This is a genomic window from Shewanella eurypsychrophilus, from assembly GCF_007004545.3.
Taxonomy (GTDB): Bacteria; Pseudomonadota; Gammaproteobacteria; order Enterobacterales; family Shewanellaceae; genus Shewanella; species Shewanella eurypsychrophilus.
On record NZ_CP045503.2, the window covers coordinates 5,366,199 to 5,423,869 of the forward strand.

General features: G+C 44.2%; 52 protein-coding genes (1 of these 52 only partly in view). 29 read left to right on the forward strand and 23 right to left on the reverse strand.

The genetic code is table 11. From position 1 onward, the window contains the following. Positions 1 to 95: 95 nt before the first annotated feature. A complete protein-coding gene (locus FM038_RS23000) occupies positions 96 to 1,232 on the forward strand; it encodes a hypothetical protein (RefSeq protein WP_142873981.1) in 1,137 nt (378 codons plus the stop codon). A 155-nt stretch (positions 1,233 to 1,387) separates the two neighbouring features. Here the strand turns inward: FM038_RS23000 and FM038_RS23005 are convergent, their stop codons facing one another. Then, positions 1,388 to 2,179 (reverse strand): TetR/AcrR family transcriptional regulator, encoded by a 792-nt coding sequence (locus FM038_RS23005; RefSeq protein WP_142873665.1) that lies wholly within the window; start codon positions 2,177 to 2,179, stop codon positions 1,388 to 1,390. Positions 2,180 to 2,518: 339 nt separating this feature from the next. On the opposite strand from FM038_RS23005, the gene FM038_RS23010 reads away from it, so the two are divergent. The 5 genes from FM038_RS23010 (at position 2,519) to FM038_RS23030 (ending at position 7,762) form a co-directional block, all read left to right on the forward strand. After that, positions 2,519 to 4,036 carry a flavocytochrome c gene (locus tag FM038_RS23010; RefSeq protein WP_142873664.1) on the forward strand — a complete coding sequence of 506 codons (1,518 nt, stop codon included), beginning with the start codon at positions 2,519 to 2,521 and terminating at the stop codon, positions 4,034 to 4,036. A 5-nt stretch (positions 4,037 to 4,041) separates the two neighbouring features. Beyond that, complete coding sequence (locus FM038_RS23015; RefSeq protein ID WP_142873663.1) at positions 4,042 to 4,410, forward strand: cytochrome c3 family protein; 369 nt, start codon at positions 4,042 to 4,044, stop codon at positions 4,408 to 4,410. A 57-nt stretch (positions 4,411 to 4,467) separates the two neighbouring features. After that, positions 4,468 to 5,601, forward strand: coding sequence for a porin family protein (locus FM038_RS23020; protein ID WP_142873662.1), 1,134 nt, complete (start codon positions 4,468 to 4,470; stop codon positions 5,599 to 5,601). A gap of 162 nt (positions 5,602 to 5,763) precedes the next feature. Next, a complete protein-coding gene (locus tag FM038_RS23025) occupies positions 5,764 to 6,846 on the forward strand; it encodes a hypothetical protein (RefSeq protein ID WP_142873661.1) in 1,083 nt (360 codons plus the stop codon). 175 nt (positions 6,847 to 7,021) lie between these two features. Continuing rightward, a complete protein-coding gene (locus FM038_RS23030) occupies positions 7,022 to 7,762 on the forward strand; it encodes a cupin domain-containing protein (protein WP_142873660.1) in 741 nt (246 codons plus the stop codon). Positions 7,763 to 7,798: 36 nt separating this feature from the next. Here the strand turns inward: FM038_RS23030 and FM038_RS23035 are convergent, their stop codons facing one another. From FM038_RS23035 to FM038_RS23050, 4 genes are all read right to left on the reverse strand, one after another. Further along, entirely contained in the window at positions 7,799 to 8,995 is a 1,197-nt protein-coding gene (locus FM038_RS23035) for a BamA/TamA family outer membrane protein (protein ID WP_142873659.1), read from the reverse strand. After that, complete coding sequence (locus tag FM038_RS23040; RefSeq protein ID WP_142873658.1) at positions 8,995 to 10,257, reverse strand: DUF4056 domain-containing protein; 1,263 nt, start codon at positions 10,255 to 10,257, stop codon at positions 8,995 to 8,997. Before FM038_RS23040 ends, FM038_RS23035 begins: the two co-directional genes overlap by 1 nt. After that, the gene (locus FM038_RS23045; protein WP_142873657.1) at positions 10,257 to 11,171 is read right to left on the reverse strand and encodes a virulence protein; all 915 of its coding nucleotides are present in this window, start codon (positions 11,169 to 11,171) and stop codon (positions 10,257 to 10,259) included. The genes FM038_RS23040 and FM038_RS23045 overlap by 1 nt, the downstream gene beginning before the upstream one ends. A 299-nt stretch (positions 11,172 to 11,470) precedes the next feature. After that, positions 11,471 to 12,826, reverse strand: a complete 1,356-nt coding sequence (locus FM038_RS23050; protein WP_142873656.1) for an esterase/lipase family protein — start codon at positions 12,824 to 12,826, stop codon at positions 11,471 to 11,473. A gap of 226 nt (positions 12,827 to 13,052) precedes the next feature. Here FM038_RS23050 and FM038_RS23055 point away from each other — a divergent pair, with 226 nt between their 5' ends. The 3 genes from FM038_RS23055 to zapB all read left to right on the forward strand — a co-directional run bounded on the left by FM038_RS23055 (position 13,053) and on the right by zapB (position 15,308). Then, entirely contained in the window at positions 13,053 to 13,688 is a 636-nt protein-coding gene (locus tag FM038_RS23055) for an outer membrane beta-barrel protein (protein WP_223292956.1), read from the forward strand. Positions 13,689 to 14,105: 417 nt separating this feature from the next. Next, positions 14,106 to 14,717, forward strand: a complete 612-nt coding sequence (locus FM038_RS23060) for an outer membrane beta-barrel protein (protein ID WP_142873655.1) — start codon at positions 14,106 to 14,108, stop codon at positions 14,715 to 14,717. Positions 14,718 to 15,104: 387 nt separating this feature from the next. Then, the gene (gene zapB / locus FM038_RS23065) at positions 15,105 to 15,308 is read left to right on the forward strand and encodes a cell division protein ZapB (RefSeq protein WP_142873654.1); all 204 of its coding nucleotides are present in this window, start codon (positions 15,105 to 15,107) and stop codon (positions 15,306 to 15,308) included. A 38-nt stretch (positions 15,309 to 15,346) separates the two neighbouring features. Here zapB and FM038_RS23070 read toward each other — a convergent pair whose 3' ends face one another. The 6 genes from FM038_RS23070 to FM038_RS23095 all read right to left on the reverse strand — a co-directional run bounded on the left by FM038_RS23070 (position 15,347) and on the right by FM038_RS23095 (position 19,910). After that, complete coding sequence (locus FM038_RS23070; RefSeq protein ID WP_142873653.1) at positions 15,347 to 15,559, reverse strand: DUF1107 domain-containing protein; 213 nt, start codon at positions 15,557 to 15,559, stop codon at positions 15,347 to 15,349. 956 nt (positions 15,560 to 16,515) lie between these two features. Next, complete coding sequence (locus tag FM038_RS23075) at positions 16,516 to 17,127, reverse strand: thiol:disulfide interchange protein DsbA/DsbL (protein WP_142873652.1); 612 nt, start codon at positions 17,125 to 17,127, stop codon at positions 16,516 to 16,518. A 170-nt stretch (positions 17,128 to 17,297) separates the two neighbouring features. Continuing rightward, the gene (locus FM038_RS23080; RefSeq protein ID WP_142873651.1) at positions 17,298 to 18,302 is read right to left on the reverse strand and encodes a serine/threonine protein kinase; all 1,005 of its coding nucleotides are present in this window, start codon (positions 18,300 to 18,302) and stop codon (positions 17,298 to 17,300) included. Beyond that, on the reverse strand, positions 18,299 to 18,592 hold the full coding sequence (locus tag FM038_RS23085) for a DUF3630 family protein (RefSeq protein WP_142873650.1): 294 nt from the start codon (positions 18,590 to 18,592) through the stop codon (positions 18,299 to 18,301). Before FM038_RS23085 ends, FM038_RS23080 begins: the two co-directional genes overlap by 4 nt. Before the next feature lie 76 nt (positions 18,593 to 18,668). Beyond that, entirely contained in the window at positions 18,669 to 18,968 is a 300-nt protein-coding gene (locus FM038_RS23090; RefSeq protein ID WP_142873649.1) for a hypothetical protein, read from the reverse strand. A 96-nt stretch (positions 18,969 to 19,064) separates the two neighbouring features. Next, positions 19,065 to 19,910 carry a hypothetical protein gene (locus tag FM038_RS23095; protein WP_185965819.1) on the reverse strand — a complete coding sequence of 282 codons (846 nt, stop codon included), beginning with the start codon at positions 19,908 to 19,910 and terminating at the stop codon, positions 19,065 to 19,067. A 410-nt stretch (positions 19,911 to 20,320) separates the two neighbouring features. On the opposite strand from FM038_RS23095, the gene FM038_RS23100 reads away from it, so the two are divergent. The 4 genes from FM038_RS23100 (at position 20,321) to FM038_RS23115 (ending at position 24,979) form a co-directional block, all read left to right on the forward strand. Next, positions 20,321 to 20,716 carry a nitrous oxide-stimulated promoter family protein gene (locus FM038_RS23100; protein WP_142873647.1) on the forward strand — a complete coding sequence of 132 codons (396 nt, stop codon included), beginning with the start codon at positions 20,321 to 20,323 and terminating at the stop codon, positions 20,714 to 20,716. Positions 20,717 to 21,123: 407 nt separating this feature from the next. After that, positions 21,124 to 22,038: a hypothetical protein gene (locus tag FM038_RS23105; protein ID WP_142873646.1), complete on the forward strand. Its 915-nt coding sequence runs from the start codon at positions 21,124 to 21,126 to the stop codon at positions 22,036 to 22,038. Between the two features lie 117 nt (positions 22,039 to 22,155). After that, positions 22,156 to 24,234: a S9 family peptidase gene (locus tag FM038_RS23110; protein WP_142873645.1), complete on the forward strand. Its 2,079-nt coding sequence runs from the start codon at positions 22,156 to 22,158 to the stop codon at positions 24,232 to 24,234. 187 nt (positions 24,235 to 24,421) lie between these two features. Continuing rightward, complete coding sequence (locus tag FM038_RS23115) at positions 24,422 to 24,979, forward strand: lipid-binding SYLF domain-containing protein (protein WP_142873644.1); 558 nt, start codon at positions 24,422 to 24,424, stop codon at positions 24,977 to 24,979. 485 nt (positions 24,980 to 25,464) lie between these two features. Here FM038_RS23115 and FM038_RS23120 read toward each other — a convergent pair whose 3' ends face one another. From FM038_RS23120 to FM038_RS23140, 5 genes are all read right to left on the reverse strand, one after another. Next, complete coding sequence (locus FM038_RS23120) at positions 25,465 to 26,367, reverse strand: hypothetical protein (protein WP_142873643.1); 903 nt, start codon at positions 26,365 to 26,367, stop codon at positions 25,465 to 25,467. Between the two features lie 142 nt (positions 26,368 to 26,509). After that, the gene (locus FM038_RS23125; RefSeq protein WP_199242716.1) at positions 26,510 to 27,361 is read right to left on the reverse strand and encodes a potassium channel family protein; all 852 of its coding nucleotides are present in this window, start codon (positions 27,359 to 27,361) and stop codon (positions 26,510 to 26,512) included. A gap of 972 nt (positions 27,362 to 28,333) precedes the next feature. Next, entirely contained in the window at positions 28,334 to 28,918 is a 585-nt protein-coding gene (locus FM038_RS23130; RefSeq protein ID WP_142873642.1) for a hypothetical protein, read from the reverse strand. A 169-nt stretch (positions 28,919 to 29,087) separates the two neighbouring features. Next, a complete protein-coding gene (locus FM038_RS23135) occupies positions 29,088 to 32,126 on the reverse strand; it encodes a molybdopterin-dependent oxidoreductase (RefSeq protein ID WP_142873641.1) in 3,039 nt (1,012 codons plus the stop codon). A gap of 9 nt (positions 32,127 to 32,135) precedes the next feature. Then, positions 32,136 to 32,831, reverse strand: coding sequence for a 4Fe-4S dicluster domain-containing protein (locus FM038_RS23140; RefSeq protein ID WP_142873640.1), 696 nt, complete (start codon positions 32,829 to 32,831; stop codon positions 32,136 to 32,138). Positions 32,832 to 33,356: 525 nt separating this feature from the next. Here FM038_RS23140 and FM038_RS23145 point away from each other — a divergent pair. From FM038_RS23145 to FM038_RS23170, 6 genes are all read left to right on the forward strand, one after another. Beyond that, a complete protein-coding gene (locus FM038_RS23145; protein WP_142873639.1) occupies positions 33,357 to 34,322 on the forward strand; it encodes a LysR family transcriptional regulator in 966 nt (321 codons plus the stop codon). Between the two features lie 284 nt (positions 34,323 to 34,606). Next, positions 34,607 to 36,823, forward strand: a complete 2,217-nt coding sequence (locus FM038_RS23150; protein ID WP_142873638.1) for a molybdopterin-containing oxidoreductase family protein — start codon at positions 34,607 to 34,609, stop codon at positions 36,821 to 36,823. A 10-nt stretch (positions 36,824 to 36,833) separates the two neighbouring features. Continuing rightward, positions 36,834 to 37,379 (forward strand): 4Fe-4S dicluster domain-containing protein, encoded by a 546-nt coding sequence (locus FM038_RS23155; protein ID WP_142873637.1) that lies wholly within the window; start codon positions 36,834 to 36,836, stop codon positions 37,377 to 37,379. Continuing rightward, positions 37,379 to 37,993 (forward strand): TorD/DmsD family molecular chaperone, encoded by a 615-nt coding sequence (locus tag FM038_RS23160; RefSeq protein ID WP_142873636.1) that lies wholly within the window; start codon positions 37,379 to 37,381, stop codon positions 37,991 to 37,993. Before FM038_RS23155 ends, FM038_RS23160 begins: the two co-directional genes overlap by 1 nt. 110 nt (positions 37,994 to 38,103) lie before the next feature. Continuing rightward, complete coding sequence (locus tag FM038_RS23165; RefSeq protein WP_142873635.1) at positions 38,104 to 39,069, forward strand: formate dehydrogenase subunit gamma; 966 nt, start codon at positions 38,104 to 38,106, stop codon at positions 39,067 to 39,069. Between the two features lie 165 nt (positions 39,070 to 39,234). Then, positions 39,235 to 40,293, forward strand: a complete 1,059-nt coding sequence (locus FM038_RS23170) for a porin (protein WP_142873978.1) — start codon at positions 39,235 to 39,237, stop codon at positions 40,291 to 40,293. 266 nt (positions 40,294 to 40,559) lie between these two features. Here the strand turns inward: FM038_RS23170 and FM038_RS23175 are convergent, their stop codons facing one another. Further along, positions 40,560 to 41,459, reverse strand: coding sequence for a LysR family transcriptional regulator (locus tag FM038_RS23175; protein WP_223292957.1), 900 nt, complete (start codon positions 41,457 to 41,459; stop codon positions 40,560 to 40,562). 90 nt (positions 41,460 to 41,549) lie between these two features. Here FM038_RS23175 and FM038_RS23180 point away from each other — a divergent pair, with 90 nt between their 5' ends. Next, positions 41,550 to 42,491, forward strand: coding sequence for a cysteine hydrolase family protein (locus tag FM038_RS23180; protein WP_195873155.1), 942 nt, complete (start codon positions 41,550 to 41,552; stop codon positions 42,489 to 42,491). Between the two features lie 106 nt (positions 42,492 to 42,597). Here FM038_RS23180 and FM038_RS23185 read toward each other — a convergent pair whose 3' ends face one another. Then, the gene (locus FM038_RS23185) at positions 42,598 to 44,904 is read right to left on the reverse strand and encodes a YgiQ family radical SAM protein (RefSeq protein ID WP_142873634.1); all 2,307 of its coding nucleotides are present in this window, start codon (positions 44,902 to 44,904) and stop codon (positions 42,598 to 42,600) included. A 196-nt stretch (positions 44,905 to 45,100) separates the two neighbouring features. Continuing rightward, on the reverse strand, positions 45,101 to 45,514 hold the full coding sequence (locus FM038_RS23190) for an MAPEG family protein (RefSeq protein ID WP_142873633.1): 414 nt from the start codon (positions 45,512 to 45,514) through the stop codon (positions 45,101 to 45,103). Between the two features lie 161 nt (positions 45,515 to 45,675). Here FM038_RS23190 and FM038_RS23195 point away from each other — a divergent pair, with 161 nt between their 5' ends. The 3 genes from FM038_RS23195 (at position 45,676) to FM038_RS23205 (ending at position 49,885) form a co-directional block, all read left to right on the forward strand. Further along, positions 45,676 to 46,896 carry a threonine/serine exporter family protein gene (locus tag FM038_RS23195; RefSeq protein ID WP_142873632.1) on the forward strand — a complete coding sequence of 407 codons (1,221 nt, stop codon included), beginning with the start codon at positions 45,676 to 45,678 and terminating at the stop codon, positions 46,894 to 46,896. 437 nt (positions 46,897 to 47,333) lie between these two features. After that, the gene (locus tag FM038_RS23200; RefSeq protein ID WP_142873976.1) at positions 47,334 to 48,920 is read left to right on the forward strand and encodes a BamA/TamA family outer membrane protein; all 1,587 of its coding nucleotides are present in this window, start codon (positions 47,334 to 47,336) and stop codon (positions 48,918 to 48,920) included. 125 nt (positions 48,921 to 49,045) lie between these two features. Continuing rightward, the gene (locus tag FM038_RS23205) at positions 49,046 to 49,885 is read left to right on the forward strand and encodes a substrate-binding periplasmic protein (RefSeq protein WP_142873631.1); all 840 of its coding nucleotides are present in this window, start codon (positions 49,046 to 49,048) and stop codon (positions 49,883 to 49,885) included. A gap of 10 nt (positions 49,886 to 49,895) precedes the next feature. Here the strand turns inward: FM038_RS23205 and FM038_RS23210 are convergent, their stop codons facing one another. Continuing rightward, positions 49,896 to 50,663, reverse strand: coding sequence for a ceramidase domain-containing protein (locus FM038_RS23210; protein WP_142873975.1), 768 nt, complete (start codon positions 50,661 to 50,663; stop codon positions 49,896 to 49,898). A 147-nt stretch (positions 50,664 to 50,810) separates the two neighbouring features. Here FM038_RS23210 and FM038_RS23215 point away from each other — a divergent pair, with 147 nt between their 5' ends. The 3 genes from FM038_RS23215 to FM038_RS23225 all read left to right on the forward strand — a co-directional run bounded on the left by FM038_RS23215 (position 50,811) and on the right by FM038_RS23225 (position 52,415). Beyond that, entirely contained in the window at positions 50,811 to 51,563 is a 753-nt protein-coding gene (locus tag FM038_RS23215) for a helix-turn-helix domain-containing protein (protein ID WP_142873630.1), read from the forward strand. A 141-nt stretch (positions 51,564 to 51,704) separates the two neighbouring features. After that, positions 51,705 to 51,977 carry a YiaA/YiaB family inner membrane protein gene (locus tag FM038_RS23220; protein WP_142873629.1) on the forward strand — a complete coding sequence of 91 codons (273 nt, stop codon included), beginning with the start codon at positions 51,705 to 51,707 and terminating at the stop codon, positions 51,975 to 51,977. A gap of 36 nt (positions 51,978 to 52,013) precedes the next feature. Next, positions 52,014 to 52,415, forward strand: a complete 402-nt coding sequence (locus FM038_RS23225) for a hypothetical protein (protein WP_142873628.1) — start codon at positions 52,014 to 52,016, stop codon at positions 52,413 to 52,415. 88 nt (positions 52,416 to 52,503) lie between these two features. Here FM038_RS23225 and FM038_RS23230 read toward each other — a convergent pair whose 3' ends face one another. The 3 genes from FM038_RS23230 to FM038_RS23240 form a co-directional block, all read right to left on the reverse strand. Next, the gene (locus tag FM038_RS23230; protein ID WP_142873627.1) at positions 52,504 to 52,830 is read right to left on the reverse strand and encodes a DMT family transporter; all 327 of its coding nucleotides are present in this window, start codon (positions 52,828 to 52,830) and stop codon (positions 52,504 to 52,506) included. Between the two features lie 224 nt (positions 52,831 to 53,054). Further along, the gene (gene gfa / locus FM038_RS23235) at positions 53,055 to 53,612 is read right to left on the reverse strand and encodes an S-(hydroxymethyl)glutathione synthase (protein WP_142873626.1); all 558 of its coding nucleotides are present in this window, start codon (positions 53,610 to 53,612) and stop codon (positions 53,055 to 53,057) included. 57 nt (positions 53,613 to 53,669) lie between these two features. After that, a complete protein-coding gene (locus FM038_RS23240; protein WP_142873625.1) occupies positions 53,670 to 54,821 on the reverse strand; it encodes an iron-containing alcohol dehydrogenase in 1,152 nt (383 codons plus the stop codon). A gap of 310 nt (positions 54,822 to 55,131) precedes the next feature. On the opposite strand from FM038_RS23240, the gene FM038_RS23245 reads away from it, so the two are divergent. From FM038_RS23245 to FM038_RS23255, 3 genes are all read left to right on the forward strand, one after another. Beyond that, complete coding sequence (locus FM038_RS23245; protein ID WP_142873624.1) at positions 55,132 to 56,001, forward strand: LysR family transcriptional regulator; 870 nt, start codon at positions 55,132 to 55,134, stop codon at positions 55,999 to 56,001. Between the two features lie 332 nt (positions 56,002 to 56,333). Next, positions 56,334 to 57,338, forward strand: a complete 1,005-nt coding sequence (locus FM038_RS23250; RefSeq protein WP_142873623.1) for an ABC transporter substrate-binding protein — start codon at positions 56,334 to 56,336, stop codon at positions 57,336 to 57,338. An 84-nt stretch (positions 57,339 to 57,422) separates the two neighbouring features. Further along, positions 57,423 to 57,671 carry the beginning of an ABC transporter permease gene (locus FM038_RS23255; protein ID WP_142873622.1) on the forward strand. 651 nt of this gene lie beyond the right edge of the window, so the window shows 249 of its 900 coding nt (coding positions 1–249); it begins with the start codon at positions 57,423 to 57,425; the stop codon falls past the right edge of the window.

Below are 57,671 nucleotides of genomic sequence, written 5' to 3' on the forward strand. Positions count from 1 at the left end.
AAGGCGTGACATATACCAAATCTCGCTCCATGTGATGTAACAGGCCTTAAAAATAGAAAATTAAAATAAACAGTAATAAGAGTAAATAGGTAATGATGATGAAAAAAACCACCAAGTTCATGTTGTCGATGGTGGCAACAGCGATAGCACTCTCAAGCTCTGCAGCTTATGCAGAAACTCAGGAAGATGGCATTAACATTGGCGGCGCTGTGCGCGTCAACTACGCCTACAAAGATTACAGTGAAGAGTCTAAAAATAAAGGTGGCGATTTCACTTTTGATATGGCCGCGATTAAGTTTGATGGTAAGAAAGGGGACTGGGGCTTAGCCGCTGAGTACCGCTTTACCTCGAGTACTGATTACATAAAATATGGGTACGGATTTTATGACATAGATCCAGAGTGGCAGCTACAACTAGGTATCACTAAGGTGCCATTTGGTAACCCTGGATTTATCTCCAATAGCTTCTGGTTCGGTATTCCTTACTACTTAGGTTTCGAAGATGACCATGATGTGGGCGTTAAAGCCATCTATGAGAGCAATGGCTGGCAGACAGATTTAGCTTTCTTCAAAAATGCCGAATATGGTCCAACAGAAAACAAGCGTTACTCTACCGATCTATATAGCGGTACGATTGCAGCTAGTGGCATCGAGTATCACAACGAAGAGACTAACCAGTTCAACGTGCGCCAAACCTATACCACCGAGTATGCGGGTGGCTCAACCACACTCGGTGGATCAGTGCAATATGGTCAGATCTATAACAGCAAAACCGGTAACAATGGCGACCGCTATGCTGTGGCACTGCACCTAGACAGCAGCTATCAAGGCTGGAACTTGCAGCTACAGGCTATGCAATATGAATATGACGCTGCGGATGCTGTTGATGCAAATAAGATCGCGGTATCGGTCGTCAGCTGGCAATATGAGATAGCGTCGAAAGGTCAAGCCTATAGCGCCAACATAGCTAAAACCTTCAATACCGATTGGGGTAGCGTAAAGTGCTACAACGATTTTGGGTTAATGACGCCAGACGTTGCTGATGATTATGCCGACAGCATGCAAAACGTGACAGGTTGTGCCATCTCTGCTGGCCCAACTTACACTATGGTTGATTTTATCATGGGCAAAAACATGACCTTCGCAACCGCTAACAATGATCATGTTGGCCTGCCTGAAATTGGCGATGATTGGGACAAACGTGTAAACGTTAGCTTTGGCTATTACTTCTAAAGAAGATAGATATTAGAGCGATGCCGACCCTACTTTAGCCGAGTACCCCCTAGTTAGCCTTAGGTTTAACTTGGGTTTCAGAGCATCAGATCTAGCATATCGACAGCTTAGAACCAGCCTTCGACTTCAATCGAAGGCTTTTTTCTTTAAACTGTTTAGCCCGCTAACCGTACTAGCCGGCTGCATTGAGTCCCACCATTTTTGCTCGCGTTAGCGAGTGTACTACACGCGGCGCAACTCATATGGTCACGATAATGTTTATTAAAAAATGAAATAGTCTGAGCCTCAAGAGAATCGAATAACTCTGGGGTTAAAGGTTTAACCCAGCGGTATTGGCCCATTAGTTTCGCAAGATGGCGATAACAGGTCTCTCTTCGATTAGAGAGAAATTCAGGCGCTATAAGCTGACTCTCAAATTGGGTCAAACAGCCTGTTAGATAGAAGGTGATCCCTTGAACTAACTCCTTAACCTGCAATGGGGTCGCCTCCAGCTCACCACGCTCAACGGCAGAGTTTAACGAATCAGTAAACCAACGCCAAAATGTGTTAATACGCTTCTTAAATCGCTCAACTTTTTCATCACTTGCCAGCTGCCAAACCATGGTATTGACTGACACTGAGCGTAATGTAAAGAAGCTCTTACTGCGCTTGATTGTCTCAAAGGTAAATAGTATCGGCAGAAGCACCTTCTCCTGTGCGGTTAACTCAGGATGCATGTCAATAAATTGTGGTAAGTGATTAGACGTAGCACTGCGTAAAAAAAGACAAACAAGGACATCCTCTTTACGCTCAAAAAGTTTATAAAGCGTTCCGGTAGAGCAGCCAACCTCTTTTGCCAGTTGTGAAAACTTGAACGATACAACGCCTTGAGTCTCAATAAGGGACTCGGCAGCATCGAGGATCTGGTTACATCTAATGATAGATAGAGGCTCAGTTGGGCATTTCATCGTCACGGTCTCAAAATGGGCTTGGCGTGAGTATGCTGATATGTCCTATAGCTGAATAGCACAGAAAGATGCAATAGAGATGCACTTCACAACATAAAGCAATTATTAAAAGGCTTTGTGAGTCACTTCATAGAAACATTACAGCAATAATTTTTAACCCAATAAAAAATCCATTCAACATTTTTGATGCTGATCACCCAGCTCTGGCTGGGTCGAGAAAACTTATTCGAGACTTGCTTCACGAATAAGTTTGCCACTCAAAAAAAGCCGTGACTTAGTTCACCTTTAGCTAGGTCTATAGCCTCTATCTTTATCCCATTGAGTATAGAGGACAGAAAAATGCACAACAGACGAAATTTTTTAAAGCTGAGTGCCGGCGCCACCTTAGGTGGAATTGCAGCAGCAATACCCGTAGCAGCATCAGCCAGCGAATGTAAAGCCATCAATTGGGACGAAACCACCGATGTACTAGTTATCGGCTCAGGCTTCGCAGGCTTATCGGCAGCACTAAATGCTAAGCGCCAAGGCGTGGGTTCGGTGCTTGTACTTGAAAAAATGCAGGTGATTGGTGGTAACTCGGCGATCAATGGTGGCTGGCTTGCGATCCCAAAAAATCCAACTCAACTAGCCCAAGGCGTGAATGATGACTCACCAGAAGAGTTAGTGAAAGATCAACTCATCTCCGGCCGTGGTATGCAAAACGAAGCGGCATTGCGTCAAATCGCTAACCGCGCTTTAGATGCTTACGAACTATGCATCGGCACAGGGGTTAAATTCCGCGACGGCTTCAACATTCAGGTCGGTGGACACAATAAGGCTCGCGCTATTCGTACCCAACACGGTACCGGTGGGGATATCACCACCAAGTTATATGAGGCAGGTGTAAAAGAAGGCGTTGAGTATCGTCTGCAGCACTACATCGAAGATTTCATTATGGATGGTCAGGAAATTATTGGCGTTAAAGTTCGTCAGAATTACCGTTTTCCCGATTTAAAAACAGGTAAAAGCATCTATATCAAGGCCAATAAAGCGGTAGTGCTCGCCAATGGAGGATTTGCTCGTAATTTAGCGCTACGTGCCGTCGTCGACCCATCATTGGATCCAAGCTTAGATTGCACCAATGCACTTGGGGCTACCGGTGAAGTCACCTTAACGGCAATGGCCCATGGCGCGCTGCCAGTACATATGAACCTGATTCAAACTGGTCACTGGGGTTCGCCAGACGAAGGCGGTTTTGGTTGGTCAAATGCCCTTTTATCTATTGGCTGGCATCAAGGTATCTCAGTAAGCGTCCTAAACGGCAAACGTTATATGGATGAGCGAGCCGATAGAAAAACCTGCTCTGAAGCCATAATGAAAAACCGCAATGCCGATGGCAGCCCAGCCTATCCTGTCGTTTTCTTCAATCACGATGACTATATCGGCGATGACCGAGTAGTACGCGCCGTTCGTGATGAGATGGCATGGGAAGTCGATAGTTTAGAGCAGATGTCAAAGCAGTTTGATATCCCGCTTGCAACGCTTAAGCAAACGGTAGCCCAGTTTAACCAGCAAGTAGAAACACGTAACGACCCACTATTTGGCCGCAAGATGGACACGGCAGTAGAGCTCAAAGCACCCTTCATTGTTTCCCGTATCTGGCCAAAAGTGCACTACTGCATGGGCGGCTTAAAGACAGATTTAGCGGCTCGCGTTATTGATGGTCGTTCAATGAAACCCATTAAAAACCTCTACGCCATAGGTGAAGTCACCGGCGGCATCCACGGTGAAGCACGCTTGAGCTCAACCTCCTGCCTAGAGTGTCTAGCTATGGGTATTGTCGTTTCTGAAACCATCAAATCTGACCTGCAGGCTTAATCACTATGAACAAATTATTGTTAACACTTCTTATCAGTCTTTCTCTGTCTGGCGGTGCTATTGCGGGTGAGCTAGTGAAAATAAAAGGCAAAACTCAGGGCCGAACTAACCATGAATTCATCTATGAAGATGGCTGTCAGAGCTGCCATCAAGGTTCAGGAAAAAAGAATGCGACTGATAGCGCCTGCGTCGAATGCCATGGCGATATCAACAGTATAGAAATTGATGAGTCAAAGCTTGCTATCGAAGAAGCTAATCCGCACAAATCATTCCACTACAACCAGGGCGCCAGCTGTTTAGCTTGTCATGGTGAACACGAGAAAAAAGCACCGGTATGCGCTGAGTGCCACCGTACCTGGTTCGATGTGATGTAACGAGTTCGAAAACTTAAACATAAAACACAAAAATACTAAAATACTAAATGGGTAATGATGATGAAAAAATCCACCAAGTTCATGTTGTCGATGGTGGCAACAGCGATAGCACTTTCAAGCTCTGCAGCCTATGCAGAAGAACAGGAAGACGGCATTAACATAGGCGGCGCCGTACGCGTTAACTATGGCTACAAAGATTACAGTGAAGCCTCTAAAGACAAAGGTGGTGATCTCACTTTTGATATGGCGGCGATTAAATTTGATGGCAAGAAAGGTGACTGGGGCTTAGCGGCGGAATACCGCTTTACCTCAAGTACTGACTACATTAAATATGGTTACGGTATCTACAACATAGATCCTGAGTGGCAGCTACAGTTTGGTATTACTAAGGTGCCATTTGGTAACCGTGAGTTTATCTCAAACAGCTGGTGGTTCGGTCTTCCCTATTACCTAGGCTTTGAAGATGATCATGATGTAGGTGTTAAAGCCATTTATGAGAGCAATGGCTGGCATACCGATTTCGCTTTCTTCAAGAATGCCGAATATGGTCCAACCGAGAACAAGCGTTACTCTACGGATCTGTACACAGGTACCATCAATGGCACTGAGTATAACAACGAAGAAACCAACCAGTTCAACGTGCGTCAAACCTACACGGCCGAGTATGAGGGCGGTTCCACCACTATGGGCGGGTCAGTTCAGTATGGTCAGATCTATAACAGCAAAACCGGCAACAATGGTGACCGTTATGCTGTGGCGCTTCACTTAGACAGCAGCTACCAAGGCTGGAACTTACAGCTGCAGGCGATGCAATATGAATACAATGCTGCAGATGCTGAAGATTCAAACAAGATCGGTGTTTCCGTTGTTAGCTGGCAGTACGAGATCGCCTCTAAGGGTCAAGCTTATAGCGCCAATATCGCTAAGACCTTTACCACTGATTGGGGTAGCGTAAAATGCTACAACGACTTTGGCTTAATGACACCAGACGTTGATGATGACGATTACGACAACAGCATGCAAAATGTCACTGGTTGTGCCATCTCAGCAGGTCCAACATATACTATGGTCGACTTCGTCATGGGTAAAAACATGACCTTCTCAACCGCCAACAATGATCATGTGGGCCTGCCTGAAATGGGTGATGATTGGGACAAACGCGTCAATATTAACTTTGGCTACTATTTCTAATAGCCATTGACGCTTAGGCAGAAACCAGATGCTCCCCCGGTTTCTGCCACTATTTATATTAGGATTTAAGCGCTTCAAACCAACCCAACTAATTCCTGCCTGCGTTTTTAATCCAGCCCTCTGTTGAGGGCTTTTTTTCAACCAATTTTCAATTAGAGATCTATGAAATCAATCACCACTTTGTCACTGCTAACGGCTCTTTTCATCACTTTTACCAGCAGCGCTTCCACGTTAACCGAAACTAACTATCAAATGGGAGGGTTCATTAAAGCCAATGCTCGTTATGTCAGTGGCAATATTGCTTTTCAAGATAGCTGGGCTGGCGGTGGAATAGTTGCAGAGGAGGCAAAGCGCACTCAGTTTAGCGCTCAGGAAAGCCGCTTAAACGTCAAGGTGACTCATGGAGAAGTGATGGGATTTGCCGAGATAGATTTTGTTGGATCTTCCCAGGGTAACCCTATTATATCTAACTCCTACAGCCCTAGACTCAGACATGCCTTCATTCAATATGAACATATTACTGCCGGACAAACCTGGTCAAGACTGGTTAATACCAGCACTTTTGCCGAAACGGCCGATTTAGGCGGACCTCTTGTCGGCCAAGCTATGGTGCGTCAGGCATTGCTAGGCTACGACATCGACAATTGGCAATTTTCTCTGGAAAACCCTTATACCTATGGCACTAAAAAACCATCGGATAACGATGAAAAAAAGTGGATAGATACCAGTAACGACTATATCCCCGACGCTATCGTTCGTTATAACCAAAGTGGGGACTGGGGTAATGCATCACTATCTAGTCTATTTCGCTATTTAGACCCAGCCGACAGTGCTCAATTTGGTGTGGGCTTTTCGGTTGCGGCCAAAATTTATACATTTGGCAAGGATGATTTAAGAGTGCAGCTACACTACGGGAATTTAGGTCGTTATGTGGGTACCGACGCCGCTAAAGATATTATCAATGGCCAATTAGAAACGTCGACATCAATGATGTTTGCTTACCGGCACTTCTGGAGTGAACAGCTACGTTCCAGCTTATTCTACGGCCGCACAAGTACCCAGGTAGAACAAACTGACCGCAACCATTTCGGCATCAATCTTTTTACCAACTTAACCAGAGAACTCGAAGTCGGTTTCGAACTTGGTCGCTATCAAATTGATGATGCTACACCAGAGTTTAATCCAATAGAGTCGCCTCAAGGAAGTTCCAACTACGCACAGCTCAGTGTGCAGTTTCACCTTTAAATCGTGGCTTATGGTAAGAATATTCGCGAGCCAGCTCACGAATAAGTTTGCTGCTAAAAACAGTGCGTGATCCAATTCACCTTTACGCAACCTTTATCGTTTTATTGTTAGTTCAGCCCAAAAATAACAAGCACAATAGCGCAGCTTAGAGCTGCATCAGCTAAAACAGGAAATGATGATGAAACTTAAAATGATATTCGGCATTGCAGCAATAGCCTCAACGGCTGCAGTAGCTCAGGGTCCACAATGCGATCACGCACAACTGCCATACCAGCAGATGACGCCAGTGCCATACGACAGCACGCCTTATTCGCCTCAAGACACTATGCCTGTTCAGTGTAGTAACCCTGAAGTAGAAGCCTATATCGCCGATTGGGAAGCAGGAAAAATTGATTTCAATAGCATCAAATCTAATAGCAGTATCGCTGCAGATCAGCAATTTTGTAAGTCATTAGATGACGACGGTAATGTATTGGAAATTAAAGACTGTGATAAGTCAAAATCACCAGTCGGTTATATTTGGAAAGAACTTTCTGACAGCCCTGTTGTTATCGGCATCACAGATGGTGGCAAGTCAGATCACGCACCGCATTTCCACGGTCAACCAGAGTGTTATTACGTGGTTACCGGTGGCAGCAAAACACTGGCAGACAATAAGTTTCAGTCTCTTAACCTAGGTCAGTATTTTTACATTCCTGGCGCCACTATTCACAACACACCGATCATGAGCGATAAAGGCTTAGGTGTAATGTACTGGTATCCAAACAACGCACACTTTAATGGCTTTAAGTACTACTGGCGTAAAGATGTGAAGAATCTGCGCGTTGCAGAAGAAGCATTCGATCGTGTCGATGAGATCCGTAAGCGCGATCTAAACTTAGGTCCATATGGCACTAACGAGAAAGTATTCAAGTAATAACTAAAAGCGGCCGAGATACTCGGCCGCTTTTAATTAAAACGCCTCATTGACGTTAAAATAGAACCCTGAATCTCCATCGCCAAATCCCATGTCTAGCCTGAGATTCACATTTGGCTTCACTTCGAAACGATATCCTATACCGACATTGGGTAAGAGCTCATCGGCACTAAACTCGCTAATCTCACTCGCAATGGTGCCCGCCCCAGCCCAAAACACCATGCCGTGCCGACCCGGTAAATTTAATCGATATTCGGCCTGAGTTAACAACATCTGCTTATCTCGATAGCGACCCGACGTATATCCTCTAAGATGACTGCCTCCCCCAAGCTTAGACAGCTTATCCCAAGGAACATCCCCCTGGGTAAAGCGCCCATGAAGCTGCCAGGCAATCACATCGCCACTGTTACCTACAGGTAGATATTCACTATAGAGAAAACTCTGCGATTCGAAATCCGTTTTCCCTCCTAGCGCCTGCCGATACCAGGCGGCATCGAGCTGTAAAATACGACCTTTTGATGGGTTCAGTACAGTGTCACGCGTGTCGTAATTGATCATGATGTTGATGCCGACACTTCTAGAGTCCTTTTCTAAAATCTCAGTCTCAATGTCAGACTCTAACAGGTCGATATTGCTGGCTTGTGCATAGCTAAAATCAAAGCCTGCACCGATAAAGCTAGTTTCAGAAAGCCGTTCTAGCCACATAGGACGTAACGAGAACTGCCTATTATTGAAATCACTGCGATTGCCATCATCATAGTTATCTTGATAACCCACCCCATAGAAGACATCAGGTGCATCGGCGATTTCAGCGTCCAGATAGAATCTACGTTGATCTTGATGTAGGAAAGTCTTGTTCGCGACAGTCACCCCCAAGGCGCCATTGGTTGAGGCGAAGCCATTGATCACCAATGATGATAACTGAGTCAGCTCATCATTGGGATCGACGCGATAGAGACCTATAGCGGAAAGGCCGATACCTAAATCCATCTCTGGATTATAAAAAGGACCAGGTAGAAAACTAAAGTCGATCAGTTTATCTGGGTCGAACTCACCATCTGCACCTAAGTTATCCAGAAAGTTATCTATCCAGCTCGGTTCGTCGACAGGCTCTTGCTTGAACGTTCCATCAAGCTTAACTCCCGCGTCACTATGAGCTTCTTCAGCAAAGACCGAAAATGTAAGCAGGATGAGCAAAACTAAAGAAGGGCTAAACCATTTAGAATTAACCATTATTTAGATCCTCGCTGATGTGCGTCTAGTTCAGCCCTATCAATTTGAGCATCATATTTAGCTATCTCTTTGAAAGATTCACTAGTAAAGCCATTAATCCATAACGCTTCAGGAACATGCTTGAAGCTCGCCTTATGTTTATCTCCTACAAATAACCATTGCTGAGCAACCTTATCGATTTCTATATCGTGAATAATAGAAGGGAGAGAGAGTGACTTGGGCGAATCAGACATATTTGGTAATGCAGATAGAAGCTCACCGTGAGAAGACTGCTCAATCAACTCCTTGCCAATAAGATAAGGAGCTTGTTCATCACCAAGTTCATAGTGACGCAGTAGCAGCATATACTTACTCGGTAATGCCTCGCTAGAGTCCCACCAGTGTCCGTCAATCGCATCAAACAGAGCATTCGTCTGCGCTTTAGAAACCGGACGCAACCAGGCCAATGTCGCATGTAACCAGCTGGTCATATGCTGGTTATATAGCTCTCTGTTCATGGTGAGGTTATTACTTAAAAGCGCAGTGGCAATCTTAGCGCCTAACATATTTGAGTAGAGGTCTTCGGGTGAATAGGCCGATACCTCCTCGGACCAAGGAAGCCAAGTACGATAACCGTGCCACTGAGCCACTTCATGGGCTTCGGCCACAAAATAAGCCAGGCGGGCAGCGATATTAGCCGCCACTTCCTGTCGTTGTTTGATGCTTAGGTGATTGGTCTCAAACGCCGATAACTGGATATACCTAGGTCCAATCTCAACTGGCAGCTCTATGCGAGCCTCTTGCCCAAGCTGGCTATAAATTTGATAGAAGAGTGCCACCGCATTATCGGCAGTATCACGCACATGAGCTAGATCAATAAAGCCACCTAGCTGGGTATAAATAATGCCATTATTCTCACCGCCTCGACGACCAGTAGGTGTGCCCTTTTGGTGACTGAATGTACCCGCTTCATAGGCATGGGGACCTATGTCCTCTAGGCTTACCGTGTTAGCTAGTCGATAAAAGGGAACTGGGATGGAAGCCACTGTCACCTTCTGCGCCGTACCAAAGGCACAACAAGGCCTTACAGCCTTAGGCATACCAGCATTGGTGAATTCGTGTAACTCCACTTCACTCACAATGGCAGGATCTGGCTGTTCATCTAGTGCCGCTGCCACAGCAAGCTCAGTAGGATTGGCCCTTATCTGCCAGTCTCTACTGCTACAAGCGGCAAGAGCACAGATGCAGATGACAATACTCAACGACTTTAGGATGACTTTCATTAGAAACGATAACCAATACTGAGCATGCCGCTAGTACGAGTACCAAACCCAACCTCTAATAGGAGATCGACATGCTTGTTAATCGATATTTGCCCTCCGACAAGTCCATTCCATTTATCTTCAAGGTGCTGATTGACTTCAAACTTACCGGTCGACAGGAAGTCAAAATCATTACCTATGCCAATATCATGCAAATAGCCGCTAAAGGTCTGCTCCACATTTTGGTACATGGCACCAAACCAGATTTGCATATCATTATTGCCACGTTGGAAGCGATATCCAGCCCGAGGTGACACCACTATGGTGCTTATCTCACCATCGAGAATGTTTAAATTGGTGTTGGTATAATTCACATCTAATAATGCAAACCAATTACCTATACCTCCAACTAAAGTACCGCCAACACCATAGGTGAAGCCTTTAAAATGAAGCTCAAAATCGAAGGGGTCTGATTGAATGTTACAAGGGTTAAACTGGCAATAAAGAGGCGGGAGGATCGAGGTCAAGTCTGCATCAACTTGAACATTAGCCACGCTACTGCCTTCGGTATGGCCTAACACTGCGTAAAAATTTAAAAATGGCAACAGCCAAACATCAGCGCGGAGTGTCAGGGTCTGAGAGTCCTGTAGCGCTTCGGAGCCAGTGATCGACAAGGCGTCATCAATAATGGGGCCTAATCCAGAAAATGAAACCGAATCAACCACCAAAGGCTGATCCATTGTCATATAGGTCATGCTCAGTCCGTAGGGTTTTGGTAGCTCATGGCCTAAATCTATTGCTTCCTGCGCCCATATTGGAAAGGCTCGGGCATATTTTTCATTAGCTGGTTCAACTTCGATTGCCCAAACAGACACACTAGAAATCGAGACGAAAAGTAGCACTAACCAGAGTGAAGTAATGGGTGTTTTTGACATGCTGAGCCTTAGAAAATTCATGAGCAATACGCACAAGCTTGCCTGATGAATATCAAAGCTTATGCCTAGCTGTTATGCAGAAGTGCATTTTTTAGCTGTAACTGACTTCTAGCTGAAACAGGAAGTGTAAAACAGAAGCAGATATAAAATGAATGAACGTTCATTTTATATTAGGAATATGAAACAAATCTGAATAGAGACGGTTTATAAACTGAAGGAGGGAGTAATACCAATCGGTATCAACACCTAGAAAGTGAGTTACGGTCTATCTTTATCACTAATAAATCAACAAGAAGGAGTTAACGCTGCTGACCTTTAAAGTCATCGAATCGACCAGCTTCATCAGAATTAACTAACGTGAAAGTATCATGGTGAATATGCCTCTTTATCACAATATCGATGATGGTCGTCTGATCGGGCTTGATTAACTGATCCACCTGCTCAGGCTCACAATGATACTCCGCAGCCTGATAGTAACTAAATCCAGCATCGGGTCTGGCAACAAGCTTTAGGCCAATTTGGCCCTCAGCAACACTCAATAACTTATTGGTATCTAAATAGAAACTGACACAATTTTGATTCACTGTGTTTTTTTGTTTATCCAGCATAAAGCCTTTAGGCAACGCCCCTGGATGGAAGCTTTTACCACTGAGCAGATAAACATCAAAGTCAGTCACCTTATGGCCTAAGTCATCACTCACGCGTATTACCAACATACTATATCTACGCTTCTTCTTGACCTTATCACTGCGCGTTCTCATTGCTTCCAATACATGGGTATACTGAGCTCTATTCGTCACTGACAGGCACTCTAAAATCCCAGAGACAACTGGTTTTCTATTGGCATGTTTGCCCTTTACCGAGCCCATAATCCCCATCGTAGTGCCGCTATGACTCCCATTGGGGATGATCTCAAAGGCAACCTGCTGAAGTGGCTGCTTTTTATCAACTAAAGTGAGCCGCTTTACACAGCGGTTCTCGAAATCCTGACAAACCAATTCATCTTCCTGCTCTAGACGCATACTGATGAAATTTAAATTGGCAGCCGAGGTTCTTACTACTCCGTCAGAGCCAGCCTCACCGGTATAACTATTCATATAGTCATACAGACTCTTATCTATGGCCTCCCCCGTGAACACGAAGGGGTAAATATCTGTTTGGCTAAAATCATAATCTAACCACTTAAGGTTTAATCTGTACTGTTCATCGGCGCCAAGCTCAAGCCAGTCCAATATTTTTTGCCCTGGTTCAACGCCATCGAACCATGCTCTGAGGCGACTTAGCCTAGATTTACCCAGCTGAGCTAACGCTGATCCATGATTAGCTGGGGCCAACATGATCAAGTGTTTGAGGGGGGATTGAGTCAGGTTATTTCCATAGTATTGCTCAAGCCAGGCGCGGATCACTGGCCCACCTGTGGAGTGAGTGATCACTGAAAACGCTTGCCCTGCCAATTCTCGCTTTCTTGCAGACTCAAAAGCGATGGCAATATCTTCTAATGTCACCTCATCATCAAAACTAATATAGCGACCAAGATGAATATGCTTGATATCTAGCTTAAGTTCAGCATTCGCTAGTTTAATTAAAGCTTGAGGCAACGCACCATAAGTATTGGTGCTTGTCACACTCCAACCATGGACAAAAACCAGCTGCATGTTCAACCTCAACTAAGTCTAAATTTCAATAGGTTAATATATCAAAATAATGCGTAAAAACAAGCTGATATATTTGTATTTCATCTATACCTAAGCGCACATTATCCGTATGCATTCCAGTAATCACCATCGGATTAATTGTGAGTTAATATTCAGTTAAGGTTCAGTGACGCTCACCTATGATGCTCCCAAGAACAAGACCCGTACCTACAATGAGAGCAATTTTATGAACAACAAGATGAATAAGACCCCCTTAGTTTTAGCTGCTGTGATCACATCTGTATTCTCTATCCCGACCATGGCTGCTGATTGGTTTGTTGGCGCTGGCGTTGGTGCACAACAAAATGGATATGACAAGGTTGTCACCGATACAGGTAAAGATCCGAAAGAAGTCACATCCTCTTCATCTCTCACACACGATAATGAGTTCTATATGGTTCGTGGGGGTGTTTACCTTGATGATAGTAGCCGCTTATACGGCACATATTCCTATAATGCTGATGACAGTACTACTCAACAGAGCTTTATAGCCTCATATGACTACTTAGTGCCACTCGGCAGTGGCAGATTAAACTGGTTTATCGGCGCTTCAGCAGGATCTAACCATGTTAGCCCAGAATCCGAGAATATGAGTTCAGGCAATAACTTCGTCTGGGGTGGCCAGACAGGTTTCATCTTTAACATCACCGACAACTTAAGCACCGAAATTGGTTATCGATATCTAGATCAAGATTACTCTATCAGTAATGCGCCAGATGAGATTGATGAGCCAGTTGCAACACCAAAAGCGGGGAGTGAAGTAACCACACTTTCAGCAACTGACTCTCAGCAGGTATACCTGAGTCTAGATTACCGCTTCTAACCTAAATGTCAGTCTAGCTAGATACTCGTCTAGTCTGACATCATTAGAGTGAAGTCATAATCTATTATCACTTCACTCGCATTAACACCCCTCAACACTAAGCGAGCTAGAAATAAACTCAAAAAAAACGCATAAGAAAAACACATAATACAAGAATTATTAGTGATCCCTAAAATTCCCGCAAATCCAAGCACACCAAGACTGACAGCCCAATTCACTCAATATATCTAATACTTAGATCATTACTCATGTTTATTCCATTCAGTTATTGTTCAGACTGATCCGACTAGTATGCCCTCAACGAAAAGCAAATGACTTAAATTTAAGTCGCTTAAATCTAAGTCACTAAACAGTAAATCACTGAACATAAGTTACTTAAATTTGAGTCACCATATTTTTAGAGAGTGAGAACATACTATGAAAATCAAATCTTTAGCAGTAGCAGCAGTAATCGCCACAGCAATGTCAGCCCCAACAATGGCTGCAGACTGGTTCATCGGTGGTGGTGTTGGCGCACAACAAAACACTTATAAAGGCTCATCACAAGCAAATGTTGATCCTGGATACAACGCTCAGAACTTCAAAGAAACCGAAAATAATGAGTTCTATGAAGTACGTGTTGGTGCATATCTGAATGATAACAACCGTGTTTACTCTACTTACAACTATAACTCAGACGACTTCACTAGACAGCAGAGCCTAATGCTCTCTTATGACTACCTTGTCGGTCTAGGTGCTAGCAATAAGTTAAACTGGTTTATCGGTGCGTCAGCTGGTGTTAACCACATTAGCCCTGACACTGACGAGCTAAGCTCGAAGAATCGCTTCGTATGGGGTGGTCAAACAGGTCTAATGTACAAGATCAATGACAAACTAAGTACTGAGATTGGTTATCGCTACCTTAAACAAGACTACGATGTATCTGAGACTTACCCAGTTCCAGCACCAACAAACAACATAGGTTGGACTGATCAGGCATCACTACAAGATAGCCAGCAACTTTACCTATCGGTTGATTACCGTTTCTAAGCGACTCATTTAAAAAAAGCCCCTTACGGGGCTTTTTTTATACCTGATAATTCAGCTAACGACCCACTTAACTGTGATGAAATTAGCAATAAGCAGAAGTCGATGACGGAAACATCTATAAATAAAGACACTGCTGAAGATAAGGCTGAATAAGTCGCAGCATAAAAGCTAGAGAATGCCTCGAAATAGAGTCAATTACCCGCTAATAAGTTAGCATTTCAAGTAAAAAAATGGCTATTTCGCTAACGCTTAAGTAACAAGTACAAAAAATAATCATTTCTTTCTACTTTTCAGAGACTTTTTTCATCATTAGGCATAATTAACTATTCACTACAGTCCTTGCACTGATAGAATAATCACACCATCCAGAAACTATTAGGACTTCCCATGAGCCTTGAACTACTGTCCAAGCTGGAGACTAAAATCCAAGCTGCACTTGAAACTATCGAGCTATTGAAATTAGAGCTTGAAGACGAGAAACTGAAGAGTGTTACTCTAATTGAGCAAAACCAACAATTGAACCAAGATCTTACTTCTTGGAACGAAAAAGTCACTGGACTTGTTGGCTTGCTCAATGAAGAAGTGAGCTAGTTATAGCTTTTTATAACTTGTTATAGCATAAGCGAAGGTTACGCAATCTTCGCTTCGCTACTTTGACTCTCTATTAATGCATTTAATTCTATAATCGCCTGTTTCACTTTCGGCATACTCTTCCTTGGTAATAAAAATCTCCCTTTTTCGAATTCTAATCGACCTAAGTCTTTAACCCAGATCACCCCAGACAAAAAAATCCGCGCGTGTTTAACGATAATCTTTGGTGCGTAGACAGGAAAAACTCTCACGTTGCCTCCTTGTGTTTCATTACTTTAACTGCTTGCTAAAACTACTTGACTAAAAAACGACCTTACCCGTTGCACTTTATATTTAGTTTTATCGGATAAGACTCTGTCTTTGACCTGTGTTTTACCATGAGAGTTGCATTAAATAATGTTTTTTTTTGTAAACAATTGAATCCGTATGCTTACCCATAAAATTTCCTCTTGTCTATCAGACTAATAGCTAGGAAATAAGTTTAAATGTCACTTGCCAAGAATTTGACACCCTGCTAGATTAGACTTGTTACTCAGGGTAAAATTGAGCCTTATGGCTCAGCGACCGTATTTCTTGCGACCAGGAAATACGGTTTTTTTATGCCTTTCTCAAGTGAAAAATTCAAATTCACGACCGTTATACCAATCAGTATAAGACAATGACGGCCTTAAACATTCGCGGCTAAAGCCGCTCCTACATTTCGATGATATCCCCCTTATCCATATGGGTCAGAAGTGGGGAATGCCAAAATGATGCGAGGAGCATCAACGGCCCGTGGGCAATCGACATAGCTCTTGATTACGGCTCTTGATTACAAGCAGCCCGACACAAGGTCGATTATTAGCCTTGACCCACACGGACGTGGGGAATGCCAAAATGATGTCAGGAACATCTTTGGCCCGTGGATAATAGACATAAGTGTTCCAGACACTAAGCCGGTTGCTTACCTTGACCCACACGGTCTTAAATGTTCCAGACATTTCGAAGGCATTCCCCATATCCATATGGGTCAGAAGTGGGGAATGCCAAAATGATGCGAGGAGCATCAACGGCCCGTGAGCAATCGACATAACTCTTTATTACTACTCTTTATGACGAGAAGCCAGACACAAAGCAGATTAGTAGCCATCCATGGCTAATCTGCATAAGTGTTCCTGACACAAAAAAGGAGCCGTGAGGCTCCTTCTGTAGATATGCAGCTATAAACTTACTTCATCGAAGTCAGGTAGTAAGCGATATCTAAAAGTTCGTCATAAGACTTGATTGAACCTGTCTCAACACGATACTTGCCATTCACTACAAGTGCTGGAACACCGGATATTTGTGCATTAGCAGTAGCTCGCTTCATCTGAGACATCTGAGCACTCACCATAAATGAGTTTGCTGCGGCATCGAAATCTTTGCCCTCTACACCATTAGCAATAAACAGCATACGGAGGTCATTACGGTTAGTGAAATTCTGTTTCTTATCATGGATCGCAGCAAAAATTGCCTTCTCGATTTTTTCATCAACTTTGAGCTGATGAGCAACGGCGAAAGCACGTGACATCTCTACACCCATTTCACGACCAATAAACTCAACATGGTTCTGCTTAAAGGTAACCCCTTCAGGCTTGTTAGCTTTTATTTTTGGAACTTCTGTCTTAGAAAAATTGTAGCAATGACCACAATAAAACGAGAAAAACTCAGTAATTTCAGGTTTAGCCGTGGCTGGACCTTGGTTGATCACTGTGTAGTGAACACCTTCTTTATAATCGGCGGCAATAGCGGCCATCGGTGCCATCAAAAATGCAACGGCAATCAATAATGCTTTTTTCATCTTCTTGTATCCCTTATTTCGCAAACTGCAATGTTCAAAATGGAGTTGTGTCTAGCATAATAAAACATTTGAGATTATCCCAAGCAAAAAGTTCAATCTTCTGTTACAAAATGATTTTATTATCAATATATAGATTAGTCATAATATCAAACTTTACCCATTAACATTGATTAATAACCAGGCATCAAGCTTAACGCTGGCTCATCTAATACTGCTAATTGCTCTTTAAATGCCAAGATCTGTTGCTCCCAATATCTCTCCTCTGCATACCAAGGAAAATTCATCGGAAATGCCGGGTCATCCCAACGTCGGCTCAGCCAAGCATTATAATGCAACATGCGCATAGCTCTTAATGGCTCAATCAGCTTTAGCTCTTTAGCATCAAACTCACAAAACTCTTCGTAAGCTTCCAGCAAGATCTCTAACTGAAGTTGCCTCTGTGAGCTATCACCGGTGATCATCATCCATAGATCTTGAATTGCCGGCCCAGTGCGCGCATCATCCAGATCGACAAATCCTGGGCCGTCGGGAGTCCACAAGATATTGCCCGGATGAAGATCCCCATGCAAACGTATATGCTTGGGATTCTGCTGATTCCAGATCTCCTTCGATTTATCCAATACTTGTTCGACAATAGTGAAATAGGGTAACACCAAGGATGATGGTACATGTCCCGATTCTTTCAACCAAAGCAGAGACTCATCCCCCAAGACCTGTGGGTTCACGAGATCCCTATGGGCAAACTTCCCCTGCTTCGAATATTGATGGATACGACCAATGAAGCGCCCTGTTGCCTCTAACTGCTCTAAGTTATCCACCTCAAACGCACGACCGCCTATGGAGGGAAACAGGGCGAACCTGAAACCTTTATACTCATGCAATGAGCGGCCATTGATGATCAGCGGCGTCGCAATCGGTATCTCTTCATCGAATAACGCCTGGGAAAAGTCATGCTCTTCTTGTATCTGCTCATCACTCCAACGCTGTGGACGATAAAACTTGACCACGTAACGCTTGCCGTTATCACAGCGGAATTGATAAACACGATTCTCATAACTGTTGAGTGCTAGCAAACCCGTTTCTGGATAGATCCCCAGACTTTCAATTGCATCCAAGATGAGATCAGGCGTCAACGCCTGATAATGAAAAGCCGAACCTTGTTTGTCTGCAGTCATAATAACTTCCTCAGCAGGCTAGCCAGATATTCCAACACTTCAAAATCATCTGCTCGCTCGACACTAAACCAGCAAATATCACCATAAAATTCATAATTAAGCTGAATATGAGTGCCTTCAAACATCAACAACCATTGATGTCTATCTGCGCCATCATGGCGTTCAATCACTCTGCAATCTGTCGCTGTAACCAATGGCTCTGCAAACACATGAAACTGTTCAAAATCAATATCTGCTTGAATAGATAAGCTGTTTGACCCAGCATCTAAGGTTAATGAATCTAACTTCATTATTACTATCTCTGTATAAATATAAAAAAGCCACAAGGACAAGTGGCTCAATCAAAGCAATGATGATTTACATCGACTATAACTCAAGTTTATCAATAAACTTCTCACAACTTAGCGCCTTACCTTCAATGGCGACACACAGGTGACCACACTGATAGCTCCCAATACCTGATTCACTCAGCTTAGCCATGCCAGCACCTTTTAGTAGGCAATGCTTTGAAGTAGCGTAGTAACCTGAGATATGTTCGCTTAGTTTAGCTTCATGCGGAATATCTTTAGTGTCAGCATAATAGAATAGCGTCCACTCTGGGTTTTGTGTGCAAGCGGTCAAAGATGAAACAAATAGACCCAATAAAAATATTCTGATAAATCCCATAAAAACTCCAAACGTGCCATTAAATAGCAGCCAATAAAAAAGGCGAAACTTAGTTCGCCTTATTTTACACTTGTTATACCCCTTTGGGTAAACGAGTTACTTCAACGATTTTGCCTTAGCCTTGCCGATTCGAATAATACGCCCTTCAAATCCTGTAACTGTGCCATCGCTAAGTCCGTAATCCTTCGCCTTTTGGCAGACTGCAATGGCATTATCAAACTCACCACAGTCATTGAGCAAAGTCGACAAATGCATAAAGCCAATGCCTTTTTGTGTTGAAGGAGACTCAAGCACAGCAAACAGTGATAGGTAATAGGGCGATAGTGCAGCACCATATTCACAATACTGAGTTTGCTTACGTTGCTTATAACACTCAAAAATAACTGCAAGCAGACCCGTATGCTTAATCTCATTGTCGGCAGCACCACGGTATTCAAATAACGCTTGGGTCAATTTTTCATTCGCCCAAGATTCATCGGTAACCGCCACTGTAGCCACAGTGGACTCAGGTTCAATTTTAGCTGGCTCTGGCTCTGGCTCTGGCTCTGGCTCTGGCTCTGGCTCTGGCTCTGCAACAGTTTTAACCGCTTGTTCACTACTCGCAAGTTCAGGCTGAATATCTGCCTCTTTAACCTCTGCCGTTTCTTGTGCCTCGAACGTTAGTCCCTCGTCCACTGGCATTTTAGCTTCATCAGCTTCTACTTCTTCCACGACCTTATCTGCAGGTTTCTCCGCGATAACCTCAGGTTCAAGCTGTTCGACAGGTGCGACTTCATCTGTAGAATTAGCGGTCTCTTTAGCATCCTCGGATTGAAGCTCTTCAAAAACGTCTTTTTCAACAGGCATACTCGTCTGTTGTTTTTCATCTTCTGCCAGTTTCTTAGCGCGGTTATACAGATAAATGCCTAGAGCAACTAGCAAAATAATGGCTATATATTTCATTGTCGTCCACCAGTGATTGACTTCAGCCTTGTGTCAGGCTGTATAGTTTCTATCCATGTTCAGATAGTAACCGATATTAATAATTCATTCCCCTGCTACAAATCAAGTATTTATATACATTTTTAATCATAATTCTCAATTCATAGCGCTAACGCCCTATTTTGTCAGTTATTTGCATCAAATTACAACTCTATGACATGAAAAATTGTTAAACATAGCATCGAGCTAAAACAGGTATTTTGTGCGCCCCTTCATAGTTTAAGCGACCATGATTGAAGCAGACTCAAATGAAGCGATATAATAACTGAGTAAATTAGTAAGGTACTATGGTTGCTAAACATCTGAGGGTGACTAGACATCTAAGATTTTAAACCACAGCACCATTTTGTGAACATGTGAAAGGAACGGTTATGGCAACGCAGGAGTTACTTCAAGGTAAATTACTACGCGAATTTCAGACCATACAAGCTATGGTTGAGATCTATTGTCGCGCTCATAAACATGGCGACATGTCTGATTGCCAAGCGTGCCAAGAGTTTCTTCAATACGCCCATACTCGCTTAGATCGCTGCCCCTATGGACAAGAAAAGCCAACCTGCAATAAATGTCCGGTACACTGTTATAAACCCCATATGAAGGAGAAGGCTAGAGAGATCATGATTTTTGCGGGTCCAAAAATGCTTCTGCCTCATCCCATTATGGCGATACGACACTTATTATCAGGCAGAGGTGACATTCCCGGTAAACCACCGCTTCACCAGTCAAACCGCCATCTAAGAAAGCAGCAGGAAGCTAAAACGGAATAACACCCACTTTCGTCACTTACTTCTAACTTCATTCATTACCAACAATAGTGATTCAACATCTATTGTGAGTGCTATTTGGCATACTTTCACTATTTCACTTTTAAATGAACTTTCCACCAACAAGCACCGCCTAACTGACCAGAACATTAATCAAATTTTATTCTAGCCAATGATCCTGTCGCCTTAATCACACACCTATAGATAAAAACAACTAGTAGAATACTGATTGGTATAAGGCATAGGTTAATTTCCCTAATGGTCATTATGCATCTGTGTTACGCATCATTTGTTAAAGGTTCTATATACTTATCAATCTTGTACACGCCATGTTTCATACTCAATAAATAGGTGATTATTTACCCGATTTAACTTGCTCTTGCCTACTCTACAGTTGACAATGAATTGCTATGAATGAATTTAATGACTTTTTATCACAGAGTTATTGGTGGTTATCACTTCTCGGCGGTCTGCACTGCATCGGGCTAGGCCTGTACATTCGCTATATTTACCGAGAGGGCAATGGAAACCATAAGCTACTCGGTAGTATATTTAGCTTAATGGCACTGTATTTTTTCACCGGTATGCTCAACCGGGATAACTCTCCAGCACCAATACACCTGTTATTCACTCTCATCATTCCTGTCTATTTCCTATTGATGCCACTCCTGTATCTCTACTGCTACAGAAGTTTGCACAATATTCGTCGGCCAATCCGCTTTTCAAAGCATTTTTACCTTGCACTGATTGTCGCAGTTATCGTACTCACTGCATCACTAATCAGTAAAAACATCACACCAGAAACCAGTTTAATCTCGTTAAGCAAAGAGACCAGGCTAGGCTATTTGGGCCAATTAGGGGCCTTGCTCCCAGGCTTGCTCAGCTTACAAACCGCTACCTACTTTTTTCTGATTATACGCATGCTCACTAAGCACCGAGGACGCACGCCTAATGTGCATCAGGAGAGCTTAAGAGATATTAAGTTTCGTTGGCTGCTCGTACTGACATTTTCAATGATGGCTAACTGGTTAATCCGCACCGTGCTGGTCATTCTTCCCTTCTATTTTGGTGATCAAATTTCAGATCTCACTCAGGTATTTACCCGCTTAGCCCTGCTATTGACCATCTATATTTTAGCTATATATGGGCTACAGCAAATAACAAGAGCCGCTTATTTGAGAGGCAGACTCACCATTAACAGCAATAGTAGTAATAACAACATTAATAAGGCCAGTTCCCAACTACTCAGCTCAGAGGAATTAAGCTACCTTCATCAGCTATTGAAAGAGGACCCCAAAAAAGATCAAGTTGATCATAAAGTGTGATCGACTTGAACAAATATATCATTGCTTTTCACCTCTCTATATTTCCGAGCTGAAGCTTTTACGTTATTGTGTCTGCAACAAAAATAACTAAAGCATTCAAATATAAAAGGGATAAAGATGGGAAAGGCATATCAAGTATCAAAGCTTGCGGTGATCACTGCGGGGCTCCTGTTAACGTCATCATCTTCACTCGCATCAGAGCGAAATCATCAAATAACCATTGATGATTTTTTCGATATCGGCGGCATGAGTAGCGTAAAGCTCAGCCCTAATGGCAAACAAGCTATTTGGTTAGAATCTCGCTGGGACAAAGAACTGGATAAAACCCAAAAAGACCTGTGGCAAGTCAATACTAAAACGCGCCAAACTACACGTCTGACCTTTACTAATGAAAGTGAATCTAGCCCAGTTTGGAGTCCAGACGGTGACTATATTTACTACTTAGGTAAGGTGACTCATGAAAATAAAAAAGCGCCATTCAACGGTAAAAGCCAAGTTTTCAGAATAAGCAAAGATGGTGGTGAAGCTGTGCCTATGACCAAAGAGGTCGAAGGTGTTAACGCTTTCTCAATCAGTAATGACGGCAATAACCTGTATTTTCTCGCCACTAAAACAGTCAAAGATAAAGACCTCTGGGCTGGAATGCGTGCCAGTCACGATGCGCCAAAATATGGCCATGGAGAAAGAAAAACTAACCCTATCTACAAGTTAGATCTACAACATTTTAAACAAGAGTTATTACTCGATGATGACAAGGTCGTTTGGCAATTTAATGTCAGCGATGACGAAAGCCAGATTGCGCGGATCACCACATCAGATAATGAGCTGGTGTATCTAGAGGGCTGGTCAAATATTGAGGTTTACAACACTCAAAATAAAACCAATAAAGTATTAGAAGACAACAGCTGGCGTGAACAAGCCCCCTCTGCTTATGGTTGGCTACTCGGCTTAGACTGGCACAGTGATAATCAGCAACTTGCCTTTAGAATCGACTTCGATGGTCACCCAGGAAAGCTGTTTATCAGCAACACTAAGACTGATGCTCTAGTGGAGCTAACACGTCCAGATGATGTCACACTCAATTCAGCAGATATTCAGTGGCGTCCTAACAGCGATGAGCTCTGTTATCGAGGTTCAGAGCATGCTCGAGTCAAACTATTCTGTACTGAAGTTGAAGATGGTAAGCAAGGTGATACACGCACTGTAGTCAAAGATGATCTTGTCATTGGTAGTTACAGCTTTAGCCACAATGGAGAAAAGCTCGCCTTTAGTCATAACGGTCTGGAACACTTCTATGACCTATACATCGCCGATGCCGACAGTAAACGTGCTAAATATAAGCGCATGACCAATATCAATCCACAAGTTGATAGCTGGATCTTGCCGCAAATAAAAATCGTCAAATGGCAGGCGCCAGATGGGTCAACAGTCGAGGGGATATTAGACCTCCCAGCTGGGTATAAGAAAGAAGATGGTCCATTGCCATTAATTGTGCAAATTCATGGCGGCCCGACATCTGCAACACCTTTTGCGCTGCAACATAGATCTTATGGTCGCTCCACCTTCACTGCAAACGGCTGGGCTTTATTATCTCCAAACTATCGTGGCTCTACCGGTTACGGTGACAAGTTCCTTACCGATCTCGTGGGTAAAGAACATGATATTGAAGTCAAAGACATCATGGCTGGTGTCGATCAATTGATCGCTGATGGTATAGCCGATGGCAGCAAGATGGCTGTAATGGGTTGGAGTAATGGTGGTTACCTCACTAATGCATTAATCAGTACCAATACCCGCTTCAAGGCGGCCAGCTCAGGTGCTGGAGTGTTTGATCAGCGCTTACAATGGATGCTAGAGGACACACCGGGCCACGTGGTTAACTTCATGGAAGGGCTTCCTTGGGAAAAACCTGATGCTTATACCCACGGATCTTCACTCACCCATGCAGACAAGATCAAAACCCCGACTCTGATCCACATCGGCGAGAATGATCAGCGTGTGCCAGCCGGTCATGCTCAAGGCTTATATCGTGCCCTAAAGCATTACCTCAATGTGCCAGTGGAGTTAATCGTCTATCCGGGTGAAGGCCATGGCCTGAGCAAGTATCAACACAGAAAGGCTAAGATGGAATGGGATCAGAAGTGGTTCAATCATTATGTACTAGATAAAAGTGTGTTAGATAAGGCTATCGATTAAAAATCAATAGCTAAAGTAAGCTGTGAACGGCTTACTTTAGTCTGTACCTTAGCTGACAAGCTCAGATAAAAGCGCCTTTAACGGCGCTTTTTATTGCCTGTAGCATTCTATTTAGGTCAATTGCTGGGTATGGTGTATAGGTATTTCATTAAATTGGTTTTAGCAGCATTTTTGCAACGGAGTCCAAATGAACAAGTTCATTTCAACCACATGTATTCTTATCGTCAGCCTTTTTATGAGCCAGGCCGCTATCGCAGATGAAAGCTATGCCGAGACAGTTGCTAACTTTAAGCAGGCTAACGATACCCATAAATTTTTCGATAATGCTTATGGATATGCGATCTTCCCTACCGTGGGCAAAGGTGGATTCGGCATCGGAGCCGCATATGGTAAAGGGCGTGTATTTAAAGGCAATGGCTACGCAGGTGACACCAGCCTGACTCAGATATCTATTGGATTCCAGATTGGTGGCCAAGCCTATAGTGAGATCATCTTCTTCAAAGATGCTAAAGCCTACAATGAGTTTACCAGTGGCAGCTTCGAGTTTGGTGCTCAGGCATCGGCAGTAGCCATCACTATCGGCGCTAACGCTCAGGCAGGTACCACAGGTAACTCAAGCAGTGCAGGCAAATCAGCCGCTAAAGCCGCCTATATCAATGGCATGGCAGTTTATACGCTAGCAAAAGGCGGCTTGATGTTTGAAGCAGCGCTAGCAGGACAATCGTTTACCTTTGAAGAGAAGTAAGGTTTGAGGTTTCTAGGTTCTAGGTTCTAGAAACTAGGGCCTTCTGCAATTTGTTGTCGGATAACAAGTTTCAAATATCTTTCTTGATATTGGGTTCATTGAGCAGGTTTGGTATTGGGTTAGCTTGCTCAGTACCAAAGCTTCATTGGTATTTATTGCTTGCAGCAGGTGCTGTAAATGGATTTACGAATGTCATGATTGCAAGGATGTGAATGAGTGACCTCACATGTAGCTACTTCTGTAGGGCGCTGGCTCTTGATTTCATAAGAAGTGTCCCTATACGCTCTGCGGTTTCATCCCTGAAACCGAAGCCCACAGCCGTATCTACATCAGCTTATTCACTTCTTCGATTATATTACCTAGTGACTGATGCTGCGTTAAGTAGTGAGTAACGCTGCCACCGAATCTAAACAATTGCACTTTAACCACAAGGCTCGATTCGAACTGAAAATGCCACGAGTTGGGAATCTCTCTTAAATGCTTTGTTAGCTTAATGCCCAAGGAGTTCGGTACAGTTCATCATAGGAGCTCTCATGCACAACTTGGACCCCTACACTACTTAAAAACAATGTTTGTCCAGTTGATAATACGCTTGTATTCGCATGAACAAAATAAGCTGCCTTTCTACGGTGAGGAAATAGATTAAAGTACTTTGCTCGCTCTATTAGCAGCCAACGTAAAAAGACTTCTGTTGTATCTAAACCAAGCCCGATAAATATTAAGTCATTATTGAAAACAACATGTAACCAACTTTGATAACCAGACCATTCATCTACATTTTTTCCTGAAAACAACCTCGATTCATTACCTTTATGAATTAGCCTTCTAGCTCTCTCGACTGAGCCCATATAATGGGATAACCCCAACCGTATACTTCGGTTGTATCGCTGCATTCCGTTGATGTGCCAGATGGCAAACTCACCGGCAGGATCACGAACTTGATGATTAGAGAAATAACTTTCCCAAGGATAAAAGTCAGTAAAAGATTTTGAATTAAAGTGCGTGATGTCTTTAGTAAAACTTGAGGACAATGTTTCCTCAAAGTTTGTGGTTAATATTGGTACATTCTTACTCTGAGCCCATGTAGAAATACCCACATGATGCTCTTTTGGTGTCCAGTTACTCATTAAGCCACAGAACTCTTTCTGCAAGTTAATTTCGTCAGAACTCTTAGTTAAATCGAGAGCGTCATAAAATTCAGTAAGCGAGATCCCTTCGGGTGCAGACAGCTGTGATGCTGACTTACTGTGAATTTCCCACAGCTTTAATAGCATTTTGTCCCAAGAGTTGTTTCCATCAGCACGAGTACTGTTGTATCGATTGATACCGTTGCCAATTACGAGCGCAGGCTTTAATCTTCCATCATCTAATATATCTACTAACTTCAAATTTAACCTCTTATTTAAGCTAACGCCGCATTAAGTCGTGAGCATCACCTCCACCAGACCTAAAATATCGTGTCGTAGATACTAAACTTGATTTACACAAAAAATTCCAAATGTCGCTAATCTGTCTTAACGATTTGTTATGTTATTCCCCCCCACCTTTTGTCTTATATGTTTCATTTTTGTAGTTGATATTTGATGTAAAATTGGTCAGTACAAGACCAATTAAAACCAAGGTGTACATTGACTGAGTAATAACCAAAACCTTAGATTTAAGATCATTTGGCAGCATGTCGCCATAGCCAATTGTAGTTGCTGTTATAAAACTAAAATAGATTGCATCAATGCTGCCTTTTAGACCATCGATTGAAGCAAACCCCTCGTAAAGTACTCCAAACCCCAAACAAATCTCGACATAGTTAATCATCACCATCAGGTAAGATCTTTTATTTGAAATTGGACTAACATATATATCAGACAGAAAAATTAGCCCCAAGAGGTACAAAAGAGTTTCAACTAGCAGATAACCAGTTAAAGCTAGAACAAATGGATTTGACTGTAACTCTAATGAGAATACAACTAACGGAAAACATAGCTTTACCACAACGTAGAACTCTGTTGCTAGTTTTCTGCACAACAACCCACCGTAACCTGAAATATGCCTTACATACAAACCAGGAAATACGAATGCGGAAATCACTAGTAGCAATCTAAGTAATCTCTCGATTCCAAATGTTTTTTCTGTCTTCTCATTCCAGATTTTAGATACTTTCCAGCCTTGAGACTTAATCGCTGGATGTACAAATCGTTTTTCAGAGACTAAATCACTACAAATAAGTTTCAAGAAGAATTTTATCACTAAAAGCAACCACCTAAACCAATGAATATAAAAATCTAATATATTATGCCAACGCTCTTTGGAAAGGATACTCTCAAACCTTCTTATAAAAATGCGTTTAAAACAATTATGTAACCTTGCTGCAAAAATTATATCCAATACACTCTTGATCAAAACGCTCAAGCAAACTTTCATTCTATTGAATATACAACTGTATATTGTACATCCCAATAGCAAAGCGTGAATTGACACTCCTCAAACTTTCACAAAAGACACAAAAGCTCAAAATTATCGATATGGCTCTACCGTGACATCCTTGTCACGGAAGGTCACTGCCGCGTTTACACCTGCTATGACTTCAAGAAAGTTGTTTCTTGATTGGGGTTTACAGTTCATAACTAATTTCTGTCGGATAAGCGGCACCTGTTGCCAGGTGCTGCTCTCCTAAGAACCGTACGTGCAACTTTCACTGCATACGGCTCAAGCCTCGAACAAAGGGGTCGGAGCGAATAAGGTCAAACCTTCTTGTAAATCCACAAGTGTAGATACGGCTGCGAGCTTCCAAATCAGGGATGATTTGGCAGAGCTTCCATGGATGGACTTGCAGCGTCTCGCAGAAGCATCTGCACATCCCCCGCTGGGAAGCGTTAGATAACAATAGAGTAATGACCTTCAATGACATATGCCAACAGCAAAGGTCACTGGATTCCGGCTAAAAAGCTCTGCCGGAATGACAAAAAATGAATAAACAGCTCGGAGCGAATAAGGTCAAATGTTCTTGTAAACCACCAAGTGTAGATACGGCTGCGAGCTTCGACAGCATGGAAGCTGTCGCAGAGCCCACAGGGATGTGCTTGCGGCGTTTCGCAGAAGCATCTACATAGCCCCCGCTGGGAAGCGATAGGTTGCCATGAAAGTACGACTTTCAAACACGCTTCCAAGTATCAATGATGCCACAACCTCAATCAAAAAATGTAATCAGTCTTCATTCGAAGAGATTGATAAACGGGTGTAGATACGGCTGCCAGGCGGTAGGTTACATTTAAGGTACGACCTTCAACCCCACCACCAAATACCAACTCAGCCGAAAGCTAAATCAAAAAATGTCATCAACCTTCATTCAAAGGCGAACTACTTATGTCCCCATGGAACTGGCGGTAACGCTACCGGTTTAGTCAGGTCAAAGTCGACTCTGAAATCACGCTCTTCACGTGTCAGGCGATAAGTAAACTCTTGTGGTTTGATGTACATATGCCACACATTGGTAATAGAGACATTTAAACCATTTTCTCTAAAGTTATTGATCGAATAGGCATCGACGGGAAAAGACTGCTCAGTTGCACTTCCCATATCTGCAGTCATACCGCCATACATAGTCACCTTGTCTTCACTGCCATCTTTGTGACGATGATCGTGGGCTAAATGTAAGCCGTATTGAGTTTTAGTGATCACCCAAGTACGGGAATGGTCATCACCAACATGAAAAGGAACTTTTAGTTCCGTGTCGGTACACTCACGCACATGCATGATAAGTTTCTTTCCGTTGAATGCTGAGTCGGCAGTGTTTCCTGCTGTCACAGTGCCTTCGAACGCTTTACCACAATGGGCAGCAATACTATCGAAAAAATCTGTCTGCTCAGTGGTTACAGCCATAGCCGGAAGTGCAAAAGTAGTGGCGGCTAAAAGAGCTACCTGTGAGTATTTTGTTGTTTTCATTATTATCTCCAATTACTTGTAAATAGCAGCCTAACATAAGGAGATAAATTTTAACTTAAAGGGTCTAATACCATTGATATAAAAGCCCCTCAGCGAAAGAAATTACTGAGGGGAGGGTAATGGAAAGCACTAATTGTCGATTAAACTCCTGCCTAAGGGACAGGACAGGCTAGGCTTTCACAACTCGGACTGGAATGCCGTGACGGCAGTTAGCACCTGTCCAATAATCATTGAGCATGCTGGCCTTCTGCTTTCGAGTTGGATCCGATGGGATCATCTGATTAATCGCCACACCACCGGCACGCTCTTTTAAACCCGCCAGCTTTTGACCATTGATAATCCTGTCATCACCACCAAAACCTTGGGTGTGACCAAAACCATGGGAGACACATACAGCGCCTTTCGCCACCCCCGAATCGGTCTGCAACAGACCAACGGCAGGCTTGCCATTCGCTGTTATCAGCTTGACATTATCGCCGTCGCTTAAACCCTGCTCACTGGCGGTATCTTGGTTCATATAGACATAGTTAGTCGGACTAATTTCGGCGATACGCTTATAGGCCACCGCATAGTTAGAACGCACTGTCGCCTTGTAGCTTGAGAACAACAGAGGATACTCCGACTTAGGCCAATGACTCTCCCAGGTATCTCCATTCCAGAATTTGTGTTCCTGATAGGTTATTGTCCCTGGATAACGCTCTCCAGAATAGGCATGACGCAAGTGAGTAACGGCTTCATGATAGATCTGCAGACACTTAGCACCCGCCCCCTTGATAAACTCACCGTCATAACGATCATCCGCCACATAGTAACCGCCACGTGACAGTAAGGACTCTACCTGACTCGTTTCAGTTGGGGTCAATCTTGGACTCAGCGGTTTCATCGCATAATCCAGCCCGGCCCACTCTCTGTCCTCAGCAGTCACCTTAGGCAGGTTTTCACACTGAGCCGCTACGTTAGCCAGATATTTAGCATGCCAATCTTCGAAACATAGCAAGTCTGCCTGATGACCATCCGCGTGAACGATCGCTCCTTTACCGAAGCCGGGGAGATTCATCTCTAGGGCGATATCGATCAACAGCTGCTCCATACACACATGCTGACCACGTTCGTTTTTAACCGTTCTCGGTGTGACCAATGGCGCTGCAGCAACAACCCCCAACATATGCGATCCCCACATACGATCGGCGGCATACTCCTCCAGCATTGAACGATCCGGAATGAAATAATCCGCATAACGGTTGGTTTCATTCATGTGACAATCGATACCTACTATGAGAGGCAAACGCTTAGGATCGGCGATACTCGCCACGACTTCCTGGCTTATCGATGCAGCACTGTAGAGGAAGTTGTTGCGCCAGTTGAACAACACTTTGGCCCGATATGGGTCGGCGTTAGCATGGCTGGTCCACTGCTCGGCAGCATTCATGGCTGGCAGAACTTCATGCCAAGGTGTGCTTGCCGGATAGGGGTTTTGTCCCTTGGCTACCTTCTGTTGATACTCGGTAGAGGACTCATAAGCGCCATCACGACAGGCATTGACGACACCATCTAAACTGACACCATCGGCGATATTAGCCAGATCATAACGCCCTTCCATGCCACCGATAGGACCATTGCCGTAAGTCGCGCCACCTTTAGCATCATGGGAGCCCACTAAGGTATTCAATGTTGCCCAGATCCAACCCATCACGAATCCATCGGAAGAGTTAGTGCCGCCGTTACCTGCGATACAAGCCCTACGCCCATAATGGCCTAAGTCTCTCGCCACCTGACGCATATCTTCGATGCCGATCCCCGATTGTTCGGCATAGACCTTCATGCTGGTACGCTGGGCTTCCTCTCTAAGCAGAGACAGGGAAGAAACCAGCTTAACCTTACGGCCCTTGCTATCCTTAAACGCTTTACTGACAAACAGCTCAGCCTTGTCACCATTCTCGGCAGACACTAGGCTGCTTTGGCTCCCCGATTTGATGATTAACGCTTCATCGCCACCTAGGCCAAAATCGGCGGCCTTAGCGAAGTCTAGGTAGTTCGCATGTTTAGGATCCATCACCACCAAGTGGCCGGCATTGGTATAGTTAAGCTCATCCGCTGCCTTCGCCGCCTTCTCACTCGCCCCTTCAAGATGGGCCTTATTGAACCAGCCCTCCTCAAGCATGGTGCGAATGACACCGAAGGAGAATGCGGCATCCTGGCCAGGTTTTACTGCTAACCATTTGGCATTAGTATCTGCGGCAACCGTGGTACGTAATAACGGATCGACACACACATACTTGAATTTTCTATCGACTCGGCTATCTGCAAGCCCACGTCCAGCTCGGTTAAGACTGTTACCCGATGAACCTGGGCTGGTGCCCATAAACAAGCCATATTCGACATTTTCCCAGTCGACATCGTTGAGCCACTCTTCAAAACCAGCCGCCATTCCAAGGCTATAGCCAGTTGCTTGCGCCGCTCCGCAATAAGCGTGCTTAGTACCTAAGTTGCTGGTGCCCCAAGACTGCTGCATGAAGCGCGCATAAAAACTACCTCGCAGCGTATCTTCGGCGCAAAATGTAGCAAACAGATGGTTAGCCGCGGTGCCAAACTCCGGGAATCCAGGCTTAACTTGTTTATCGAGCTGACGTACAGCTCTTAACCCCTCTACATGGCCCTCTCCAAACAGATCTCCACCTTCTAAAATCTCTTTTAACGCTTGCTCATAACTGATGCTGACCCACTTACCCTCGCCACGCTTTCCATCACGTTTAAGTACTTGGGTAACCCTACGTTCGTCATCAACGGAGTCGGCACAACTCGCCCCTTTAGCACAGGTAGTGGCGCGATTTTCCAATCCTGCCTCACCCGCTAAGGCTATATAACTTTGCTTAACAGGCATATCTATAGGTAATGGAGAGCCTGAGTTGTTCTCACAATATGGGTTACCACCAACTTTGAGAACTCTGTCACTCGCTTCATCGATGCGTACCCGTAAGCCGCAGATGTTATAGCAACTGAAACAACGAGAATATGCCGTTCTTATTCCAGGCGTTTTACTCCATTGTCCATCGGCACTCTGTAGACACTCTGGAACAATTGGGTGACCGAAACGGGATACATCTTCGCTGCGCACAGCATTGGATGCTTGAGTTTTTTCACCACAACCCACAGTAGCTGCAGCGACAGAAACAGCGCCCGCTTGGGTTAAAAATTTACGTCTATCCATTGTCAACTCCTAGCGCTGCCATTCGAGAAAATTAAGTGACAAGATCTCTTGATCGTCTGTCTGTTCTGGTAAACCGATATAAAAGATATTGGGCTGAGTACCTGCCTCAGATAACATGGCATACGCCTTATTGTCCCTAAGTAGCTCAGAGACCTTGCTTTCAGGATCATTCAGATCGCCAAATACCCTAGCTTCACCAATACAGGTCTCAACACAGGCAGGCAGCAGGCCTACTGATACGCGGTGAATACAGAAATTACACTTTTCCGGGGGAGATTCTAACGTCTCATCTTTGCGTCTAGCCCCATATGGACAAGCATCGACACAAAGCTGGCAATAGATACACTCATCATGGTCAATGACAACAATGCCATCTTCTTTACGCTTATAGGTCGCTTCGACAGGACATACATATACACACGCAGGGTTATCACATTGATTACACTGATTTGGTACGGCTAACGTTGATATCTCACCTTGATGCTCAATACTCGCTTGATTAACTCGGGTTCTTCCTCGTCCTGCATCAGTCTGGTTTTCCATCGCACAAGAGACGGTACAGGATAAGCATCCAGTACAACGGCGAACATCAAACACCATAGCCAAACGTTTTCCTGCAGTTTTTGCCTGTAATTGTGCCATCGGCACAATTGACAGCATGGCACCACCAGCAACCATTTTTAATATGGAACGTCTATCCAACATAATCCACCCTTATATATAAACTATATTTTCACAGCCAATATGAATTGACCTTTTATTTTAAAATACACATATAAGAAAGAATTAATAACTAGTATTAAATTTAAGATTTAAGATTAAAACAAAGCTCACACTTTAAAAATAAAAAAATAAATTGTGAAATAAAATCCTAGATAGTATTTTAATGTGATTATGATAATTAATTAATCACATTGTAGTACAACAAATAATCCCAAATATTAAACAAACGAAACAATCACACCAAGAATACATTAAAATACAACGCGTTACACCAAGACAAGATCAAGCGCCCCGATGCGACCACAATATTTTAATTTATAAAAATCAAATAATTAATGAATAAAATACAAATATCGAATATCGATATTTGTATTTATCGATATTTAAAAATTGAGATTAATATCAAAGTAAGAATAATAACCACATTAAAAGTGTGACATATAGCACTGTATTAACGCCGAGATACATAGATGATACCAGCCAATAACAAATCACTTGATATATACCATGAATAAAATTGACCAGTTAAATTACAATCAATTAAAAGTTTTCATTTCAATATATGAACATGGTCAAAGTCATCATGCAGCCAACGAATTAGGCATGACAGCATCTGGGGTCAGCCGCACCTTAAAAATATTAAGAGAGATATTTAAAGATTCACTATTTATACGTCGCGCTTCCGGATTTGTCGCCACAGAAAAAACTCACCAGATCATTCCAATGGCAAAGGCACTCGTCGAACAGTACCAACAAATAGAGGTGCAGCATTCCGTCTTTACGCCTGCCGAGTCAGGTGGCCAATACATCATTCATGCCTATGATGAATTCGTCTATGCGGTGAAGAAGGTAATACGCGATGACATACTTCTAGAAGCACCCAATCTTCGCTTCGATGTTCGCGTGCTCACCCACGATTGCAGTATGGAGCTGGCCAATGGTGATATGGACTTCGTGGTTGTGTATGAAGGATTTAATGGTAAAAACCTCAATTATGAGATGTTCTCCGAAACCGACAGCCTATATTTATTAGCCAGAAAAGATCATCCATTACTCTCTCAATCGCTGACCTTGGAATCCATCTCACAATACCCTTGCCTTGAAATAGACAATTATGACGATCTGACCTGCCCGCTATTAGTCAATCTGTGCCGCGAACAAAATCTCACCATGGACGTTGAAGGCTATACCGATAGTCTCGCATCAGCCATGAGACTACTTAGTGAAAGCGATGCGGTGACATTGAGCTGCAATCAGTTCACACGTCAGTTCGTCAAGATGATTCCTCAGATCCAATACATCAAATTACCAGAATATTTAGCACGAAAATGCCGTATCCGCCGCAGAGAAAACCGAGAGATTGGCAACTATGTTCTCTTTGGAAATACCAATAATTCAGCAGCATTTAATTGGGTTAAATCCAAACTAATCTGCGGCTTAGAGAGAGAGTGGCGACTCGCTAGTGATGAATAATTTATACCTTAAATAGCCATAAATGAATAATTAGTCCCTGCACCGGCTAGTCATTCAGTACCCATTGAATCAATAGGAGCGTGACAAACAACAGACTTAAATATCAGCAACAAAAGAGTGAGCTAAACCATAGCTATAAATAATTATTAGTGTGAGCAAAAAGCATGTAACGGCACCATCAAGCTACGCCTGAAGCCTGAGTCGTACATAGCTTCAAAGTGAAGTATCTAACTTTACAAATAAAAATTAAGTAGTGAATAACACTATCAAGATGGGGAACACATATGAAGATTAACAGACGCGCATTTCTGCAGGGGGTTGGAGCCAGCTCCATTGTCAGCTCTCTGTCAGGCTTGATGCCCGGCATTGCCAGTGCTACGGAACAACGTGGCGGCGCACCTGACAAGTTGCTCAAGCGCGAAGGTGAGATTAAATATCACACTTGCCAACGTAATTGTGCCGATCGCTGTCTACTGAAGTTTACCGTGCAAAATGGCCGTATGACTTATGTTGAAGGTGCTTCAGAGATGAAGAAGATGGGCACCTCTCCCTGCGTTAAAGGCCATGCTTACGTACAATACACCTATGCTGCCGATCGTATCTTACACCCTATGGAACGTGCGGGTGAAAAAGGCGAAGGAAAATGGCGTCGTATCTCATGGGATGAAGCCTATGCAAAGATCAGCTCTCGCCTGAAGACTATTATTAAAGATCACGGTGCCGATTCAATTCTGCCATACAGCTACTCGGGCCACGAAGGGGTTATCGGTAAGTACGGCGGACCAAGCCGTTTCTTCAACGCCGTCGGTGCACGTAAACTAGACCGTAAAGTCTGTGTATTTGCCGCCTATGAAGGCCTTAAATCTGTGACCGGTACTTATCAAGGTCCAGATCCATACGACAATATCTACACCAATTGTTATATATCTTGGGGCCAAAACGAAACTGCAACTAACGTTCACGGCATCAAGTTTATCAATCAGGCTCGTGATAAAGGCGCCAAGCTATTAGTCGTTAACCCTATTCGAACTCCTATCGCCTCTCAGGCCGATATCTGGCTTCAACCTAAGCCAAGTACTGATACGCACCTGGCAGCCGGGATCATGAAGTACCTGATCGAGAATAACTTAGCCGACACCAAATTTATCGAAGCCAACACACTGGGTTATCAGGACTTGCTAAAACGCCTGGACGGAATGAGCTACGACGAAATTGAGAAGGTCACAGGCGTACCAACAGAGAAGATGTTCAAGTTCGCCAAGGCTTACGGTGAATCTGAGCTATCGGTATTACGTCTAGGTTACGGTATGCAGCGTAACTACAACGGTGCACGTATGTCTCGCGCTATCGCAATGATGCACGCCGTTGCGGGTCAATATGGAAAGATTGGTAACGGTTTTATCTACGATAATACCCAAGCTGATGACAGCCTAAACTACTCTAAGGGCCGTGCCGATCACATTCACCCTAATAGCGATACCGTAGGTCATGTCAACATGACGGAGATCGCCAAAGCTATTCACCCAACAAATCCAACAGCTTATGGCAAGCCAATCAAGCCAATTAAGGCTGTGATTAACTACAACGGTAATTTCGTATCGGTTGCCCCCGATTCAAATGCCTGTCGTCGTGGTGCCATGCGTGATGATCTCTTCTTAGTCGTTCATGACTTTCTGATGACTGATACCGCAGAGCTGGCAGATATTATCGTGCCATCGACCACACAGTTTGAGTTCCCTGACATGGGCACTGACTATAACTGTTACCACATGCAAACCTCAGAGAAGGTCATTGAACCGGTTGGAGAATCTAAAGACAACTGGATCTTCTTCAAGGAATTAGCCGCCCATATGGGGCTAGATCATCACCCCGAGCTGCGGGTCGATTATGAGCAGATCCTGCGTGACTTCTTAGACACAGATGAACCAGCATTTAGACATAACAACATCACTTACGAGCAGATCATCAAAGAGAAATTTGTCACGGTTTACGATCAACGTCCCTACTTCGGTGACGGCAAGTATAAGACTGACAGTGGCAAAATTGAGTTCTATTCAGAGATGATGAAAGATGCAGGCTACCACCCTGTTATCGACTTTGGTCTGCCTGAAGATGAGATGATCCCTGAAGAGAAAAACTTGCCGTTCCGCATGTTATCTCCGGCTATCCCTCAGCGTGCAAACAGCGCCTTCTACAACGTGAAGTACATTCGTAACTTCCCAGCCTACTTCGCCAAGGTTAATACCGAAGATGCCAAAGAATTAGGGATCGAGAACAACGACAGAGTCAGACTCAGCAACCACAGGGGCGAGGCGTTCTTTATCGCGCAAGTGTCGTCTCAGGTTGGCCGTGGCACTCTTATGGCACCGAAAAACAACTGGCGCCGTATGGATCCACAGGGTAAAGCAAGCTGTACCAACAACCTCACAACCGACAAGTTAACCGATATGGGCGGCTGCTCCGCATACCATTCGACTAATGTCGCGCTAGAAAAAGCCTAAGGAGTAAAAGATGTCTATTAATCAAAAAGTGGGCTTTGTCTTCAGACAAGAGAACTGTGTTGGTTGTGGTGCCTGTACTGTCGCCTGTCAAATCCACAATGAACTGCCAGAGAACCACAGATTTCGTAAGGTCGACCGCTATGAAGTACAGCGTGAAGATGGCGCGATTGATGTGTGGCTATCTCACTCTTGCATGCACTGTGAAAACCCTGCCTGTCTCATGGTTTGCCCAACTAAGGCCTACCACGTAAGAGATGACGGCATCGTTGTGTTAGATCGTGAGAAATGTACTGGTTGTGGCCTGTGTGTCAGCGCCTGTCCTTACTCTGCCGTGAGTATTCGCGAAGATGATGGCAAGGCCGATAAGTGCAACATGTGTGTCGAACTGCTGGACCGCGGCATGAAACCAGCCTGTGTAACCGGCTGCCCGGTGCAATGCATAGAAGTCGACAGTATCGATGAAGTGCTCAAGAAACCTTCGGCAAGTAAAGAGGGCGTAGGCTATGGCGACTGCATCACTAAACCTAACATGGTGATCATTAAGGAACGTGCATAATGAAGGCTGAATATGGCTCAACCACAGCGGCATACTTCGCTTATAAATCGATGATTTTTAATCCTTCGGGCACTGAGGCGTTGAAAGGCCTCATCGACTACCTGAGCGCAAGTAGGCCAGAGAGTCCACTACTCGCCGAAGCGATAAAGTTTATCGAAGATCCTGCGGAGCTTGAGTTTGATTTTAATCGCATGTGCATTGGACCATATAAACTGCTGGTAGCCCCTTATGAAGGGATATATATCAGTGGCAACCATGTCATAAACACAGATGAAACGGTGAGAGTTGCCGAGTTTTACCAAGAGATAGGCCTGGTTATCGATGATAAGTTTAATGAACCAGCCGATTTTATCGGTAATGAACTTGAGTTTCTCTACTGTGTTCACGCCTTAGCTTGTGAACAGAAACAAGTCAATAATCTTGATGCGTTCAAAGAGCTCAAGCAGCTAGCCAATGAGTTTCTCAGCAAGCATCTTGGCAATTGGATCGCTCCCTTCTGCGAAGGAATACGCCAACATGCCTTTCACGCTTTTTGGCGGGAATTTGCTATAGAACTTCATCACTTTATTACCAGTCAGATGAAAGATGATGTTAACAGTCCAAACCCCTGTTAACTCATCGCTACCGAGTAAAACGGCATTATCCGTCAATTTCCGAATCCACCATTATTTCGGGGTTAGCGGCTAGCGCCAACTAAGCGACATGAGTCGCAAAGGAGTTATTAATGAACAAAGCAATACGCTGGTTTAGCTTTATTCTCGTCGGTTTGCTTACCTGTGGAACTGCGATGGCAACCGACGTTGCCACCTTGCAGCCACAGCAATGGCAAACGATAGAGATACATGCAATACCGGGGGATATACCTGAACTTAGAGGGATGCCGACACAAGCAGAATTGCTATTACCGGCATCAATTCCAGAAGATGCCGATGAAGCCGTGCTCGGCTATTTAGGCGCAACCGACAATATCGCATTTCTGGTTTATGCCAGTCTGTTTGGCGTAATAGCCTTGTTTATCATCTTCATCATGGTGAACGGGATCTCACGCCTGGATAAAGGCTTCTCGGGAAAGATGATCAAGCGCTGGTCAGGCTTAAGTGTCAGTGTTCACTGGCTCGGAGCAATTGCCTGCATCTTACTCATGTTATCCGGTTTGATCCTTGCGGGTGGTCGACTCTATATGGAGCCAGGCATGAATGCTTCCAGCTGGGCAGCCTTAGTTGGACTGTCTAGCGGACTGCATGAGCTAATGGTATTTCCCTTCATTGCGGGTTACATCTTGATGATCTTGATGTGGGCACCTAAGCAGATCCCCACAAGTTACGATCTCAAATGGTTCGCCGTATTGGGTGGCTACATCAATATGGGTAAGAAACAACATCCAGATGCAGGCTTCGCCAACGCCGGTGAGAAACTCTGGTTTTGGGTCTTCGCACTGTTCGGCGGCTTCATGATAATTTCCGGGTTAATCATGATGTTTCCAGCCACGTTCGAGGTTAGCAAGAACACCGCTAACCTTATGTTACTCACGCATATCGTCTCCACTGTCATCATCAGCGCCTTCTCTGTGGTCCATATCTTTATGGCCACTGTGATGTCTGAAGGCGGCATGTCTAACATGACCTCTGGATACTGCGATGAAAACTGGGCCAAGCAGCACCACAACCTTTGGTTCAAAGAACTCAAGTAAACGGGCTAATTCCTAGCATCAAGCTTTGCTCACCATCAACTTCATAGGGTGGTGAGCAATCTCAAATAGAGCTTAGGCTCTGACCCAAAAATAGTTCAGCTTTGCACTAACCGACTCTTGCCTAAAGAGAATGGCGGCTAGTTGCAGCCTGAAAAAACAAAGAAGATGAATACGATGAACACACTAAAATCACTCGTGGCAATTGCCGTGACCCTTTGCAGCTATAACGCCTATGCCGATGAGGCTCAGTCATTAGAGGAGCGTGTAGCCCAGCTCGAACACAACACCACAGCATCACAATTTAAAAATAGTCAGGTCAGTCTATATGGCTCAATCCGTCCAACACTTAGCTACCTGGATGACAGCCAAGATAAAACCTGGGATGTTCGTGATGCCCTGTCTCGTGTAGGTATCAAGGCCAGCACAGAATTTGCCGATGGTTGGAGCGCTATAGCTCAGGGAGAGTGGAGCGTAGACATCGCCAATTCGGGGAACTTTGGCAAGGCACGCCAAGCCTATGCCGCTATCGCTTCACCATACGGGCAAGTGGGTATAGGTAAGCAACGTCCGGCTCAGTACACCTTAGTTGCCGAATATGTCGATATCTTCAACCATGGTAACAGCCCATACGCCTATGATCATGAGAGCCCATTCTTCGTCGATAACTTTATTACTTACCAACTCGTCACCGGTGATTTCACCTGGATGGCTGGTGCACAAGTTGATGGTAATAGCGGTGATAATGGTGCCGATATGGTCAACATAGGTGTCGGTTACGATTTAGGCCAGCTACATCTAGGCTTAGGTTATGTCAGCCAAAACACCCAGACAGATGCCAGCCTCGAAGGTGATGATCAAACCATTGGTGGCGTTGTAGCTTACACCTTCAGCAACGATCTCTATGTCGCTGTCAGCTACCAAGATAAACAATATAACCTTGATGCCTTAAGCCAAGACCGCAGTGGTAGCACCTTAGACACTGCGCTGGCCTACCCTATCGCCAAAAACTACAAGGTGAAACTGGGCTACTTCCAGTTTAAAGATGGCATCGATGACAACACGTCAGCCGACTATGACGGCTTCAATACGACCCTCGAGTGGAATCCAATCTCAAATGTACGTGTTCACTTAGAGTACTTAGCCAAGAACTCTGATAAGCATGCAGATGATCAAGCACTAACCTTAGGCTTCAGATACGACTTCAACCTTAACTGGAAAGGCTAAGTCGCTATTGAGCGAGCTGTAAAGCAAAAGAGCTAACCCCAATAAAGAGGCCTACTAGAGGCCTCTTTTCATTTATTTCACTATTGTGGAGATAAGTAATTGTTAGGATTTAGAAAATCGCTGATAGCGTCAATGGTGAGACCACCAGCAATGAAACCATCAATCTAGCAACCGCAAACCATCAACTCAGGTTGATCGTGGAGCAATTCAAGCTGTCTTAACAATCGCAGCAGCGGGTCGTCCTGCTTAGGACTGGGCGACCTGAATCAGCATGCCCGGTTCAGCGCTAACTTGAGCTTATCAATAAATCGCCTTAACACTGGCGGCAGTTGTTGCTGATAGGAATGCAAGGCATACACCTCTCTCATCTCGCCCCTATAGTCAGGGAGTACTCTTTGTAGCAGCCCAAGATCGAGATCGGCTTGCACAAAGATAGAGGGCATAAGGCCAATGCCTATCCCACATTTCACGCTATTAATCGCACTGATAGAGGTGTTCACCTTCAACTGTTTATCACTGCTAAACAAAATACTCTCACTGTGATTATTTTGCAGAATGGCTCGATGTTGCCAAGGGAGAGTGACCAGATGATGAGACTCCAAACTTATCTCATTTACTGGTCTTTTAGCTAAATAACCAGGAGAAGCCACCAGAATGCTATCTAATGTACCTATTGATATTGCATGGTAATTACTGTCCTTTTGTGGCCCTACCGAAATCGCTATATCCAGATTATGCTGTAACAGATCCAGTCGCTCATCGGTAAACACCAACTCAGGCATCAGCTTGGGATACTCATGGCAGAGATGCGCAATTATAGGCGTCACTAACCCAGCTTCGAATGCATGGGGAGCCGTAATCGCGATTCGACCTGCTGGGGCAAGATCGTGTGACTTAACCTCTTCCAGCGTCATAGAAAGCAGATCAAGCAGCTGCTCACTTCGTTCTGCCAGCTTTTGGCCAATCACGGTTAAGTTTAATTGCCGTGTACTTCGATTTAACAGACGTACGCCAAGCCCGCTCTCAAGTTGGCTCACATACTGGCTTACCGCTGACTTAGTGTGTCCCAGCGACTCAGCTGCCGCAGTAAAGGAGCCTTGCTTAATCACCTCATCAAATACCAGCATCTGATAAGCCAACCTCTTTTGTTCAGTTTTATTGAACATTGATTTCACCGTAAGGCTAATTATCATCGAATGAAATAACAATAAACTGCCCGGCATAGGAAAACAAATCGATTACCCAGGAGAAACATCATGAGCCAATCAATACGCCAGTCAGTCATGCACGCCAGCCAACAGTGGATAGCTAACTTTAATCAGGGCAACACTCAGGCTTGCATCGACAGATATACAATAAATGCCTCAATGCAGGTCTCTCCTTTTGGTCGCTTCCAAGGCATAGGTGCTATAGGGGAGTTTTGGCATGGCTTTGCTCAGCATAAGCCAGGCGAGCTGGTCTATCGCAATGTCGAAATTAAAGTCTTGAATCCAAAAGCAGCCATTCTTTCGGCGAATTTTTCGATGAACATTGTCAGTGGTTTTATCAGTAAAGAACTTTGGGTATTAGCAGACGATGGCCAATGGTATCTGGAAGACGACGACTTTAGCGTACTCACTCAACTCGAAGCGCCTTTGGCCAAAGAGCAACGCACAGCATTGGTCTTAGTCGACTTGCAAAATGACTACTTTCCGGGTGGGCGCTTCGAATTAGAAACCCCACTCGAAAGCACTAAGAAGGCAAAAGAGCTATTGTCTCACTTTAGGGCTAAACAGCTGCCAGTGATCCACATTCAACATATATTTGAAGATGAAAGCGCCCCCTTCTTTGCCCCACATACGACAGGCATAGAGATAGAGAGCAGTGTCGCACCGATTGAGGGGGAGCCTGTCATCGTCAAGCATCAGATAGATAGTTTTATCGACACGGCGCTGGAACAGACTTTGGTTCAATTAGGCATAGATAAACTGGTTATCGTCGGCGCTATGGCTCAGGCTTGTGTGCAAACCATCTGTCGCAGCGCAGTCAATAAGGGCTATCAGTGTGAAGTCATCCAAGATGGCGTCGCAGCGCCTGCTTTAGAATATGGAGAACATAACTTCTCTGGTGCTGAAATTATCGCGGCGAACATGCTATCACTCACCTTTGGCGGCGCTAAAATCAATAATAGCCAAGCTTGGTTAGCCCAAAACAGCTAACTCAATGTTAATTTAGTCACAGAAGACGAGTAGATATAAAAAAAGGGAATACTCAATAGATATTCCCTTGTTTATATTCATTAGCTAGAACAGCGTCAAGCAATACTTACCTTTGATGTTTAGGCGTGGTGCCCCAGACATTCTTTTTCGCTGGACGTTGCTTCTTGCTATTGGCGCTCGCTCCCTGGCCCGCGGAGGCTTTACCGCCCTGTTGACTCGATGAGCTGCCAGATTTAGCTTTTCCTTTAGGCTTTCTATCGGCAAACTGATCTTCCGAGAAGCGGGTAAAGGCTTTCTTACCCTCTGTAGATGCCTTCTGCTTGCCCTTATTCGCACCGGCCTTACTCTTGTTACGCAAGGCTTCACGCTCATGACGGGACTCGGCTGGAACGAGACAATTTGCCCCATTACCAATGAGTTTTTCTTTACCCATCTCGATAAGCGCTTCACGGATCATCGGCCAGCCAGCTTCATCATGATAGCGTAACAGTGCTTTATGTAATTTACGCTGACGTCCGCCTTTAGGAACAGTCACTTGCTCTGTCGTGCGTTTCACATTCTTAAGTGAGTTGAGCTCAGTGTGATAAATGGTGGTCGCATTGGCCATCGGCGATGGATAGAAGTTCTGCACCTGATCGAGCTTGAACTTTTCCCCCTTAAGCCACAGTGCCAAGTTAACCATGTCTTCATTGGTTGTACCTGGATGCGCCGAGATAAAGTAAGGGATCAGATACTGCTTCTTACCCGCCTCTTTCGAATACTTATCGAATAGCTCTTTAAACTTGTCATAGCTCCCCATGCCCGGCTTCATCATCTTGTTCAGCGGGCCTTCCTCTGTATGCTCAGGCGCAATCTTGAGGTAGCCACCAACATGATGAGTCGCCAGCTCTTTTACATAGCGTGGATCTTCAGATGCCAAATCATAGCGAACACCCGATGCAATTAAGACTTTCTTAATGCCTGGCACATCTCGCGCAGCGCGATACAGATCGATTGTCGGCTGATGATCTGTATCCATATGGCCACAGATATCGGGGAAAATACAAGAGATACGACGACAGGTTTTTTCGGCTTTCTCACTCATACAGCCTAGGTGATACATGTTAGCCGTTGGACCACCTAAGTCTGAGATCACGCCGGTAAAGCCTGGTACCTTGTCCTGAATATCTTTAATTTCATTCACAATCGACTCTTGTGAGCGACTCTGAATGATACGTCCTTCGTGCTCGGTGATAGAGCAGAATGAACAGCCACCGAAACAGCCACGCATGATGTTGATCGAGGTCTTGATCATGTCATAGGCTGGGATCTTTTCCTTACCATAAGAAGGGTGCGGCACTCGCTGATAAGTGAGTCCAAAAACACCATCCATCTCTTCGGTACTTAACGGCCATGCAGGAGGGTTAACCCAGATCGCGCGCTCGGCATGACGCTGAAATAAAGCTCTGGCACAACCAGGATTCTGCTCTTGGTGCAAAATTCTAGACGCATGGGCATAGAGGTATTTATCAGCCGATACTTTTTCATAACTAGGCAGTAAGACATAGGTCTTCTCCCAAGGTTTAGGGCGAGCAGGCTGTACACTGATGGCTTTAGGTGCATCATTATCGAAAATTTTAACATCCGAGGGGCCGGACAGATTCTTACATCCGACATCGTCAGCCCCATAGGGATTTGGAATAGGATCTATCTTGTGTAGCTGATCAATCTTACGCGAATCCATCCCCTTCCATTCAGGTAAAGGTTCTTTACGGATCACTGTGGTGCCGCGAATATTGTGCATCTCACTGAGCAGTTCACCACTGGCCATGCGATGAGATATCTCCACCAATGGGCGCTCCGCATTACCGTAAACTAAGATATCGGCTTTAGCATCTAAGATAACTGAGCGTCGCACTTTATCTGACCAGTAATCATAGTGCGCGATACGACGAAGACTCGCTTCGATGCCACCAATGACCACAGGCACTTGCTTAAAAGCTTCTTTACAGCGCTGAGTGTAAACGGTGACGGCACGATCGGGACGCTTGCCACCTATATCACCTGCAGTATAGGCATCGTCATGACGCATACGGCGCTCGGCAGTATAGCGGTTGATCATCGAATCCATGTTGCCAGCTGTCACCCCAAAATAGAGATTTGGCTTGCCTAGCTTCATAAAGTCTTCTTTATTTGACCAGTCTGGCTGAGAGATTATCCCGACTCTGAATCCTTGAGCCTCTAGCATACGGCCAATCACCGCCATACCGAAGCTTGGATGATCCACATAAGCATCGCCTGTGACTATGATAATGTCGCAACTATCCCAGCCTAATTTTTTCATCTCTTTTAGAGACATAGGCAAGAAAGGCGCAGCCTTCGTTTGCTCAGGGCGATATTTAGGATAAGTAAAGAGAGTGGATTCAACTTGCATGAGTAATAGAGCCTAGCTGTCTAACGGTGAAAATAGAATATTCGCGCCCACTAAGGGGACGCGGAGTATAGCAGGGGACACTGCAACTAGGCGAACAAAAAACAAACAAAAGTAAAGAAAAGCTAACTTAGGATGGAAATAATTGTGTAACCCTAAAAGTGGTAAGGATATAGCCAGGTTCAACATTTGACTCTAGTTAAGCTAGGTAGCCCATCGAGCCCAAAATAAACCGACTGATATTAAAAATTGCCAAGATCAGAATAGTTAACCAACTGAGTAATCCTCCCCAGAAACGCCCGAGATGATAGCCTCCTCTGCCTTTAGTTAATCCCACTGCATGCAAGAATCGCCCGATAACCCAAGTAACACCAAGCACATGAAGAAAGACTGCAGAGAGACCATTTAGCTCGGCCACTATCAATAACACCATCGCAATAGGTGCATTCTCTACTAGGTTGGCATGAACCCGCGTTGCGAGCTGTAGCTCTCTATTGTCTGCATCGCCAATACCTATCTTGTGTTTTCGGCGCAACTTGACGACTCGCATAGCCAATGCGACCACTAATATTGCAGTGATACTGATATAAAGACCTGAGATAACAACTGACATATGAGTTCCTTTTCCTTGCGTAGATTGTTTATGTAAACCAGCATTACAAGATACAGCAATGATGTAAATATTTTCCTACTGATTAACCTTTTTCCCACAAACTAGGTTAATATGCGCTCGTTTGATGGGAACGGTAAATTAATCCAAAACAGGCCTAACGAGTGAACAACGAAGAATTTATAACAAAACGACGGTTTATCATAAAGTTAGGAAAGTCGTTACATAAATTTGGTACCCCTGCTTACCGACTAGAAGCCCACCTTCAGGCGGTCACTCAACTGCTGGGATTAGAGGGATATTTCCTTATCTCACCGACAGCTATGACCTTTGTGCTGCAGCACGATACCGATCAAGAATATAACCATGTCGCCCGAGTTAACCCTGGCGAGTTAGATCTTGGCTCACTAGCCCGCACCGATGAGCTAGTTGAAGAGCTTGTTTCTGGTAAGCGTACGCTCACAGAAGCATTAGATCGCTTAGATGAGATCGCCAATAAACCTAACCCATACAGTAATAGGCTCACCCTACTCGCTTTTGGTAGCTCAGCTGGCGCTTTTGCCATGTTGATGGGCACAAGTTGGAACGATGTTTTTTGGTCTGCACTGCTAGGCCTTATGGTTTACGGCTTGGTATATCGAGCCGAGCGGTCTAAGCGTATGGCTGAGATGCTAGAGCCCTTAGCCGCTATACTCTGTGCGTTTATAGCAAGCGGAATTTCACATTTAGATCCCAACATCAATTTACCTGTGGTGATCCTCTCGGGCATTATTATCTTCATTCCAGGGCTAGCACTCACATTAGGCATGGCCGAGCTTGCCGCCAGAGATCTCATATCAGGTACAGCACGCATCATGGATGCTTTTATGCTGCTGTTTAAACTCTACTTTGGTGTAATTTTGGGCATGGTTGTAGGTACAGCCCTGTTTGGTGATGCCATCAGTTTTGACCCAGAGCCAGTTCCACAATGGGCTATCTGGTCAGCGGTACCTATTTTATCTATGGCGCTGGTGATCATCTTCAAGGCCCGAATGAAGGATGCTCCCTGGGGCATACTCGCTGGGATAGTCGCATTCTTCTCATCCATGTTAGGCAGCATCTACCTCGGAGATTCTATCGGTATCTTCTTCGGTGCATTTGCCGTTGGCGTCTACTCAAACCTATTTGCTCGTTGGATGAAGGCACCCGCCTCTATCGCGCTGCTGCAAGGTATCGTTATTTTAGTGCCGGGAAGTAAAACCTACATAGGACTCAATACCCTTATCTTAGGTGAGACCATGCTCAATCAGTCACACATAGGTAGTCAGGTATTCCTTATATTTATGTCATTAATTGCTGGCCTAATCTTCGCCAACGTCGCCGTACCACCAAGAAGAACACTCTAATTGATGATGCCTTTGATTGGTGATGTCTCTAATCACAGACTTAATATTTGACAATATTGTTGCCGTGTCACCCAGAAGAACGCGCTAATTTTAGCAAGCCAGCCTAACGCTTATATTCAATATTTGCGCTAGGCAGTTTTTTACCCAGTTACATTATCCTCTACACCCTAGACCCAGTCTGACTCCCCCTAAAATCTACGCACTCCACCGACGAGAAATCACCTATTTATTTTTGACTTTACCTTGACTAACTCCCACTCCGAGTGTGTTATTAAGTTGTAATTAAAATTATTTCATTGCGCTGCCAAACATACCGTAAAAGTATATAAGGCCTTTATATGATGGGATTAAAGTGGATTTTATCTCTGTCTATTCTTTGTTTATTGGTGAGTATGCCAAGCAGAGGAGACGACTCAGTTTTACCCACGATCTCAGTAATGGCAGCCCAAGAGTGGGCCTCTCTTCAAGGCAATAAAAAGCAGTCTAAAGAGCGTAAACTGATCCGCAAGATTGTCGTCTCTAGCCATCCAATCTTCGATGAATCAGATCCCGATACCTTCTTTATTCATCACTGGGCGAACTACCTGCATATCAATACTCGAGAACCAGTTATTCTCAACAAATTAAACTTCGAAGCTGGCGATAGAGTCACTCAAAAAGATCTCGAAGAAGCGCAACGTCTACTGAGGTACGAACCCTATATACGTGATGCAAAAGTCACGTTAGTCGAAAAAGCGCCAGATTCTGATATTACAGCAGCGGGAGACACACTGCTGGTTGAGACATGGGATAACTGGTCCTTGCTACCGACCATGAGCTTAAGTCACAGTGGTGGAGAGAGTAAGTTTGCAATAGGGCTAAAAGAGGATAACTTACTCGGCTATGGGATACGCACACGGATAAATTACAAATCAGATGCCGATAGAACCGGTTATAAACTATCGTTAGAAGCCCCCCTCGATAGCTTTATCAAACACTCTAAAGTGGCCTTTAATTATCATGATAATAGCGATGGCCAAGCAACCCAGCTTTATTTCAATAAGCCCTTTTATACTTTAGACACCAAAGATATGTACTCGGCCATGTACAGCGATGACCAGCGAGTCGATACAATACGTCAAAATGGCATGGACATTAATGAGTTCGAGCACCTACAGAACTTTAATAGTTTAATCTACGGCTGGAGAATTGATAAAACTCATGATGCAAGAACTCGAATTATCACAGGTGTCACTCAAGACAAGAGTATTTTTGGCAACATAGATGCATATCCTGATTCAGAGTTACCCCAAGATAGAGACTTCCTCTATCCATGGGTTGCCTACGAGTATCTTCAAGATGACTACCGAGTCCTTAATAATGTCCACCTAATAAACTATAACGAAGACTTTAACTTGGGCTGGCATCATTACTTAAAGTTTGGCTTAGAAACCCAAGATACCTCAGACAGCTCCCCTGTGGGCTACCACCTAAATTGGAAAACAACACGCGGCTACCAAGCAGGACAGGAGCTATTACTTCTCGGCTTTGATGGCAAGGGAGTGTTTGCTACCAGCCAAGATGATTTTTTTCAGGTAAATCTAACCGCTGAATATTTTTATCAAATAGATCCTAAATGGACCATCTATACAAAAACTAGGCTAAGCACTTCTAGCAATAATTACTTAGATCAACCCTTTGCACTTGGTGATGACACAGGTATACGTGGTTACCCCAATGATTATCAACACGGTGACAATCAATGGCTGTTTACTTCCGAGATCCGTAATTACCCCAATATAAACCTGTATCAACTTGCCGAACTGGGTTGGGCTGGATTTGTCGATATAGGGCAAGCATTTGGTGGACCCGATGAAAACAATGAGATCAACGGACCCATAGGCAGCGTCGGCATAGGCGCGCGCATCTACTCATCCCGCTCAAGTTATGGCAATGTTGCCCATATCGATTTCAGCGTCCCCTTCACGACCGGAGTTGAGGTTAATAACTGGGAGTGGCGCTTCCAAGTTAGAAACCGTTTCTAGCTTCTACCCCCTAATCTAGTCTCAGCCAATTACTGAAATATTTACTCGTAAGAGTTCATGTTTATGAAAACATGTTTCACGTTTAGTGACTAAACTCATAGCTAAGCCCCAACAAGTGCCTCTCTATGCTTCGCTGCTACTTATTACTCATCACTCTCGCCTCTTTGCTTTTCGAAGCCAATGCCCAACCGTTGAAAATTGTCTGTCATGAATTTGCGCCTTTCAGCTATTTAGATGCAAATAAAAGAGTAACGGGGATCTTAGTAGAGATAGTTAAGCAAGCCTGCAGTAGTTGGGAACCAGATTGTGAGATTGAGCTACTCCCTAACAGGCGGGCCAAACAATTTTTCCACAGTGGATTAGCTAAAGGGCATTTTTTAGGTTGGAATTCAGAGCGTGCAAAAACGATCTGGTTTTCAGTGCCTCTTCTTGAAACCGAGTATGGTTTCTACTCACTAAAATACAAAAATATCAGTAAAATAAACCAGCTATCAAATAAAGTTATAGGTGTGTTCGCCCCTTCAAATACCTACCAATCATTACTCAATATAGATAAAAAACAACAACAACAACAACAACAACAACAACAACAACAACAACAACAACAACAACAGTCAGGGCTGCAACCCATGAAAATAGTTAAGTTAACCTCTGCAAACCAACAACCCTTAAAAATGTTAGCTATCGAACGTTTTGATGCGTATTTCGTCAATAGAGACGTTGGTGCTTATTACGCTAACCAACTGAATCTCTCTGACTTACGCTACTTAAGCAGCAAGGATATAATTCATTATTACCTTGGCTTTAAAATGCAATACAACGACTACGACACCATCAAATCATTCAACCATCATTTAGACAAAATGTTACGCCAAGGCAAGTTCGATGGACTATTTGAGCAATGGAAAATACAAGCACCGACACTCGCCCCGTCAGAATACCCTAGTTTAAATATTCCTTTTTAAATGTATTTAATCATTGTAGCCGCCTTCTCAGCATCAACAAAATAGAGTAACAAGCGCCAGCCGTAAAAAGGTGCTTCAATGTATGGCCGCTAACGCTCTCAAAGGTCACAAGATAGATAGTCTCGTCCAAATACTCTGTGATTTTTGCCATAAGGTAGCAAGCCAAGCCAATTAATAGGTAGCCCCTGTGGGATGAGCCAGATTTATATAACAGGAGTACCAAAGGTATCGTGACAATAGGTAAAAGCTGTACCCAGTAATAAAGACGAAGATCATCGACTGCACGCCAGTAAAAAACGCTGGTAATCCCAAGAATAATCGCTGGCACCAAGATGAAACGGCCAACTCTCAGGCCTAAGCTCTCCTTCATCAAAGCGGAGAACAAGCCCATAAAGCCCAACGTCATCGGCAACCTGTCCCATAACAGCGACTCATTGCTGGGAGCAAAATGATAGTAGGCTGAGCCTAGGCTAACCAAGATGACTCCAATAAAAAAGACACTCCACTCAGCATGTTTTCTGCGACGCTCGCTCGCTAAGCAGAAGCGAACTCCTAACACGCCAATGATTAAAAACGGCAAGTTTGATACGAGATCCAGAAAGTGGGGAATAAAGAGTAAACCCCGATTATCGGCAAATTGATGATAGCCCACATCTTGCGAGATAGCGTCCAGACTGAATATCCAAACAAAAGAAATCACTATGGTGCAGATAAGCACAGCATGGCGCCAATACAGATTAAAACAATCTATTACCGAGTGAGTCAATTGAGTCTTCATCACTACCTCTCCAATACATTCATTAGCCAAAAGTCAGTGCAGACAAGGGCTATACCGCCTACTAATCTTGTGTGTTAGTAGCGAAAACCACAAGCTGTTGCTATAAAGTATTCAGTGGAGACACCAAGAGTATCGAAAGGTAATACTATGAGACAAACCAGACTCTTAATTGAAACCTTAAAGCGAGAATTGAAGAAGCAGCAGAAGACCTATAAGCATGTTGCCGAGGCACTGTCTCTGTCGGAGGCGAGTGTAAAACGCTTATTTGCCGAAGAATCTTTCAGCTTAGAACGCTTAGAGAGTATCTGTGAGTTATTACATTTAGAGTTCATCGATCTAGTGAGATTGATGGAGGAGTGTATTAATTTAACTTCTCAATTGACGCTAAAACAGGAGAAGGAGTTAGTGAGTGATATTCGTCTGCTACTGATGGCACATTTTCTTATTAACGGCCTACGTTTCAGTGATATTACTGATAACTACGCCATCTCAGAAACCCAGGGGATTCAACTTCTGGCTAAACTAGACCGAATGAAGATCATCGAGCTACTCCCAGGAAATAGGGTCAAGATGATGATATCGAATAACTTTCAGTGGATAAATAGGGGGCCGATTGAATCTTTCTACCGCTCGGCGATTCAACCCGAATTTTTCGACGCGCGCTTTAACCAGCCCGGAGAATGTCAGCTGTTTGTTTCCGGCATGCTGACACGGGACTCTAACGCAGAACTCATTAATAAGATAAAACGTCTGGCCAATGACTTTAGTGAACAAAACACCCAAGATCAATCCGCCACATTAAGCCAAAGATTTGGCACTAGCTTAGTCATTGCCATGAGGCCTTGGGAGCCTAAAGTATTTGAGAAACTTCGTAGAGGTGACTCAGATAAAAAATTCTAAATAGAGTCGCAATATAAACACCTATGAGTATCGCCAGATGCTACACCTCCTACCCTTGTTGCACCCAAGTCATTCATAACAGACACTCGAACCTCAATGATGGCTGTAACACTAGCAGCAAGCAGGTTAAAGGAGTTCAAAATGGACAACTCACATATACAGAGTAATTCGGCCAGCTGGATATTCTTTATTAAAGTCTCCTTCTCAATTGCACTCATAGCAATGGGGATAGGCATCATCTTTATGCCTGGTGGATTAGTCATTCAGGGCTATTTTGCCATCTGTTCACTGTTTTTAGTGAGCGCGACGATTACCCTATCTAAGACCCTACGTGACGAGCATGAGAGTCAGAGGTTAATCAGCAAGATTAATGAGGCCAAAACGAATAAGATCCTCAATGAATTTTCAGACTAGATGACTCTAGATGATACAGAGGAAGTGGGAGGCTATATGTCATGGGTTAACTTACTTACCGTGTTGAGAAGCCCCCTTCTTGCCATCAATGAAGTGCTTAGATCACAGCAGCGATTAAATCAAAATCAGCAATACCGAGATATAAACAATGAGCAGATCAGGCTGATAAAGCACGAACTAGACCTTGTATCAGCCTGCATAGTTAAGCTTAAATATAAGATGAAATTGATAGAGGCATGCATCACGAAGCAGGAGAGCTTGGCAATAAATGCCTTATCACTAAGTAATGATACTCTCGCCTATTCGATCGCAACACTTATCGCCCATAAAGAAAATGAACTCAGCTGCTTATGTAAACAACTCAAAATAATGGAAACCAGTCAGATAAAACTGACACAAGGTCTAAGATCATCGATCAAGCAGAGGCAACAAATGTAATATGAGCGCAGCCCTTTCCTCAGATAAGTATCTCATGTGATAAACCGCCAGCTATCTTGCTAACGACTAATAATTAGTGACTTTTTGCTCAGTGGCTGTGCCCTTGTGAGAAATTAATCATCATCACGCCTGCGGCAACCAGCCCCATACCGATCCAAGCCGTAAGATCTAAATGTTGACGATAGAAAAGTGCAGATAATAGAGTCACGGTAACAATGGCCAAACCAGCCCATAACGCATGCACTACCCCAACAGGCATCCCCTTCATGGCTTGGCCGAGAAACATAAATGCCGTCAAATGCCCAAGGATCACCAGTGCAGCAGGCAAGGGTCTGCTAAAGCCATCGGTCGCCTTGAGCGCCACATGAGACAAAGCTTCGGCCATGACACCCAGTAAAAGAAAGATCCAACTCATAATATAAGCCTTTATGTAAAGTGGTCGCAGACTAAGTCCGCTGCCTAGATTGGGATATTGATTTTGTTGCGGCCATTATATTCTTAATCATTCAGATGATAATCTAGCTAAATAACAAATCACTTTTACCTATGAGTAATAAAGTTTGTGTGATCAAAAATAAAAAAGCGCCGAAGCGCTTTTTATGATGTCCACTCTCACGGATATCGAACTAGCAATCTGTGTTAGCCGTTACTCGCAATATGAGCGGCGATGGCATCCATCAATACTGGAGATAGGCAGTCATATGGCGCCAATCCCAGATCAGTTAATGTATTGCGCACATCAGCCATGGTTTCAGGTGCTGTACCTGACTCGATGATTGAAGAGACAAATGCAGCGAACTCAGGTGCAGACCAACCTTGTTGCTTAGATAGCTCTGTATGCACAAAATCTAAGCCATAGAATGGGTGTCCGGTGTTTTCGATGCGACCGTACATATGAGTGCCACACTCTTTACAAGCATGGCGCTGAATTGCCGCCGACTCATCGATGATCTGTAATTTATCAGCATTGGCCGTTACTGTGACGTTCTCTTTTGCAACCACGGCGATCTGAGCAAACAGAGCACCTTCTGGCTTCCAGCATTTACTGCAACCACATACATGGTTATGTGCAGTTTGCGCCGTAACGGTAACTTCTACAGGATTATGTGAACACTGACATTGCAATGTTCCTCCGGTAAAACCTTCTGCTGTTGCTGGGATGCCATTATCGACCTGTGGGTGAATTAATGTTTTCAAAATGATTACTCCAAAAAAATATGGCTAAGCCCTGCTTGGCAAGGCTTAGGTTGTTAATTACATCGCTTGATTAAAAATATTGATGATCTCTTGTGTGCTAGCCTTTCTTGGGTTGGTTAAAGAGCACGCATCGTTTAAGGCATTTATTGCCATAAATTCGAGTTTCTCCTGTTTTACCCCAAGATCAGCAAGCTTCTGGGCGGTACCAACAGAGGCTGATAGTTGCTCGATGACGACAATCCCAGCTTCTGCAGCATCAGCGGCATTCATACCTGTTGTATCTACGCCCATCGCCTTGGCGATATCGGCAAATCGTTCACTACTAGCCACTGCATTGAAACGAGAAACATATGGCAGCAAGATGGCATTACATAATCCGTGTACTAAGTCATATACACCACCTAACTGGTGAGCCATTGAGTGTACATAGCCCAGTGATGCGTTAGAAAAGGCCATACCGGCTAAATACTCTCCGTACTGCATCGCATCTCGCGCTTCACGGTCTTCACCGTTATCAACAACTCTTTTCAGGTTTTGAGCGATTAACTCAATGGCCTTAATAGCTGAGGCATCGGTTATCGGCGTCGCAGCAGTAGAGACATAAGCTTCAACTGCATGAGTCAATGCATCCATACCAGTTGCGGCTGTAAGAAACTTTGGCATCGCGACCATAAGCTCTGAGTCATTCACAGCAATAATAGGTGTCAGGTTTTTATCTACAATCGGGTATTTAGTCTCATCTTCTTCATTGGTCACAATAGCGAATATGGTCATTTCTGCCGCGGTACCCGCTGTGGTATTCACAGTAACGAGCGGAAGCTGTGGTTTAGCCGACAGATGCACTCCTTTAGAGAAGTCACGAATATGGCCACCATTAGCAGCGACCAAGGCGATGCCTTTAGCGCAATCGTGAGAAGACCCACCACCAAAGGAGATAACAAAATCACAATCCTGAACATTAAGTAACTCAAGGCCCTGCTCAATGTTTTTCTCTGTTGGGTTAGGCTGTACACCGTCAAAAATAGCGAAAGCGATATCGTGTGCGGTTAACTCCTCTGTAAGCTTGTCGACGAGTTTAATTTCGACCAATGCTTTGTCTGTCACAACGAGTGCTTTGTTAAAGTTTCTCGCCTGTAGCTCACTACCTAATTGCTTGATGGCATTGGGGCCCATCAGAGACATTGGAGGCATATAGAATGTTGTGCTCATTTTAGATTTCCTTAAATAATATAAAAACTGGCAGCCTCTTTAGATAATATGAAACCACTGAAAGCGGAGGCTGGATGACTCAAGGTCATTCGATGGCAGTGATTATATTCCTTACAAATAAATTGATAATGACCCATTATTGAAAATTACTTTTTATGCACAGTAATAATAAATATCACCACCAAGCCATATTTAATGCTAGATGTGACGTAATGGCAGCTTAAAGTGATAGCTAACTTTAAATTGCATTTAGCCTAAATTTGATAATAATTAGAGGATATTGAATAAAGATAATTTCTTGAGAGTAATAATGTTTAATTGGGAAGGTGTAAGTGAGTTCGTTGCCGTAGCAGAAGCCGAGAGCTTTACCAAGGCATCACAACGTCTGGGGATCTCGACGGCACAAGTCAGCAGACAGGTCAGCGCGCTAGAAACCAGAATGGCAACTAAACTGTTTCACCGCACCACCCGTAAAGTCTCTGTCACCGAAGTCGGTAAAATTTACTATCAACATTGCCGCCAAGTGTTAGATGGACTCGAAGAAGCTGAACGCGCTATCACTAACTTGCAGAGCACGCCTAGGGGTCTGTTAAAAATTACCGCACCGGTAACCTATGGTGAGGGGACATTAGCGCCTTTGGTCAATGACTTTATCGTCAAATATCCTGAACTTGAGGTAAAAATAACCTTAACAAATCAGAAGGTCGACCTTATCGATGAAGGCTTCGATCTCGCCATTAGACTAGGTCAACTCGAAGATTCCAGTATGATGGCAAAAAGGCTGGGTTCGAGAACGCAATATGTCTGCGCCTCACCTAATTACCTATCAACATATGGCTTACCTCACTCATTGTCTGAGTTAGAGCAACATAACTGCCTACAAGGCACACTAGACTACTGGCGCTTCCAAGAAAGTGGTAAGACAAGAAATATCAGAGTCAGGGGTAATTTAAGCTGCAATAGTGGTCATGCACTTGTCGATGCAGCAATCAAAAGCATAGGCATCATACAGCTGCCCGATTACTATGTTTTACCTTTCATTGAATCCGGTCAACTCGTGCCACTGTTAGAGCATAATCGTCAGCCAGAAGAGGGGATTTGGGCTCTCTATCCGCATAACAGGCACCTATCCCCTAAGGTTCGCATCTTGCTTGATTACCTCAGTGAAGCGTTAAGTTAACCAGAACAATATTGGGTCTGAAGCTGCTGTCAGACTCAAGAAAAAGACCCGTGACGGTTATGATACTGAACAGATATACCATGAGTGATAGGGACTAAAGTGTGGCTAAAATGACGCCAAAACTCGATAGTCTATGCCCACAGGGGTGTTAACAACGTGCACGGCATGCTAACTTAATGATAACAAGCCACTTGCCATATAGCTGTTTAGGTAAAGGGTTTGTCGTCACGCCGTCGCCTGCAACAGCTTAAACACAACCTCAAGTTTGAACGCTAACAATGGTTAGTAAAGGCACGTGCGCAAAGATATCTAACCTCGAGCACGGAGTTCTTATGAAACGTATACTTTTGATTGGCGGTCTACTCCTCAGTAGCGCGACACATCAAGCTTTTGCCGAAGAGCAATGCGGTAAAGTCACTATCGCAGATATGAATTGGAGCTCGGCTTCATTAATCGCTAATGTTGACCGCTTCATTCTAGAATATGGTTATGGCTGTGAAGCCGAGTTGATCCCAGGCGATACTATGCCTACCAGTACCTCAATGGTTGAAAAAGGTGAGCCTGACATCGCGCCGGAGATCTGGAGCAACAACGTCAAAGAGCTTATCGCACGAGGTGTCAGTGACAAACGGCTGACTATCGCAGGTAAATCACTTTCCGATGGCGGTGAAGAAGGCTTTTGGGTTCCCCAATATATGCTCGACAAAGATCCAAGCCTGAAAACCATTGAGGGAATTATCGCTAAAGTAAAAAGCTTTGAACACCCGGAAGATCCTGAACGTGGCGCATTTTATGGCTGCCCAGCGGGTTGGGGCTGCCAAATCTCGGCCGAAAACTTGTATCAAGCCCTAAAGCTCGATGCTGCAGGGTTTGATCTTGTCGATCCCGGCTCAGGAGCGGGCCTGTCTGGCTCCATCGCTCGAGCCTATGAGCGTGAAAAGCCTTGGTTTGGTTACTACTGGGCACCCACAGCGATATTAGGTAAATACAAAATGGCCAAGGTGGATTTTGGTACCGGTATCGATGCGGATCATTTTCGGGACTGTATCTCACAAATTGAGTGCGCAGAACCTAAAGTCACCATGTACCCAGCGGCATTAGTACAAACTGTCACCACCACAGCTTTCGCCGATAGATCACCCCGGGGATTTGAGTATCTTGCTAAACGCTCTCTGACCAATGCCCAAATGAATGGCTTACTCGCTTGGATGGAAGATAACCAGGCAGATGGCAATATCGCCGCCGAGTACTTCCTGATGAATCATCAAGACACCTGGCTTAAATGGGTTCCCGCCGATGTTGCCGCAAAGGTTAAATCTGCAATCGCCGATCTGTAAAAATCAAACAAGAATGCGAGGCTAGCAGAGCCTCGCACTTTTATTCCCATCTAGATAGTACGTTTAAAAACTATAGAGGTTGTCATGGCTGACTTTGATTGGTTCAGCAAGTTTCCTAAAATGGATCGTGAAACGTTAGTGGAAATTCGTAAATATTTGGACAGCAGCTTTCGGGACTTCTCCCGTGAGTATGGCGATCTTATCGAGTCTTTCTTCGATCCACTGCTCGGCTTTCTTATCTGGTTTGAAAAGTTGTTGGTGCAATCCCCTTGGTGGGCAGTATTGCTCTCTATTACCGCTTTGGTTTACTTCACCAGTCGTTCATGGAAATTG

Coding starts and splice junctions, on each gene's coding strand:
- zapB (WP_142873654.1), top strand. CDS start 15,105: ATGAGCCTTGAACTACTGTCCAAGCTGGAGACTAAAATCCAAGCTGCA.
- FM038_RS23210 (WP_142873975.1), bottom strand. CDS start 50,663: ATGAAGACTCAATTGACTCACTCGGTAATAGATTGTTTTAATCTGTAT.
- FM038_RS23075 (WP_142873652.1), bottom strand. CDS start 17,127: ATGAAAAAAGCATTATTGATTGCCGTTGCATTTTTGATGGCACCGATG.
- FM038_RS23220 (WP_142873629.1), top strand. CDS start 51,705: ATGGACAACTCACATATACAGAGTAATTCGGCCAGCTGGATATTCTTT.
- FM038_RS23015 (WP_142873663.1), top strand. CDS start 4,042: ATGAACAAATTATTGTTAACACTTCTTATCAGTCTTTCTCTGTCTGGC.
- FM038_RS23135 (WP_142873641.1), bottom strand. CDS start 32,126: ATGGATAGACGTAAATTTTTAACCCAAGCGGGCGCTGTTTCTGTCGCT.
- FM038_RS23215 (WP_142873630.1), top strand. CDS start 50,811: ATGAGACAAACCAGACTCTTAATTGAAACCTTAAAGCGAGAATTGAAG.
- FM038_RS23145 (WP_142873639.1), top strand. CDS start 33,357: ATGAATAAAATTGACCAGTTAAATTACAATCAATTAAAAGTTTTCATT.
- FM038_RS23140 (WP_142873640.1), bottom strand. CDS start 32,831: ATGTTGGATAGACGTTCCATATTAAAAATGGTTGCTGGTGGTGCCATG.
- FM038_RS23250 (WP_142873623.1), top strand. CDS start 56,334: ATGAAACGTATACTTTTGATTGGCGGTCTACTCCTCAGTAGCGCGACA.
- FM038_RS23230 (WP_142873627.1), bottom strand. CDS start 52,830: ATGAGTTGGATCTTTCTTTTACTGGGTGTCATGGCCGAAGCTTTGTCT.
- FM038_RS23045 (WP_142873657.1), bottom strand. CDS start 11,171: ATGTCAAAAACACCCATTACTTCACTCTGGTTAGTGCTACTTTTCGTC.
- FM038_RS23170 (WP_142873978.1), top strand. CDS start 39,235: ATGAATACGATGAACACACTAAAATCACTCGTGGCAATTGCCGTGACC.
- FM038_RS23010 (WP_142873664.1), top strand. CDS start 2,519: ATGCACAACAGACGAAATTTTTTAAAGCTGAGTGCCGGCGCCACCTTA.
- FM038_RS23155 (WP_142873637.1), top strand. CDS start 36,834: ATGTCTATTAATCAAAAAGTGGGCTTTGTCTTCAGACAAGAGAACTGT.
- FM038_RS23025 (WP_142873661.1), top strand. CDS start 5,764: ATGAAATCAATCACCACTTTGTCACTGCTAACGGCTCTTTTCATCACT.
- FM038_RS23100 (WP_142873647.1), top strand. CDS start 20,321: ATGGCAACGCAGGAGTTACTTCAAGGTAAATTACTACGCGAATTTCAG.
- FM038_RS23090 (WP_142873649.1), bottom strand. CDS start 18,968: ATGGGATTTATCAGAATATTTTTATTGGGTCTATTTGTTTCATCTTTG.
- FM038_RS23050 (WP_142873656.1), bottom strand. CDS start 12,826: ATGCAGCTGGTTTTTGTCCATGGTTGGAGTGTGACAAGCACCAATACT.
- FM038_RS23240 (WP_142873625.1), bottom strand. CDS start 54,821: ATGAGCACAACATTCTATATGCCTCCAATGTCTCTGATGGGCCCCAAT.
- FM038_RS23020 (WP_142873662.1), top strand. CDS start 4,468: ATGATGAAAAAATCCACCAAGTTCATGTTGTCGATGGTGGCAACAGCG.
- FM038_RS23095 (WP_185965819.1), bottom strand. CDS start 19,910: ATGAAATATATAGCCATTATTTTGCTAGTTGCTCTAGGCATTTATCTG.
- FM038_RS23225 (WP_142873628.1), top strand. CDS start 52,014: ATGTCATGGGTTAACTTACTTACCGTGTTGAGAAGCCCCCTTCTTGCC.
- FM038_RS23005 (WP_142873665.1), bottom strand. CDS start 2,179: ATGAAATGCCCAACTGAGCCTCTATCTATCATTAGATGTAACCAGATC.
- FM038_RS23165 (WP_142873635.1), top strand. CDS start 38,104: ATGAACAAAGCAATACGCTGGTTTAGCTTTATTCTCGTCGGTTTGCTT.
- FM038_RS23085 (WP_142873650.1), bottom strand. CDS start 18,592: ATGAAGTTAGATTCATTAACCTTAGATGCTGGGTCAAACAGCTTATCT.
- FM038_RS23150 (WP_142873638.1), top strand. CDS start 34,607: ATGAAGATTAACAGACGCGCATTTCTGCAGGGGGTTGGAGCCAGCTCC.
- FM038_RS23000 (WP_142873981.1), top strand. CDS start 96: ATGATGAAAAAAACCACCAAGTTCATGTTGTCGATGGTGGCAACAGCG.
- FM038_RS23185 (WP_142873634.1), bottom strand. CDS start 44,904: ATGCAAGTTGAATCCACTCTCTTTACTTATCCTAAATATCGCCCTGAG.
- FM038_RS23200 (WP_142873976.1), top strand. CDS start 47,334: ATGGCAGCCCAAGAGTGGGCCTCTCTTCAAGGCAATAAAAAGCAGTCT.
- FM038_RS23160 (WP_142873636.1), top strand. CDS start 37,379: ATGAAGGCTGAATATGGCTCAACCACAGCGGCATACTTCGCTTATAAA.
- FM038_RS23205 (WP_142873631.1), top strand. CDS start 49,046: ATGCTTCGCTGCTACTTATTACTCATCACTCTCGCCTCTTTGCTTTTC.
- FM038_RS23030 (WP_142873660.1), top strand. CDS start 7,022: ATGATGAAACTTAAAATGATATTCGGCATTGCAGCAATAGCCTCAACG.
- FM038_RS23080 (WP_142873651.1), bottom strand. CDS start 18,302: ATGACTGCAGACAAACAAGGTTCGGCTTTTCATTATCAGGCGTTGACG.
- FM038_RS23105 (WP_142873646.1), top strand. CDS start 21,124: ATGAATGAATTTAATGACTTTTTATCACAGAGTTATTGGTGGTTATCA.
- FM038_RS23115 (WP_142873644.1), top strand. CDS start 24,422: ATGAACAAGTTCATTTCAACCACATGTATTCTTATCGTCAGCCTTTTT.
- FM038_RS23130 (WP_142873642.1), bottom strand. CDS start 28,918: ATGAAAACAACAAAATACTCACAGGTAGCTCTTTTAGCCGCCACTACT.
- FM038_RS23190 (WP_142873633.1), bottom strand. CDS start 45,514: ATGTCAGTTGTTATCTCAGGTCTTTATATCAGTATCACTGCAATATTA.
- FM038_RS23055 (WP_223292956.1), top strand. CDS start 13,053: ATGAACAACAAGATGAATAAGACCCCCTTAGTTTTAGCTGCTGTGATC.
- FM038_RS23110 (WP_142873645.1), top strand. CDS start 22,156: ATGGGAAAGGCATATCAAGTATCAAAGCTTGCGGTGATCACTGCGGGG.
- FM038_RS23175 (WP_223292957.1), bottom strand. CDS start 41,459: ATGTTCAATAAAACTGAACAAAAGAGGTTGGCTTATCAGATGCTGGTA.
- FM038_RS23040 (WP_142873658.1), bottom strand. CDS start 10,257: ATGAAAGTCATCCTAAAGTCGTTGAGTATTGTCATCTGCATCTGTGCT.
- FM038_RS23035 (WP_142873659.1), bottom strand. CDS start 8,995: ATGGTTAATTCTAAATGGTTTAGCCCTTCTTTAGTTTTGCTCATCCTG.
- FM038_RS23245 (WP_142873624.1), top strand. CDS start 55,132: ATGTTTAATTGGGAAGGTGTAAGTGAGTTCGTTGCCGTAGCAGAAGCC.
- FM038_RS23060 (WP_142873655.1), top strand. CDS start 14,106: ATGAAAATCAAATCTTTAGCAGTAGCAGCAGTAATCGCCACAGCAATG.
- FM038_RS23180 (WP_195873155.1), top strand. CDS start 41,550: ATGAGCCAATCAATACGCCAGTCAGTCATGCACGCCAGCCAACAGTGG.